This window comes from Marinobacter sp. UBA3604, from assembly GCF_002375325.1.
Lineage (GTDB): Bacteria > Pseudomonadota > Gammaproteobacteria > Pseudomonadales > Oleiphilaceae > Marinobacter > Marinobacter salarius.
Genome location: NZ_DFMB01000002.1, coordinates 1 through 53,604 on the forward strand (window position 1 = coordinate 1; position 53,604 = coordinate 53,604).

65 protein-coding genes and 1 pseudogene (1 of these 66 only partly in view) are annotated in these 53,604 nt (G+C 55.6%); 39 read left to right on the forward strand and 27 right to left on the reverse strand.

What is annotated here, in order from left to right:
* Nucleotides 1-835: AMP-binding protein (locus B2590_RS00230; RefSeq protein WP_286811917.1), on the reverse strand; the 835-nt coding region annotated here is incomplete at its 3' end.
* A gap of 135 nt (nt 836-970) precedes the next feature.
* Here B2590_RS00230 and B2590_RS00235 point away from each other — a divergent pair.
* Nucleotides 971-1,972 carry an AraC family transcriptional regulator gene (locus tag B2590_RS00235; protein ID WP_286811916.1) on the forward strand — a complete coding sequence of 334 codons (1,002 nt, stop codon included), beginning with the start codon at nt 971-973 and terminating at the stop codon, nt 1,970-1,972.
* A gap of 117 nt (nt 1,973-2,089) precedes the next feature.
* Here the strand turns inward: B2590_RS00235 and B2590_RS00240 are convergent, their stop codons facing one another.
* The gene (locus B2590_RS00240; RefSeq protein ID WP_286811915.1) at nt 2,090-2,680 is read right to left on the reverse strand and encodes an NADPH-dependent FMN reductase; all 591 of its coding nucleotides are present in this window, start codon (nt 2,678-2,680) and stop codon (nt 2,090-2,092) included.
* A gap of 172 nt (nt 2,681-2,852) precedes the next feature.
* Here B2590_RS00240 and B2590_RS00245 point away from each other — a divergent pair, with 172 nt between their 5' ends.
* Nucleotides 2,853-4,151: a hypothetical protein gene (locus tag B2590_RS00245; RefSeq protein ID WP_286811914.1), complete on the forward strand. Its 1,299-nt coding sequence runs from the start codon at nt 2,853-2,855 to the stop codon at nt 4,149-4,151.
* The gene (locus B2590_RS00250; protein WP_286811913.1) at nt 4,152-4,784 is read left to right on the forward strand and encodes a LysE family translocator; all 633 of its coding nucleotides are present in this window, start codon (nt 4,152-4,154) and stop codon (nt 4,782-4,784) included. It abuts the gene before it with no gap.
* On the opposite strand, the gene B2590_RS00255 is transcribed toward B2590_RS00250, so the two are convergent.
* The 3 genes from B2590_RS00255 to B2590_RS00265 all read right to left on the reverse strand — a co-directional run bounded on the left by B2590_RS00255 (nt 4,776) and on the right by B2590_RS00265 (nt 8,287).
* On the reverse strand, nt 4,776-5,576 hold the full coding sequence (locus tag B2590_RS00255; RefSeq protein WP_286811912.1) for an AraC family transcriptional regulator: 801 nt from the start codon (nt 5,574-5,576) through the stop codon (nt 4,776-4,778). The two genes, B2590_RS00250 and B2590_RS00255, sit on opposite strands and share 9 nt — an antisense overlap.
* 189 nt (nt 5,577-5,765) lie before the next feature.
* Complete coding sequence (locus B2590_RS00260; protein ID WP_286811911.1) at nt 5,766-6,806, reverse strand: succinylglutamate desuccinylase; 1,041 nt, start codon at nt 6,804-6,806, stop codon at nt 5,766-5,768.
* Nucleotides 6,803-8,287, reverse strand: coding sequence for a hypothetical protein (locus tag B2590_RS00265; RefSeq protein ID WP_286811910.1), 1,485 nt, complete (start codon nt 8,285-8,287; stop codon nt 6,803-6,805). The genes B2590_RS00260 and B2590_RS00265 overlap by 4 nt, the downstream gene beginning before the upstream one ends.
* A 218-nt stretch (nt 8,288-8,505) precedes the next feature.
* On the opposite strand from B2590_RS00265, the gene B2590_RS00270 reads away from it, so the two are divergent.
* The 3 genes from B2590_RS00270 to B2590_RS00280 are packed head-to-tail and all read left to right on the forward strand — an operon-like array spanning nt 8,506 to nt 9,656.
* Nucleotides 8,506-8,859 (forward strand): type II toxin-antitoxin system RelE/ParE family toxin, encoded by a 354-nt coding sequence (locus B2590_RS00270; RefSeq protein WP_286811909.1) that lies wholly within the window; start codon nt 8,506-8,508, stop codon nt 8,857-8,859.
* 14 nt (nt 8,860-8,873) lie between these two features.
* On the forward strand, nt 8,874-9,185 hold the full coding sequence (locus tag B2590_RS00275) for a helix-turn-helix domain-containing protein (RefSeq protein WP_286811908.1): 312 nt from the start codon (nt 8,874-8,876) through the stop codon (nt 9,183-9,185).
* A gap of 15 nt (nt 9,186-9,200) precedes the next feature.
* Complete coding sequence (locus B2590_RS00280) at nt 9,201-9,656, forward strand: metallophosphoesterase family protein (protein WP_286811907.1); 456 nt, start codon at nt 9,201-9,203, stop codon at nt 9,654-9,656.
* 160 nt (nt 9,657-9,816) lie between these two features.
* On the opposite strand, the gene B2590_RS00285 is transcribed toward B2590_RS00280, so the two are convergent.
* A complete protein-coding gene (locus B2590_RS00285) occupies nt 9,817-10,392 on the reverse strand; it encodes a hypothetical protein (RefSeq protein ID WP_286811906.1) in 576 nt (191 codons plus the stop codon).
* Nucleotides 10,393-10,864: 472 nt separating this feature from the next.
* On the opposite strand from B2590_RS00285, the gene B2590_RS00290 reads away from it, so the two are divergent.
* Nucleotides 10,865-12,133, forward strand: a complete 1,269-nt coding sequence (locus B2590_RS00290; protein ID WP_286811905.1) for a dicarboxylate/amino acid:cation symporter — start codon at nt 10,865-10,867, stop codon at nt 12,131-12,133.
* Nucleotides 12,134-12,168: 35 nt separating this feature from the next.
* Here B2590_RS00290 and B2590_RS00295 read toward each other — a convergent pair whose 3' ends face one another.
* Nucleotides 12,169-12,621, reverse strand: a complete 453-nt coding sequence (locus B2590_RS00295) for a DUF3010 family protein (RefSeq protein ID WP_286811920.1) — start codon at nt 12,619-12,621, stop codon at nt 12,169-12,171.
* A 486-nt stretch (nt 12,622-13,107) separates the two neighbouring features.
* Here B2590_RS00295 and B2590_RS00300 point away from each other — a divergent pair, with 486 nt between their 5' ends.
* Entirely contained in the window at nt 13,108-14,160 is a 1,053-nt protein-coding gene (locus B2590_RS00300; RefSeq protein WP_286811904.1) for a nuclease-related domain-containing protein, read from the forward strand.
* 32 nt (nt 14,161-14,192) lie between these two features.
* On the opposite strand, the gene B2590_RS00305 is transcribed toward B2590_RS00300, so the two are convergent.
* Entirely contained in the window at nt 14,193-14,753 is a 561-nt protein-coding gene (locus B2590_RS00305; RefSeq protein WP_286847770.1) for a hypothetical protein, read from the reverse strand.
* 246 nt (nt 14,754-14,999) lie between these two features.
* Here B2590_RS00305 and B2590_RS00310 point away from each other — a divergent pair, with 246 nt between their 5' ends.
* The 6 genes from B2590_RS00310 to B2590_RS00335 all read left to right on the forward strand — a co-directional run bounded on the left by B2590_RS00310 (nt 15,000) and on the right by B2590_RS00335 (nt 19,233).
* Entirely contained in the window at nt 15,000-15,452 is a 453-nt protein-coding gene (locus B2590_RS00310; RefSeq protein ID WP_273623861.1) for a hypothetical protein, read from the forward strand.
* A gap of 369 nt (nt 15,453-15,821) precedes the next feature.
* Nucleotides 15,822-16,133: a type II toxin-antitoxin system HigB family toxin gene (locus B2590_RS00315; protein WP_007152747.1), complete on the forward strand. Its 312-nt coding sequence runs from the start codon at nt 15,822-15,824 to the stop codon at nt 16,131-16,133.
* A 59-nt stretch (nt 16,134-16,192) separates the two neighbouring features.
* Complete coding sequence (locus B2590_RS00320; RefSeq protein WP_286847772.1) at nt 16,193-16,555, forward strand: helix-turn-helix domain-containing protein; 363 nt, start codon at nt 16,193-16,195, stop codon at nt 16,553-16,555.
* Between the two features lies 1 nt (nt 16,556).
* Nucleotides 16,557-18,347 (forward strand): DEAD/DEAH box helicase, encoded by a 1,791-nt coding sequence (locus B2590_RS00325; RefSeq protein WP_286847774.1) that lies wholly within the window; start codon nt 16,557-16,559, stop codon nt 18,345-18,347.
* 88 nt (nt 18,348-18,435) lie between these two features.
* The gene (locus tag B2590_RS00330) at nt 18,436-18,915 is read left to right on the forward strand and encodes an FKBP-type peptidyl-prolyl cis-trans isomerase (RefSeq protein ID WP_007152743.1); all 480 of its coding nucleotides are present in this window, start codon (nt 18,436-18,438) and stop codon (nt 18,913-18,915) included.
* A gap of 18 nt (nt 18,916-18,933) precedes the next feature.
* A complete protein-coding gene (locus B2590_RS00335) occupies nt 18,934-19,233 on the forward strand; it encodes a metallophosphoesterase family protein (RefSeq protein ID WP_286811901.1) in 300 nt (99 codons plus the stop codon).
* 86 nt (nt 19,234-19,319) lie between these two features.
* Here B2590_RS00335 and B2590_RS00340 read toward each other — a convergent pair whose 3' ends face one another.
* Entirely contained in the window at nt 19,320-21,311 is a 1,992-nt protein-coding gene (locus B2590_RS00340) for a hypothetical protein (RefSeq protein ID WP_286811900.1), read from the reverse strand.
* 221 nt (nt 21,312-21,532) lie between these two features.
* Between B2590_RS00340 and B2590_RS00345 the strand changes: the two genes are divergently transcribed.
* The 12 genes from B2590_RS00345 (at nt 21,533) to B2590_RS00400 (ending at nt 29,595) form a co-directional block, all read left to right on the forward strand.
* Nucleotides 21,533-22,681, forward strand: a complete 1,149-nt coding sequence (locus B2590_RS00345; RefSeq protein WP_286811899.1) for a mechanosensitive ion channel family protein — start codon at nt 21,533-21,535, stop codon at nt 22,679-22,681.
* Between the two features lie 189 nt (nt 22,682-22,870).
* On the forward strand, nt 22,871-23,155 hold the full coding sequence (locus B2590_RS00350; RefSeq protein WP_075197073.1) for a hypothetical protein: 285 nt from the start codon (nt 22,871-22,873) through the stop codon (nt 23,153-23,155).
* A 74-nt stretch (nt 23,156-23,229) separates the two neighbouring features.
* Entirely contained in the window at nt 23,230-24,126 is an 897-nt protein-coding gene (locus B2590_RS00355) for a DUF692 domain-containing protein (RefSeq protein ID WP_286811898.1), read from the forward strand.
* A complete protein-coding gene (locus B2590_RS00360; protein WP_286811897.1) occupies nt 24,123-24,926 on the forward strand; it encodes a DNA-binding domain-containing protein in 804 nt (267 codons plus the stop codon). Before B2590_RS00355 ends, B2590_RS00360 begins: the two co-directional genes overlap by 4 nt.
* A 58-nt stretch (nt 24,927-24,984) precedes the next feature.
* The gene (locus tag B2590_RS00365; RefSeq protein WP_286811896.1) at nt 24,985-25,320 is read left to right on the forward strand and encodes a DUF2282 domain-containing protein; all 336 of its coding nucleotides are present in this window, start codon (nt 24,985-24,987) and stop codon (nt 25,318-25,320) included.
* A 2-nt stretch (nt 25,321-25,322) separates the two neighbouring features.
* Complete coding sequence (locus B2590_RS00370; RefSeq protein WP_286811895.1) at nt 25,323-26,162, forward strand: DUF692 domain-containing protein; 840 nt, start codon at nt 25,323-25,325, stop codon at nt 26,160-26,162.
* On the forward strand, nt 26,155-26,940 hold the full coding sequence (locus B2590_RS00375; protein ID WP_286811894.1) for a DNA-binding domain-containing protein: 786 nt from the start codon (nt 26,155-26,157) through the stop codon (nt 26,938-26,940). Before B2590_RS00370 ends, B2590_RS00375 begins: the two co-directional genes overlap by 8 nt.
* On the forward strand, nt 26,924-27,451 hold the full coding sequence (locus tag B2590_RS00380) for a DoxX family protein (RefSeq protein WP_286811893.1): 528 nt from the start codon (nt 26,924-26,926) through the stop codon (nt 27,449-27,451). Before B2590_RS00375 ends, B2590_RS00380 begins: the two co-directional genes overlap by 17 nt.
* An 84-nt stretch (nt 27,452-27,535) precedes the next feature.
* On the forward strand, nt 27,536-27,691 hold the full coding sequence (locus tag B2590_RS00385; protein WP_007152729.1) for a hypothetical protein: 156 nt from the start codon (nt 27,536-27,538) through the stop codon (nt 27,689-27,691).
* 45 nt (nt 27,692-27,736) lie between these two features.
* A complete protein-coding gene (locus B2590_RS00390; RefSeq protein ID WP_075196958.1) occupies nt 27,737-28,669 on the forward strand; it encodes a DUF4124 domain-containing protein in 933 nt (310 codons plus the stop codon).
* 51 nt (nt 28,670-28,720) lie between these two features.
* Nucleotides 28,721-29,101 (forward strand): DUF6152 family protein, encoded by a 381-nt coding sequence (locus tag B2590_RS00395; protein ID WP_007152727.1) that lies wholly within the window; start codon nt 28,721-28,723, stop codon nt 29,099-29,101.
* An 8-nt stretch (nt 29,102-29,109) separates the two neighbouring features.
* The gene (locus tag B2590_RS00400; protein WP_036209231.1) at nt 29,110-29,595 is read left to right on the forward strand and encodes a hypothetical protein; all 486 of its coding nucleotides are present in this window, start codon (nt 29,110-29,112) and stop codon (nt 29,593-29,595) included.
* A 46-nt stretch (nt 29,596-29,641) separates the two neighbouring features.
* On the opposite strand, the gene B2590_RS00405 is transcribed toward B2590_RS00400, so the two are convergent.
* Nucleotides 29,642-30,049: a hypothetical protein gene (locus tag B2590_RS00405; RefSeq protein ID WP_036209234.1), complete on the reverse strand. Its 408-nt coding sequence runs from the start codon at nt 30,047-30,049 to the stop codon at nt 29,642-29,644.
* A 151-nt stretch (nt 30,050-30,200) separates the two neighbouring features.
* Between B2590_RS00405 and B2590_RS00410 the strand changes: the two genes are divergently transcribed.
* Nucleotides 30,201-30,983: a helix-turn-helix domain-containing protein gene (locus B2590_RS00410; protein ID WP_199447098.1), complete on the forward strand. Its 783-nt coding sequence runs from the start codon at nt 30,201-30,203 to the stop codon at nt 30,981-30,983.
* Nucleotides 30,984-31,161: 178 nt separating this feature from the next.
* Nucleotides 31,162-31,611: a hypothetical protein gene (locus B2590_RS00415; protein ID WP_007152723.1), complete on the forward strand. Its 450-nt coding sequence runs from the start codon at nt 31,162-31,164 to the stop codon at nt 31,609-31,611.
* Between the two features lie 43 nt (nt 31,612-31,654).
* Here the strand turns inward: B2590_RS00415 and B2590_RS00420 are convergent, their stop codons facing one another.
* The 6 genes from B2590_RS00420 to phnD are packed head-to-tail and all read right to left on the reverse strand — an operon-like array spanning nt 31,655 to nt 36,736.
* Nucleotides 31,655-32,437, reverse strand: coding sequence for a DeoR/GlpR family DNA-binding transcription regulator (locus B2590_RS00420; protein WP_226909945.1), 783 nt, complete (start codon nt 32,435-32,437; stop codon nt 31,655-31,657).
* 14 nt (nt 32,438-32,451) lie between these two features.
* The gene (locus tag B2590_RS00425; RefSeq protein WP_036209242.1) at nt 32,452-33,261 is read right to left on the reverse strand and encodes an HAD-IIB family hydrolase; all 810 of its coding nucleotides are present in this window, start codon (nt 33,259-33,261) and stop codon (nt 32,452-32,454) included.
* Nucleotides 33,262-33,278: 17 nt separating this feature from the next.
* Entirely contained in the window at nt 33,279-34,088 is an 810-nt protein-coding gene (gene phnE / locus B2590_RS00430; RefSeq protein ID WP_007152720.1) for a phosphonate ABC transporter, permease protein PhnE, read from the reverse strand.
* Nucleotides 34,082-34,900 carry a phosphonate ABC transporter, permease protein PhnE gene (gene phnE / locus B2590_RS00435; protein WP_051947015.1) on the reverse strand — a complete coding sequence of 273 codons (819 nt, stop codon included), beginning with the start codon at nt 34,898-34,900 and terminating at the stop codon, nt 34,082-34,084. Before phnE (B2590_RS00435) ends, phnE (B2590_RS00430) begins: the two co-directional genes overlap by 7 nt.
* Entirely contained in the window at nt 34,897-35,691 is a 795-nt protein-coding gene (phnC, locus tag B2590_RS00440) for a phosphonate ABC transporter ATP-binding protein (protein ID WP_036209245.1), read from the reverse strand. Before phnC ends, phnE (B2590_RS00435) begins: the two co-directional genes overlap by 4 nt.
* A gap of 52 nt (nt 35,692-35,743) precedes the next feature.
* Nucleotides 35,744-36,736: a phosphate/phosphite/phosphonate ABC transporter substrate-binding protein gene (gene phnD / locus B2590_RS00445; RefSeq protein WP_286811892.1), complete on the reverse strand. Its 993-nt coding sequence runs from the start codon at nt 36,734-36,736 to the stop codon at nt 35,744-35,746.
* A gap of 226 nt (nt 36,737-36,962) precedes the next feature.
* On the opposite strand from phnD, the gene B2590_RS00450 reads away from it, so the two are divergent.
* The 3 genes from B2590_RS00450 (at nt 36,963) to B2590_RS00460 (ending at nt 39,036) form a co-directional block, all read left to right on the forward strand.
* Entirely contained in the window at nt 36,963-37,418 is a 456-nt protein-coding gene (locus B2590_RS00450; RefSeq protein WP_286811891.1) for a CopD family protein, read from the forward strand.
* A 137-nt stretch (nt 37,419-37,555) separates the two neighbouring features.
* A complete protein-coding gene (locus B2590_RS00455; protein ID WP_286811890.1) occupies nt 37,556-38,509 on the forward strand; it encodes an adenosine deaminase in 954 nt (317 codons plus the stop codon).
* Nucleotides 38,510-38,601: 92 nt separating this feature from the next.
* Nucleotides 38,602-39,036 (forward strand): DUF4399 domain-containing protein, encoded by a 435-nt coding sequence (locus tag B2590_RS00460; RefSeq protein WP_414673588.1) that lies wholly within the window; start codon nt 38,602-38,604, stop codon nt 39,034-39,036.
* 14 nt (nt 39,037-39,050) lie between these two features.
* Here the strand turns inward: B2590_RS00460 and B2590_RS00465 are convergent, their stop codons facing one another.
* Both B2590_RS00465 and B2590_RS00470 read right to left on the reverse strand, forming a co-directional pair.
* The gene (locus B2590_RS00465; protein WP_007152709.1) at nt 39,051-39,542 is read right to left on the reverse strand and encodes an MOSC domain-containing protein; all 492 of its coding nucleotides are present in this window, start codon (nt 39,540-39,542) and stop codon (nt 39,051-39,053) included.
* 92 nt (nt 39,543-39,634) lie between these two features.
* Complete coding sequence (locus tag B2590_RS00470) at nt 39,635-40,600, reverse strand: DUF6635 family protein (RefSeq protein WP_286811889.1); 966 nt, start codon at nt 40,598-40,600, stop codon at nt 39,635-39,637.
* A gap of 186 nt (nt 40,601-40,786) precedes the next feature.
* On the opposite strand from B2590_RS00470, the gene B2590_RS00475 reads away from it, so the two are divergent.
* Entirely contained in the window at nt 40,787-41,923 is a 1,137-nt protein-coding gene (locus B2590_RS00475; protein WP_007152707.1) for a zinc-dependent alcohol dehydrogenase family protein, read from the forward strand.
* A 15-nt stretch (nt 41,924-41,938) separates the two neighbouring features.
* Nucleotides 41,939-42,355: an acyl-CoA thioesterase gene (locus tag B2590_RS00480; RefSeq protein WP_036209279.1), complete on the forward strand. Its 417-nt coding sequence runs from the start codon at nt 41,939-41,941 to the stop codon at nt 42,353-42,355.
* A gap of 27 nt (nt 42,356-42,382) precedes the next feature.
* On the opposite strand, the gene B2590_RS00485 is transcribed toward B2590_RS00480, so the two are convergent.
* Together B2590_RS00485 and B2590_RS00490 are read right to left on the reverse strand one after the other, a co-directional pair.
* On the reverse strand, nt 42,383-42,880 hold the full coding sequence (locus tag B2590_RS00485) for a DUF2780 domain-containing protein (protein WP_036209281.1): 498 nt from the start codon (nt 42,878-42,880) through the stop codon (nt 42,383-42,385).
* Between the two features lie 160 nt (nt 42,881-43,040).
* Entirely contained in the window at nt 43,041-43,709 is a 669-nt protein-coding gene (locus tag B2590_RS00490; protein ID WP_036209284.1) for a glutathione S-transferase, read from the reverse strand.
* A 75-nt stretch (nt 43,710-43,784) separates the two neighbouring features.
* On the opposite strand from B2590_RS00490, the gene B2590_RS00495 reads away from it, so the two are divergent.
* Nucleotides 43,785-43,949, forward strand: coding sequence for a hypothetical protein (locus tag B2590_RS00495; RefSeq protein ID WP_156105517.1), 165 nt, complete (start codon nt 43,785-43,787; stop codon nt 43,947-43,949).
* A gap of 17 nt (nt 43,950-43,966) precedes the next feature.
* Here the strand turns inward: B2590_RS00495 and gloA are convergent, their stop codons facing one another.
* Genes gloA through B2590_RS00510 form a run of 3 tightly spaced genes read right to left on the reverse strand, consistent with a single transcriptional unit; the run spans nt 43,967 to nt 46,742 of the window.
* Nucleotides 43,967-44,518: a lactoylglutathione lyase gene (gloA, locus tag B2590_RS00500; protein ID WP_036209287.1), complete on the reverse strand. Its 552-nt coding sequence runs from the start codon at nt 44,516-44,518 to the stop codon at nt 43,967-43,969.
* A 45-nt stretch (nt 44,519-44,563) separates the two neighbouring features.
* On the reverse strand, nt 44,564-46,144 hold the full coding sequence (locus tag B2590_RS00505) for a GMC family oxidoreductase (protein ID WP_036209290.1): 1,581 nt from the start codon (nt 46,142-46,144) through the stop codon (nt 44,564-44,566).
* 52 nt (nt 46,145-46,196) lie between these two features.
* A complete protein-coding gene (locus B2590_RS00510) occupies nt 46,197-46,742 on the reverse strand; it encodes a hypothetical protein (RefSeq protein WP_197061339.1) in 546 nt (181 codons plus the stop codon).
* Nucleotides 46,743-46,944: 202 nt separating this feature from the next.
* Here B2590_RS00510 and B2590_RS00515 point away from each other — a divergent pair.
* The 4 genes and pseudogenes from B2590_RS00515 to B2590_RS00530 all read left to right on the forward strand — a co-directional run bounded on the left by B2590_RS00515 (nt 46,945) and on the right by B2590_RS00530 (nt 49,856).
* A pseudogene (locus B2590_RS00515) lies at nt 46,945-47,855 on the forward strand (LysR family transcriptional regulator).
* A 22-nt stretch (nt 47,856-47,877) separates the two neighbouring features.
* The gene (locus B2590_RS00520; RefSeq protein WP_036209299.1) at nt 47,878-48,333 is read left to right on the forward strand and encodes a GatB/YqeY domain-containing protein; all 456 of its coding nucleotides are present in this window, start codon (nt 47,878-47,880) and stop codon (nt 48,331-48,333) included.
* Between the two features lie 46 nt (nt 48,334-48,379).
* Nucleotides 48,380-49,075: a hypothetical protein gene (locus B2590_RS00525; RefSeq protein WP_007152702.1), complete on the forward strand. Its 696-nt coding sequence runs from the start codon at nt 48,380-48,382 to the stop codon at nt 49,073-49,075.
* Between the two features lie 58 nt (nt 49,076-49,133).
* Complete coding sequence (locus B2590_RS00530) at nt 49,134-49,856, forward strand: DnaJ domain-containing protein (protein WP_127401777.1); 723 nt, start codon at nt 49,134-49,136, stop codon at nt 49,854-49,856.
* Between the two features lie 23 nt (nt 49,857-49,879).
* On the opposite strand, the gene B2590_RS19220 is transcribed toward B2590_RS00530, so the two are convergent.
* Nucleotides 49,880-50,203 carry a 2OG-Fe(II) oxygenase gene (locus B2590_RS19220; RefSeq protein ID WP_007152700.1) on the reverse strand — a complete coding sequence of 108 codons (324 nt, stop codon included), beginning with the start codon at nt 50,201-50,203 and terminating at the stop codon, nt 49,880-49,882.
* Nucleotides 50,204-50,401: 198 nt separating this feature from the next.
* On the opposite strand from B2590_RS19220, the gene B2590_RS00540 reads away from it, so the two are divergent.
* The gene (locus tag B2590_RS00540) at nt 50,402-50,746 is read left to right on the forward strand and encodes a PBPRA1643 family SWIM/SEC-C metal-binding motif protein (RefSeq protein WP_007152697.1); all 345 of its coding nucleotides are present in this window, start codon (nt 50,402-50,404) and stop codon (nt 50,744-50,746) included.
* An 11-nt stretch (nt 50,747-50,757) separates the two neighbouring features.
* On the opposite strand, the gene tenA is transcribed toward B2590_RS00540, so the two are convergent.
* The 3 genes in view from tenA to B2590_RS00555 are tightly spaced (at most 15 nt apart) and all read right to left on the reverse strand, a layout consistent with a single transcriptional unit that may run on beyond the window.
* Nucleotides 50,758-51,426 (reverse strand): thiaminase II, encoded by a 669-nt coding sequence (tenA, locus tag B2590_RS00545; protein ID WP_007152696.1) that lies wholly within the window; start codon nt 51,424-51,426, stop codon nt 50,758-50,760.
* A 15-nt stretch (nt 51,427-51,441) separates the two neighbouring features.
* On the reverse strand, nt 51,442-52,422 hold the full coding sequence (locus B2590_RS00550; protein WP_286811887.1) for a ribonuclease Z: 981 nt from the start codon (nt 52,420-52,422) through the stop codon (nt 51,442-51,444).
* A gap of 2 nt (nt 52,423-52,424) precedes the next feature.
* Nucleotides 52,425-53,604, reverse strand: partial view of an AAA family ATPase gene (locus B2590_RS00555; RefSeq protein ID WP_007152694.1) — the 3' portion only. It continues 2 nt past the right edge of the window; only the last 1,180 of its 1,182 coding nucleotides appear in the window; its start codon straddles the right edge of the window (only 1 of its three bases is visible, at nt 53,604); the stop codon is at nt 52,425-52,427.

The following is a 53,604-nucleotide window of genomic DNA, read 5'->3' on the forward strand; positions in this document are numbered from 1 at the left end:
TCAAACTAGAGTGTTGTTGACACCAGCACACCGCCAGGGCCGTGGCGTGGTAGAAAGGCATGCAGACGTACATGCGGTCCTGGCTGTTCAGCCGGACGGCGGCAAAGCCGAAGGAGCCATAGGCCTTCATGAAACGGCCGTGATTGAACACCACCGCCTTGGGCATGCCGGTGGTGCCCGAGGTGTATATGTAAAAACAGGGATCGTCCGGGAAGATGACGTCGACGGTGTCCGGGGATGCATTGGGTGCGCGCCCGGCCAGCTGCATCAGGTTGTGCCAGCCTTCCGGGGCGCTTGCAGGGTGTTTAAGGCCGTCGCTGTCGGCGACGAAATAGCGGTCATCGGCCGTCAGCGAGAGTGTGGACTCCACATCCTGGTACGCCTCGATCAGTTCCTCCCCGACGATCGCCATTTTCGGCTTCACCAGGTTGATACTGTGGCACAGAACCTTCCCCCGCTGTGAGGTGTTGACCAGTGCGCTGACGGCGCCGATCTTGGCGCAACCGGTGATCACCGCCAGAAGTTCGGGGCGGTTTTCGATCATGACGGCAACGGCGTCGCCTTTGCGGATTCCGGCCGACTGCAGGCAGTGGGCAATGCGGTTGGTCCATTCGTCAAACTGGCGGTAGCTGATCTCGCGGCCTTCAAAGGCGATGGCGGTTCCTTCTGGATTCGCGCGTGCGCAATCCTGCAGACACTTGCCCAGCCCCACCGGTTTCGTTTTGTCGGTGGTGTCGCCCACCTTGAGCCCCTTGATCAGACCGGTCACGCCTGAAACGAGTTGGGGGATCTTGGCGGCGAATTGGGGGAAGGTGATCACGTCCTGTCCGCTCATTGCTGGCACTCCGTTTTGCTGTTGTTGTTCATTGAACGATCAGCATCAAATGATAGGGGCTGGAGGCGGTTGCGGTAATGGTTTAATGTCACCAATGACTGGCAATTTGTCTCATAAGGGATCTTGAACTTGGAAATGGGAAATCGGTCACGCCCCACGGTGTCTTCGGCGCTGGTACTGGACCTCTACGACGGCTTGGCTGAGCAGGGCTTTGTGTTTGCGTCAGACCTTGAGGCCATGGGCACCTCGCGTGAGGCCTTGCATGATGTCGACTATCGGCCATCGGCGACGGTTATAGAGGCGTTGTGGAAGCTGGCCCACCAACGCGGCGCGCCAGCTCAGATCGGCTTGCTGATCGGTGGCCGCCTGCACGCCGGAGCGAAGGGGGTGCTGTCCAATCTGGCCCAGACCACGGCGACCCTGCGCGAGGCGATTCTGTTATTCCTGGAATACCTGCCCGTGATGAGCGAGATCGAGACCATCGAGGCGGAAAACCATCCCCGCGGCCTGAAATTGGTCTACGGTTTTCGGGACGCGGCTCACGACCACGAGGCCGCCATCAGCCGCAGCATGAGTGCCGGCGTCACCTGGGCAAGCTACCTGACCGGCACCGTCGTACGTCCCGTCAAGGCGGGCTTTCGCCAGTGCGAAGTGTCCAGCCCCGAGCCGTACCGCGCTATTTTCGGTGAGGACTGCGAGTTTGGGGCCGAGGCGGATTATCTGGTGGTTTCCGAGGAAGATCTGGCTCGGCCTGTTCTCTCTTCCAATCAACTGGTGAAGAACATTCTGCTGGAAAAAGCGGCGAGCATCCGGGAAACCCTGAGCCGCAATGGCTGCGTCTCACAGGCCGTGCAAACGGTGATCGAGGACAACCTGCATCGCGGGGTTGTGACCTCTGCCTTTGTGGCTTCACAGCTCGACATGAGCCGCCAGACACTGCACCGCAAGCTGTCGGCGGAGGGGGTGAATTTTACGGTGCTGCTGTCCGGTGTACGCCAGGCGCGGGCCCGGTATTACCTGGAAAAGAAGCATGACAACCTGGAGGAACTGAGCGGGCTGCTTGGCTACAGCGAGCCAAGCGCGTTTTATAAGGCCTTTAAAGGCTGGTTCGATACGACTCCCCGGCGACTTTCATGAGCCAGGTAAAGATCAATCACCGGGTTGGTGGTGATTATGAGGGACTTTTTGCCCAACCCGTCCGAGAGGTTCATCCGGCGACACAATCCCGAAATTGCGGTGTTCGATGTCGGACGGTCATTGACCTTGCGAACTGAAGCAGTCCAATTCCAATACGAATTGCCGCGTTAACTTTTTCAGCCGCCTTGTGTGTTGGTCGGCCGTGAGAAAGCCTGCCGCATCGAAACAATCTTCTGCATAAGGGATAGAAAGTTGGTCAGGCGAGACAAAGGCACCTACATTCGAGAACAGCTGTCTCGAAGCTTGCAGCCCTCGTACCCCACCTAACTTACCTGGCGAAGCAGACATTAATAACACCGGCTTACGTCGAAACGGTCCCGCTACTAGATGGTCAGGAACAGGTCGTGAAAGCCAATCGACGAAATTCTTCAGTAATGGCGTGAAGAAACCGTTGTATTCGGGGGAGGTGACAATGAAGCCCCTAGCCGTACTAATTTGCTCATGTATAAGACAAAGATCCTCAGGCAATCCATTCCGATCTTCACTATCTCCATTATACAAAGGAATGTTGAAGTTACGCAGGTCTAGGAAAGTCGAAGACACTCCCTCGCTCTCTAATTCATTCACAACAGATTTGGCAAGCATAACATTAATCGAGTGATCACGTAGGCTGCCCGAGAAAACAATAATATTACCAATTTGACTCATGCCGAGGCTCCGTTAGTTAAATTTGAGATCCGGATATATAGCACTGGCCTCGACTATAATCAAGAATTTATCTTATGAGAAAATAATAGCTAAAAAGAGAGCAATTTTTTCCAATACCGTTACGACTCGATTCCGGAGAATGTGCTTAAAAGCGATTCAATGGAGCTGATAGATGAGTGCTACTAACTTCTGGCCACGCGCTACCAAATACGACGTTCATGTGCTTCAACTGGAATATCCGGGAACTCTTAGTGACTCCGCAAGAGCCTTGATAAATGAAACTCTTGTTTTAACAGACGTGCTCAGAGCTAATCAAAACACAGAACATCGTTGGCAAAGCCAAATCACGGCGTTAACGACGCAACGGCTTAAAACTGCCTTTCTATCGCTCTCTACCCACCTTAATGACAAGGACTCTAAACTGGCTCTCGAATGGAGAGCTCAAACGTTCGATGATCAAAATACAAAGAAGGATCTATGTGAGAAAATAGCTCAGATGGACGAAAAAGAACTGGTGTGCTATTCCGGAGCCATGTCGACATGGGTGGGCAAATCCAAAGAGCTTTTTTATTCGACCTTTTACGCAACTCCAAATGAAAACCTTCAAAACGTGTCAAACGTTGTAGACGAGCATATAGATGAGGCTGTTTTAACTCTTAAGAACAACGTAAACCCAGAACTAAAATGCCTGCCGTTCTGTGGATACAAAATTGTAGATCTATTTGCTTCCTCAGGTGAGGCCAACTTATACCCCAAGCACTTCGCATATTTCATGCCTGAAGATGAAGGGGTCAAGTACGCAGGAGCTAAAAGAACAATCGTATTCGCCAACGTTTACTCTGCTTTATTTGATAATATTTCGACACAACGTCTCGCAGTTTATGGCTGGGTCGATAGCGATCTCCCCTCTACAAATAACATTAGCACGTACCTGATCGCCTGGTTTCGGGGACACGATCTTGGTCATTCAATTGTAACCCCTGCAACCAGCTTTCGTGCATTGAGCAAGTGTGACCGGTGGGGCTCAATGGTGCTACAGGAAGCTTTGGCAGACATTTTTGGTCTGCTAATTTGTACTACCAGTTCGATAGTTAATGAACTGAAACTGGACAAAGAAAAATTGGCCCGAGTATATTTGTTGGAGATGCTCCGCTACCTGAGAAGAGGGCCGTACGATTTCCCTGATGCGGGCGCGGCCTACGTCCAGCTCAAATTCTTTATCGAATCGGGCTGCTTGGAGTTAAACAGCAAGGGTGAGATTCATGCTGACCTTGCAGGCTTCTATCCTGCGGTTTTGAGGTTGGCAGGGCATCTATCTGAAAATATTCTTCAGGGCAACATTGAAAGCGCTGAACTTTTCATACGAAGCTATTGCCCACATCACGACGTTGAAAACTGTACCAATATCATGGCGAAGATCGGCGTGATAACTGACACCCTTGAGTATGAACAGAGAATAAGGGAGGTATAAATGGAATTTTTTAATGGCTTCCTATTGAGTCTTTCCTTATGCCTTGATATTGGCATAGCGAATGTTGCAATGATTACTTTAGCGATGCAGCGGGGATATTTCCAAGGCTTCTCTCTCGGTGTTGGTACGTGTATCGGCGATTTAATTTATGCCGTTTTGGCTCTTTTCGGTATGGCTGCCTTGTTGCAGTATGAATCTGTTCGATGGACTCTTTGGATTGGAGGCTCAGCAATTCTTTTGTACTTCACCTTTAAGATGCTTCGCTCTGCCGTCGTTGACAGTCATTCCGTCGAAATTGCGGACAACGGTGCATCGTCAAGTTATCTTCAAGATTTTTCGAAAGGTGTATTCTTGGCGATGTCCTCTCCCACTGCGATACTGTGGTTTGCTGCAGTGGGCGGAGTCATTATTTCACGGTCTGGCGATCAAGGTCTCCAAAGTGCCTCTCTTTTCCTAACCGGTTTCTTTGCGGCTGGTATATTCTGGGCTGGCGTACTCTGTTTTGTCGCTAGTCAAGGAGGAAAGGTACTGGGGGAAAGGCTGCTTAAATACTCATACTATGCTTCAGCTGCCATTTTTGCTTATTTTGCGGGGTACGTCATTATTACAGGTTATGCAGAGTTTCTAGGATAGTTTTATTTCTTGTGATCGAGAGTAAAGGTCAGGTGTCATAGCCATGACCTTTCTAAATGTATTAATAAAATGACTTTGGTCATAGAATCCTAGATCAGCCATCACATCGATTGGTCTAATTCCGTCTCTAATCATTCTTCGGGCCTCAATGAGCCTCAGTTGCATGTGATATTGCACTGGCGCGATTCCGACCTCTTGACGGAATACTCTCACAAAATGGTACTTGCTAAGTCCGACTGATGATGCAAGGGATGAAAGGTCGATCTTTCCATCAAGGCAATCTTTCATGTTGTTTATTGCCATGTTAACCGAGTGCCTTTTGCGCCCGGCAACAGGCTTATCTTCTTCTAATAGTGTGGCTAACAGCCAGAGAATTGACTCTTCCTTGTACTCAGTAGAGTTCCGTGCATTTAGATAGCACTCTTGTATAGCCCTGAAGATTTTTTCGTTTTTTAGGGCGCCCTGTTGCAATACTGGATAAGAGTCTCTGTGAGCAATATTATTTTCTATCGCGACCTTTTTAATTGTTTCCGGATTTATGTGTAGACTGATGAATTCGACACCGTCGCTACAGAATTGTGAGGATTGTATCGCCATTGGGTTGTATACAGTGACATATCCTGCCGGGACAACATAATCCGTGTTGTCAACCCAAACGCTTTCTATTCCTTTAAGATTTGCAGAAATAATATACTCTTCATGTGTGTGTTTCGGATAGGAAGTGCTGATTGCACATACTCTTGAGCACTCAATATCGTCACCAACATAAAAATCCTCAATTCCGATACTCACCAGTAATTCTCCTAGATTTTTTCAAGCTCTTCAGTCCCTTGCGCATGTCCTTACATGCCATACCTAGAGTTGATAAAGCTTACCATGTCCCTGTTGGGAGGGGGTAGGTTGCGCTTTATTGAGCGGGCGGATGCCAAATGGTGACCGAGGTCGACGGCATTTCCACTTTATAATTGGAACTAGGAGGGTCTAAAAAATGGGATCGCCCGTTGCCTTGACGGCATAGAACAGGCAATCGCTCTTCGCAATCACCGGGTTGGTGGTGATCATGAAGGCTTTGAGGGCCTGGGCAGGGTAGATTCGCCCATCCTTGATTTGCAGTACCTGTTCCATGTTCTCGGTCCGGTTGTGGCTGATCGCTGTGAGCACGTCCAGGCCTTTTTGCCCAACCCATCCGAGAGGCTCATCCGGCGACACAATCCCGAAATTGCGGTGTTCGATGTCGGGCGGGAACGTGAGGTCCGCGTGCCCACTGGGCGTTAACCGGTACTCGATAGTCGCATCGGGTGCCAACTCCACTCGAATCGGGTTGCGCAGTACAGCAACGTTCCATTCCGCTTTTTCCAGCGATAGCACGTCTGGCTGTGAGGCATACCGAACAAGCCCTTCGTACGCCAGTTGGTGCGCGTGATTATCCTGAGACCCGCCACACTCGATGGTCACGGTGGGGACCTCCTGCTCGGAATATTCCATCAGGGCACCCAGGCGAAGATCGGTCATGATCAGCCGGTCGGTAAAGAGCGACGCCAGCGCTTGGTGGGCAGCGTCGTTGGTGATGGTCACCGCGAAGGCGGGGCCCGTGCCTGAGGTGTTGTGCACGTCCAGCAGGCATTCGGGGTTGGCTGTCTGAAGCTCGGCGAGCATGGCCTCGGCAATGGCGCCTTCCTCTCCTTCAAACGGTTCTTTGAAGCACCGGTTCAGATCACGCCCGCCTGGCACTTGGCGCAGCGACAATATCGGCGGGATTTTCGCGGGATGGACGCCTCCCAGAAGGAACAACAGGTTGACCTCCGGGGTGTGCTGTTCCATTAGCCATCGGTGAATCGCGAACAGCCCTGAGGGTTCGTTGCCGTGAAGCAGCGTTGCCATGGCCCGGGTCCTAGAGGGATCGCGGCCAGCAACGCGAACCACCGTGGGCCGTTGCAGCCGGTTCAGCCACTCCAGGGGCGAGCGGCCCAGGGTCTGGGGTGACGGGTTGTTGAGATAATCCAGGGTGTTCGAGTGGCTCATGGTGACAAGGTCCATTCGTGCAGTGGTGTGTTTGTCTTCTGATTGCCCATGTAAAGAGACAGCATACTCTTGAACGCCTCGTCGGTAGTCTGGGACCTGAAAAAAGACTCGGTGATCTGGCGCTGCCATCGGGCGCCCGTCATCCTGGTTTGAATGCGGCCTTCGATGATTCCCAGCAGGCGGTGGATCTCCGCCTCGTCCACCGCGGTTCGTTGCAAGGCTTCCCGGGCGCGCGGCAGCAAGTCACGGGCAACGTTCAACAGGGGGGTATCCTGTAACTGTACCTGGTCTTTGTGCGGCCAGATAATGTCTGCATCAATGCCGTATTTGGCGGCTCGATAGAAATTGTGTTCGGTGTAATGAAAGGGAAGTATCGACGTCAGGTGACGGATATCCTCGAGTACCGCCAACGCCGCTCCTATGACGAACAGCCCGTTCGCGCACATATCCACGGCCGTTGGTCCGGCCGGCATGGAACGAATCTCGATGCGCAGAAGGCCGCCTTCGTTGTGATCGAAAATGGCCCGGTTCCAGGGCCACGTAGTGCCATGGTGCAGTCGCAGTTCGGCCAGTTCCGGTACGCCTCCCCGATCAATAACGTCCATCGGATCTTCTTCCGACATCAATGGAAGGATGGGGGGATACAGGGAGGCCGAAGCTGCAAACAGCTCCCAGGCGCTGCGTGCCCAGCCGTTGCCGTAATAGACCCGTGGCGGGTGTTTCCAGGTTCTGTGGTTGGGCGAGCGGCTGTCGACGCACTGTTTGAACAGGGCGATACGGGTTTCGTCCCAGAGGTGGTGGCCGAACAGGCTGGGCGAATTGCTGGCCAGGGCCAGCGCAATGGGCGTCACCAGCTGCACAGCATTGAAATAGTCGGCAAAGCGGTGGGCAGGAACGCGCCAGTGCAGTTGGAACGAGGTGTTCGCCCCTTCCATGGTGACGTCGTCCGCTTCCAGGTCGATGACGTCATTGCCACCAATATGGATGCTGAAGGGCTCTCCCCGTTGTTGGATCAATGCGTTGGATAGCAGATGGTAGCGGGGTTCGTCGGTCATCACCTTCGCGCCCATATCGGACTGGCGCAAGGTGGGTAGAATGCCTATGGGGACCAGTTCGCCATTCAATGGTGCGGCGTGCTGGTTGATTCGCTGCATGGCCTCGAGCAGTTCCTGCTCGGTTCTGGCAAAGGGGGCTCCCTTGAAAGCCTGGGGGCTGAGATTGTATTCAAGATTGAAGCGGTTGAGCTCAACCGTCAGTTGTGGATCCTGAACGCTGGCGGCTATTTCTGTGTTGATCGGCTGAACGCGCAGGTTCGGGTTTACGATGTAGAACTCGACCTCGGCACCGATGGAAGATTTTCCCTCACCAAAGCCGGGCCGGTCCAGAAGGCGGGTGAGTGCGGTAAGGTCCGTTCGCACCTTGGCGGCGAAGCGGTCAAATTCTTCCGTGGTAAATTCCGATTGTTTTATCGACAGTCCCATAGTGGTTGTGTCTCTAGCACTGGCTTACCTTGATAGTAGCGGAAATCGTGGCGAAGGATGTGCCGGGCGGGAGGCTACTAAGCCTGGCAGCGACCTGAGGGTATGCCCGTTTGTTTGATGATGAACTGTTAAATGATGAAGAAGGGTAAAGAATCAGTATAAGGTTGGCATGATTGTACCTATTTAGGTACACTGGCTTTCACCAAGGAAGGGGTTGTATGACAAGGAAAACGGTTAACGTCGTATTTTATAGAACAGCCAATGGTCGAGAGCCGGTCAAAGAGTGGTTACTGAAGCTGGATAAGGATGATCGTTCCGTGATCGGGACGGACCTGAAAACGGTGGAATATGGTTGGCCCCTGGGTATGCCCCTGGTACGTGGCTTTTCCGGTAAAGCCAATGTAGACCTGTGGGAGGTTCGTAGCGATCTCTCAAACAGTCGGATTGCACGAGTCATATTCACGATGTTTCGCGGCGATATGGTATTGCTGAACGGCTTTATCAAAAAGACTCAGAAAACACCGGATCAAGAATTGGCGAAGGCAAGAGATCGAAAGAAAGATCTTGTCTGAATGGGAGCAGGAAAATGACACAGCACAAACACGTTGGCAGCTCTCTCGATGATCTGCTGGAATCCGACGGCACACTTGAGCAAGCAGAGGCCGAGGCATTGAAGCGGGTAATTGTCTGGCAGGTTCAGCAGGCTATGGGGCACACCGGCGTAAACAAGTCCCAGCTTGCCCAGAAGATGCATACCAGCCGGACGGTGGTTAATCGACTTCTTGATGAGAAGGATACCGGTGTAACCATCACAACGCTTGTTAAAGCAGGTCGCGCTTTGGGGATGACCTGGACTTTGCAGGCCGGTGAGGATAACGGATCTGATCGCGCGGCTTGACCGAGGCGGGGAAGCATGCAAATCGGAGTGATCGCAGACACGCACAGCAAAATGCGTCCCGAAGCTCTGGATGTATTGAAAGGCTCGGATCTGATCCTTCATGTCGGTGACGTGGGGCGGGACGAGGTTCTGGAAGCGCTGGAGGCGATCGCCCCCGTGATTGCTATCCGTGGCAATATCGACAAAACAGGCCGCGCAGCGACTCTTCCCGATGTTCAGGATCTGGAATTCCTCGGCCACGCCTTCCATATGCTCCACGATGTCAAAACCCTCCAAATCGATCCGCAGGGCCGTTACCGCGTGGTCATCGCTGGGCATTCCCACAAACCCCGTAGTGAATGGATTGGCGATGTGCTTTATTTCAATCCCGGTGGCGCCGGGCCCCGGCGTTTTACTCTGCCAATTACGGTGGGGCGGCTGCAGGTGAGTGAAGACGGTGTGGTTGGTGAGATTGTTGAACTGCCGGTTTGATCGGTTGGGCAATCCTATCCAGTGACCAGTTCTTCCATGGCTTGCTCGACAACCTCAGCGGTGCGTTCGTTGAAGTTGTGTTTCAGGCCCCGCAACTGGTTGTCGTCAAAGAGAATGTTGATGACTGTCATGAGTCATCTTTTCCTGCCTCGTAAGCATATTATTGTCCCCCGATTCCTTTCAGGATTTCATTTTCGATTTCGTCCCAGCTGAAGTTGTCCAATACCAGTTGAGTAAACAGGTCCGGCTTGGCCGGTGAAGTGAGCATGATGACGGTTTTTTTGGGGCTGAAGGCAATGTAGGCGGTGATTTCACCAACGGTCATCACACTGGTTTGTTTCTCTCCAGCAGGTTCCAGCGTCATTCTGGTAATCCCTTCAAGCTCCTTTCGGAACTCAGGGTCCTCAACCGAACTGAGGTCGCGATTGAAGATGTAGCCGGGCGCCTGGTTCATCTGAATAGAGGGATTGCCCCGGTCCTCAGGTGTCACCACGGTGGCGAAGAGGCCTTTGCGGTCGTCATACAAAATGAGCTCACCGTCGCTACCGATAAAAGATGCGCCCGCAAGCGATTCGAGGGGGAGCGTAATGGGGTGTGCCACGCGGCTGACCGTGACGCCAGGAGCTTCTTTTCGCGGCTCGACCGGGTCAAGCACATTGAGCTTGGGGGAAGATGCACAGGCGACTGCCGAAAGGCAGAACAGCAACGCCAGGGTGGTTGAGCTACAACGGTTCATCGTCCGGTTCCTTTGGAGAAGTTTCAGTCCGTTGGACGAAGGTTACTTTCTGGGCGCGTTGATGGAAAGGGTTGGTTTAGCGTCATATTGCTTAATGTCGGGAAACTAGATCTGTTCCAGTTTCTCGCGGGCCGCTTTTGTTTGAATTTTCTCGTTGGATATTAACGAAAACTGGGACGGAACTATTTCCTCGGCTTTTCCCTCTATTTTTTCCTCCCCCATGCTGAGATGGATTCTTCATATCCATATACCACTCGCGTATAGCCCATAATTGCACCAAATTTCCTGAGGGCTTGTGGCACAAGGCTTATGGGTACTTAACCCTAGGTTCCTAACAAACTTATCCACAGCTTCTGTGAGTAAAGTACGTGGCAATACCGGTTTACCAACGATCCGGTACTGACCAGAATCCTCGATCCTTACGTTTTTGAATGCCTGCTCACTAACGGGCCAGGGTATAACGGGAGCCTCCATGAAAGCTGTACTTGATGCTTATCTGAATACGTCGCTGGTTCTGCGCATTGGTATTGCGCTTGTTCTTGGTCTGATTGTGGGACTGGTGGGCGGGCCCGCAGTGGCCGAATGGCTGGACCCTCTGGGAGAACTGCTGCTTCGGTTGCTGAAGTTCCTGGTTGTGCCGATTGTCCTGTTAACCCTGATGGTGGGAATCAATCAGGCCAATCTTGGCAGTATGGGGCGTGTGGGCCGGAAAATGCTGGGCTTCTATGTGCTGACTTCGGCGTTGGCGATCACGGTGGGGCTGGGTGTCGCGTCTGCTTTCTCGCCTGGCAGTGGCCTGGAATTGACGTCTTCGGAAAGTGTCGAAGTGCCGGAGAATCCGGGCTTTATCCAGGTACTTCTGAACGTTGTTCCCACCAACATGGTTGAGGCCTTTGCCGAGCCGAACCTGCTGGGGATTATCTTCACCGCGATTGTTTTTGGCATTGCCCTGTTGAAGCTGCGGGAGTCAAAGGCTCACGGCGAAGTCGCAGAGCGGGTGTATGGCGTGGTTTCTGGCCTGAACGAGGTCACCATGAAGGTGATGGCCGGGGTGCTCCAGTATGTTCCGATTGGTGTGTTTGCGATTGTGGCCAGCACTGCAGGTGAGCAGGGCATGAACACGATACTGGCCCTCGGGGATATGGTCATGGTGTTGTACATCGCTCTGGCGGTACAGTTGGTGGTCTACGGGGTTCTTATGCGTCTTAATGGCGTTAACCTGATGGACTTCGTTCGCGAGGCCCGGGCTCCGGTCGCCACGGCCTTTGCCACCCAGAGCAGTTCCGGAACGCTGCCCCTGACCCTGAACGCAGCGCGGCGTTTGGGTGTTCCCCAGAGTATCTATGGCTTCAGCTTGCCGCTGGGGGCCACCATCAATATGGATGGAGCCGGCATCCGCATTGCGATTTCTGCAGCCTTTGCGGCCAATGTGATAGGGGTGCCCCTGGACTTTGTCACCATGCTGGAAATCGTTCTGATCGGCACTCTGGCCTCCATCGGTACGGCCGGTGTGCCGGGCGCGGGTATCGTGATGATTGCTACGGTGTTTGCCCAGGTGGGCCTGCCCATTGAAACCGTAGCGCTGCTGGTGTCCATCGATGCCCTTGTGGGTATGGGGGCCACGGCGATGAATGTCACCGGGGATCTGGTGTGCACTTCGGTGATTGCCCGTTCTGAGGATAAATATGAGGCGGTAGAGTCAGGCTCAAGCCAGGAGGTGCCGCAGGAACAGTTGTCCTAGGGCAGCGTGTCAGTGGGAGCCGAGCATCGGCTGACTCACATTGATGCGGCCCCTTTCATGCTGGTCACCTGAGCGACATAGGCGGTGATAAAGGCGGTTTCCTGAAACACCTTCAACCCCGTGTCGGCGAACGCAATCGGCAGTGGGTTGGATGCCAGGGTAGATTTGGTCATTGCCGGGGGCAGCAGGGTCACAGTTAACTCAGTATCGGTGATCAGTTGAAGGGCCGCTTCCATTTTGAAGCTGATGGCGCCGCCGGCAAACTTACCTTTTGGCATCCGCTCCTTGATCGCGACGCGGGTGACCCCGTACTCGGCCATTAACTCCGCAAAGGCCGCCTGAAAACGCTTCAGGTCTTCACGGCTATGATTTTTCGGCAGTGACAGTTTGCGCACCTTGCACTCCGGCAGGTTGAACTGCCCTCTGTCCATATTCAGCAAACACACCACCGCATCGCTGCCCGTCAGTTCAACTCCGCAAACAATCATAGCCATTGTCCTCTGTGCTCCAGTTGTGATCAGCCACGAATGACTTTACCAGCATGCACTTGTCCGATGTGGTTCTTGGCAAACTTTTACAATTGACTACATTTCGCTATTTCATTTTTGCAGTAAAAACATAAGCTTGTGCCGTTGGTCTGACTGACCTTGTCATAACCAGTCTGCAGCAGGCGTTCCTGGTTGGCCGGATAGGGTTCCGTGTAGAGGGGAATCTGATTATCGACGAAGAGATCGACGGTTGCAGCGCAAACGCATAGTTCAGATTCTTGCGCGCTAAGTACCTGGAATTCTCTCGGCCGGCAGTTTCTGTCGGCCTTTTCAGCTCCGAACTCTCAAAGCACGTTTTTGTTGCTCGGCCACAGTGGCCGATGTTTCCTTGGCGAGTAGTTACAAAAATCCTAAGGCGCCGAAACGAAGACTGATTTATGTTTCACGTCGGATGGATTTAGGAAACGAAGCAAGGATGTTTGAGAAATGGATTTGAGCCCGGTCTACCAGCTCCTTATCACTCTACTCTGGTACCTGTTGCCCCTTGCAATCATGCTGGGTGTAATCAAGTCGCCCTGGTTCAAAGGTAAGTTTGGCGAGTTTCTGGTCAACTTCTCCGCCCGGTGGTTACTGGATAAATCCCGCTACCATCTCATCAAGAACGTTACCCTCCCCACAGAGGACGGCACCACGCAGATTGACCATGTTCTGGTGTCGGAATTCGGGGTCTTCGTTGTCGAGACAAAAAACATGAAGGGCTGGATATTTGGTGGCCCTCATCAGCGCTTCTGGACCCAGAAGATTTTCCGCTCCAATCACAAGTTCCAGAACCCGCTGCACCAGAACTATAAGCACGTAAAAACGCTCCAGGCATTGCTCGGGTTAAACGACCATCAGGTGCACTCGGTGGTGGTGTTTGTGGGGGACAGCACGTTCAAAACACCCATGCCGGAAAACGTGACTCAGGGGCTGGGGTATGTTTGTTATATCAAGTCGAAGATTGATCCTTTGCTTAGCCTGGAGCAGGTGGCGGAGGTTCGGGAGAAGGTGGCAGCTGGTCGCCTCAAGGCATCTTTCGCCACCGACCGGGCCCATGCTCACCATGTGAGAAATTTGGTTGCCGAGCGCTACGGTGAAGCGCCTCGTCGGCCGAGTAGGGGACGCCTCAAGTTCTTGGTTTTTCCAGCCTTGATGTTGGGCGTCGGCGCGATCGGAATGAACGCCTATTGGAATTTTGCTTCGCAGGAGATGGCAATAGACACAAAAAGGGTGCCTGAGCACAGGGTTGAAAGCGCACCGCAGCCCACTCGTCACAGACCTGAAAGCGAGCCCAAAACCGATTCACGGACGGTGGAGCCTGAGCCTTCGTCAAGTGCTGTTATTCAGCGTGTTCATCAATCTTCCTCCGAGTTTCTTTTGGCGCGGCAGGAATGTAACTCCCTGATTGCGGCTGCTATTGGTAGCTCGGATCCGCGTCTTCTAAGAGACAGGGACAAGGCGTGTGCTCGGTATAAGGTTTTGCGAGGGGAAGAGCATTGAATCTGAAAGGGTAGCGCCCCTGGGCAAGTAACCTAGTTCAGTCGATAGAATGGACGATCATAATCGAGACTGGTCGGCCGCTGGTCTGGCGAACTGGTTGTGCCTTCTCCTGTGTAGAGAATATTGTTGTTGATGTAAACGACATTGTACTCGTCGATCTCGAAGTCGGCGCCATTGAACTGAGTCACATGCGACGTGAGTTCGGTAGCGGTGAGGCCGGAACTCAGTAAAACGTCTTCACCGAGTGTGAAGTTGCCTGATGAGGTAGGATTTGGAGCTTCCGGTAACGGGGTGGTGCAAGCGCTATCGATGTAGTTCTCGATACTTGTGGCAAATGCGCTGCGGGTGAAAGAGACCGTTACGATATCGTAGTGTGCTTCGCCCTCCACGTGCCCGCATGGTTTCTTCCAGGTGCCCTCGAGGACTGTGACCTGATCGGGTGGCGTCACGGGGCCGCTATCGTCGTTCCCGTCAGACGAACCTGAACCGGGAGTGGTATTTTCGTCGGCTTTTTCCAGGTCGCTCCCACTTCCGCCGCCTCCGCAACCGACCATTAATGCCGAAACAAAGGTGCACGCTAAAATCCTTTTCATCGTTCTGTATCCTTACAATGTTATCTAAATGGAATATTGTTATATCATTATTGCATAAGGTGGGTGGCCGCGATAGACCTGGCTCTCTCTGGAGAGGGCGGCATACTCTCCTGTTCACCAGGTTGAGCCGAGGTGTTCCGATCGCTGGCTTCTGGAGTCAGTGCCGCTGCTGGCTATAATGGCCTACCTCCAACCGTTGCAGAAAACGTTATGCCAATCGAAAAGATTAAGTGGTCAGACGCTGTTGTGAATAAGTTTCAGGTGTTGGTGATTCCATTGCTGTCGTTAATCGCCGGTTGTACCAACATGGCCGGCGATGTCGCCAGAACCATTCATCCGGCGCCGTCGTCTGCTCTGGATGAAAACACGCTGTTTTCCGTTGCCAGTGAGTTCTTCATCGGGAAGGACTATGAGTGTGATGCCAGGCATGACCTGAGTACGCTTAGGTGTGCCAAAGAACTTCGCGATCTTTATATTCACCAGACCCAAGCGGTGGTGCAGATTTATCCCGGCGACGATGTGGCGTATCCCCATACTTTGGTGACGTCTCGATGGGATGAAGGGCTGATTCCGGGTGAGTTTATTTCCAGTGAGTTCACCAATCCCGATGTGACGGCGTTTTGTGAGTATCTTCAGGCGCAGGCGGTGGGGAGTTGTCGATTGTTGACCGAACACGGCTCTGCCCGGGGGCCGGAATGATCAAGCCGAGTTGCTACAGCTGTCGGAAAAAATTTGACCCATCCAAGCTGAGGCTTTCCTACTCAAAAAACTACTGTGAGGGCTGCGGCGTTGGGCTGTTTGGTGGCGACTATTTTCGTTTCGCCAGAAAGCCCGCTCCAACGGCCCGGAAGAACCTGGCTGTTCATGTTGCCGTGCTTCTTTCTGTGGTTGCCGGCTTGTCGTTATGGCTTTTGATGGGTAGGGCGTGACGGCTCCAGCCTATTTGTAGACCTCCCGCAAGGACAGCAAGGTAGAATCCGGAACAACGCCAAGTCTGCGAGTCAGATCGATGGTTTCTTTTTTTGAAACTTCGTGGTATGGTTTCAAAAAAGGAAACAAGGAACGTTTGTGCACATTATTTCAAGAAAACCGTTTAACGATGCTGGCAAGCAGTTTCCCAATGATCGGGAGGCTCTGGTGAATACCTACACCACGTTGCGAAATGGACGGTTTGAAACACCTGAGCAGCTGCGCAAGGTGTTTCCGTCCCTGGACAATTTTAAATACCGGGACAAATGGTGGGTTATCGACATCGGCGGTAACAATCTTCGGCTGATTGCCTTCATTGAATTTCGTGATAATCGCATGTACGTAAAACACATTTGCAGCCACGCCGAATACGACCGGCTTACTGACAAATACCGTCGCAATAAGGAGTGAGGCTTATGTTATCGCCTGCTTTTGTTGAGATCAGAGAAGCGCTATCTCAGGTGCCTTTTGTGGCACATATTGAGACTCAGGACGACTATGAGCGAGCGTTGGAGCTGATGGACCAGTTGGTGGACGACTACGACGCCAACAGGCTTCTCATTGAGGTTCTGTCTGTCAGCATTGAGCGCTGGGAGGACCAGGCTACAGAGTTTTCCGACTTTAATGCCGCTGTTGCTGAAACGGACAGGGGGATTGCGGTGCTGAAAACCCTGATGGCTCAACACGGCCTAGGGGTTGCTGATCTACCGGAGTTGGGTTCAAAAGGCAATGTGAGCAAAATTCTCAATGGTGCTGAAGGAAAGAAGCTGACCCGCAAACACATGGAGGCCCTAGGCAAGCGGTTTGGGGTGTCTCCGGTACTGTTTTTCTAGGATGCCCGCGTATTCTGGAGCCCCTTTCAAACTCCGCCCCTACCAACGGGAAGCCGTCGACGCCACGCTGAATCATTTCCGCAGATCCGATGAGTCTGCCGTCATCGTGCTGCCAACCGGCGCCGGCAAAAGCCTGGTCATTGCCGAGCTGGCCCGTCTAGCCAAGCGTAAAATTCTGGTGCTGACCCACGTCAAAGAACTTGTGGAGCAAAATCACGCCAAATACCAGAGTTATGGGTTGGCCGGCGGCATCTTCTCCGCCGGGCTGAAGCGCAAGGAAAGCCACCATCAGGTGACGTTTGCCAGTGTGCAGTCGGTATCGGCGAATCTGGATCAGTTCCGGGATGAATACTCGCTGGTCATCATCGATGAGTGTCATCGGGTCAGCGGCGATGAAACCAGTCAGTATCAACGCATCATTGAGTTGCTACGGCAACAGAATGACGCCCTCAAAGTGCTCGGGCTGACCGCTACGCCCTACCGTCTGGCCATGGGTTGGATCTATCGCTATCACTACCGGGGCTTTGTTCGCGGCTCTGTTGACGAGCAGGACAAGCCCTTTCAGCACTGCATTTACGAACTGCCGTTGAGCTATATGATCAATCGGGGGTATCTCACCCGGCCCGAGTTGGTGAATGCGGCAGTGGCGCAATACGATTTCTCCGCGCTGGCTCGGGACCGCTTTGGCGAGTATGCCGAGAAGGACGTCAACCAGCTGCTGAGCAAACACAAGCGTGTGACCCGCGCGATCATTGAGCAGGTGATGGAACTGGCCGCTGAGCGCCAGGGAGTGATGATCTTTGCGGCCACGGTGGAGCATGCGAGGGAGATCACCGGTTATCTTCCTGAATATGAGACCGCTTTGGTAACTGGCGCGACCGATCAGAAAGATCGGGACATGCTGATTCAGCGATTCAAGCAGCGGCAGTTGAAGTACTTGGTGAACGTGTCCGTGCTCACCACGGGCTTTGATGCGCCCCATGTGGACGTTATTGCCATTCTTAGGCCTACCCAGTCGGTCAGCCTGTATCAGCAGATCGTGGGCCGTGGTCTTCGCCTGGACGAGGGCAAGCAGGATTGCCTGGTGATTGATTACGCGGGCAACCACGTGAATCTGCATCATCCGGAGGTGGGCGAACCGAAACCGAACCCGGACAGTGAGCCGGTGCAGGTATTCTGCCCGGGCTGTGGCTTTGCCAATATCTTCTGGGGCAAAACAGACAGTGAAGGCCGTGTGATCGAGCACTACGGGCGCCGTTGTCAGGGGCTTCTGGAGCCTGTGGACGGAGACGAGCCTGCTTCGCAGAAAGGTCGCCTTGAACAGTGTGATTACCGTTTTCGCTTCAAGGAGTGTCCCCACTGCGGTGGCGAGAACGATATTGCCGCCCGCAACTGTCACCGATGCCAGAAAGCCATTATCGACCCGGATGATCAGCTGAGAGATGCGCTGAAGCTCAAGGATGCCATGGTGATCCGTTGCGCTGGAATTGCACTCAGTGTTGATGGAAACAAGCTGAGAGTGACCTATCACGGCGAGGACGGGGAGGAACTCAGGGAGTCGTTTGATTTCAGCAAGCCTGGCCAGCGCACCGTTTTCAACAAGCTGTTCGGGCGGCGTTTCGCGAACGGCCGAGCGCCGAAAACATTCAGCAAGGCGGAGGAAGTACTTGAGAGCCAGGCCTTGTTGCCAGCGCCGGATTTTGTTGTTGCCCGCAAGCAGAAGCATTATTGGCAGGTGCAGGAGCGGATTTTTGATTATCAGGGGAGCTATCGAAAGGCGAATGAGGCTTAAGCCCGCTTTTTCTGCCCCGATTTTCGCTCCTGCAGTCAGCGCCGCCGCCAGCTATAATGGCCTACCATTTATCTTTGTAGAGAACCCTATGCCAATCGAAAAGAATCAGGTGGTCCTGTTTCACTACAGTGTCCGTGATGAACAGGGCAACGAAGTTGAGAATTCCCGTGGTGGCAAGCCGAACGCCTACCTGCATGGCCACGGCGGTGTTATCCAGGGTCTGGAAGAAGCCCTGGAAGGTCGCGAGGCTGGCGATACGTTCAGCGTTACCGTCACTCCGGAAAAAGCCTATGGCCCGCGCAAGGCCGATGCCGTGCAGCGCGTGCCGGTCAAGCATCTGATGGGGGCCAAACGCTGGAAGCGGGGCATGATCGCCCAGGTGCAAACCGAACAGGGCCCGCGCCATGTGGTCGTCGCCAAGGTCGGCCTCAAATTTGCCGATGTCGACACCAACCACCCGATGGCCGGTAAAACCCTGACCTTCGATATCGAAGTGATCGAAGTACGTGCCGCCGATGCGGAAGAGATAGCGCACGGCCACGCGCATGGGCCGGGTGGGCATCACTGAAGATTAAAGAGGGCGTAGATGCAAATTGGTGTGATCGCAGATACCCACAGCAAAATGCGCCCCGAAGCGTTGGAGATTTTGAAAGGCTCTGACGTGATCCTTCACGACGTCAAAATCCTCGACATCGATCCGCAAGGCCGTTACCGCGCGGTGATCGCCGGCCATTCCCACAAACCCCGCAACGAATGGATCGGCGATGTACTTTACTTTAATCCCGGTGGCGCCGGGCCTCGCCGCTTTACCTTGCCGATCACGGTGGGGCGGTTGGAGGTGAGCAAAGACGGTGTGACCGGTGAAGTCATCAAACTGTCGGTTTAATCAGTTGGGAAATCTGTGTGGGTATCAGAACTGAGACTCGTAAGTTGGGGGCCGGCATCTGAAAAAAGGTCAATACATCGCGTTTACTACCGACCCGAAGCCCAACTGCCACGGGCCAGGTCCATGGCCCGGTTGACTTCATCGGCAGGGATGTCGCCCGGCTCGCCTTTTTCTATCGGGTCATAGTGGAACACGTACAGTCGGGAGACGAACTCGGCTACCGGTAAGGAGGCTTCGCCGAAGAGTTCACCGTGGCCATGGGTGGAGGTGATGACGCCCTGGCCCCAGTTCTGGCCGCTGTCGTTGTTGGGGTTGAAAAAGTAGACGCGCATGGTCTTGTCGGGGTCCATGGCGAGCCGTTGGATGGTGATGGCGTGCCAGCCGAGAAAGCGCGTGGCGCTGTCGGTCACCGCGATACCGGCCGGCTGTGGATTGATCACGGGAATGTTGCCGTTATAGAACGGGTGATAGGCGGCGTAGAAATCCCGGACAAACCCTTCGAAGTCTTTCAGGCCGCCGGTGAAAACGTCCACGGCGATGCGAAATCCGTGGCCGACGTGGTCGCCGTGAAACTCGGCATTGACCCATTTATGGGGATCCTCTCCGCGGCCAATACTGCGCCGCCCCATTTCAAAATAGATACGGTCCAGATGCGGCACGGTCAGCAGGGATACGGCGTCGACATCCACGGGCGGTTCGGTTGCCAGTCCGGCGCCAAGCTCCTTTGAAGAAATGCTGTTGCCTTCGAAGCGCATAACGATCTCATCGTCCCGCGCTGCCCAGGCAAGGATGCGCAGCAGTTCTGCCGGCATGTTGTACGCCCACATGGACAGGGCGCGGGTGGACTGGCAGGTCGGGTAGTTGCCCTGGCCCACGCCCAGTGGCCGCCCCAGCACGTTGAGTACGTCGGCAAGCAAAAAACATTCGGGGGAGTGGCTGCTGCCGAAGACCGTCGCGATCTTCTCGGCTGCGGCGTCACAAAGCGTCATGCGTATCTGGCGCCACAGGGATGGCGCTACCGGTGGCGAGTAAAGAATGCCCCGCTCCAGCATCATGGCCAGGCCGTAAGTGCATTGACTGGTTTCCGGAAACACGGCGTCGTCGATCAGGCGGTGAATCAGTGCAGGGTAGCAGTGGAATGCATCGGCACCGGTGTAGCTCAACCCGAGGGCTGTGGGGATCAGGGCGTTCCAGCGCCCGCGCAGGTAGCGTATGAACACCGGCATGTAGGCCGACACCAGGCCGGTGTTGTGCATGGCCTGGGCAAAGGCGATGGCTTCCTGCATCAGGGCGGCATCGTCCATGTCCGCCAGTCGTTCGGAATAGACTTCAAAACCGGGGTCTTCACGGCAACCTTCAGTGGGGCTGAATACGGCGTTGATCAGTTGCAGGGCGTCGTCGCCGACTTCTCCGCCCAGGGCATCGGGTTTTTCCAGGCAGACGGCAATCTGGGTCACCATGTGTTTGACGCCCTCAACCTGCACCGGGCGCTGCTCCAGAATCCGCCAGACTTCGGCCACCAGGTGCTCCAGCAGGTTATCGTATCCCAGATGCTGGAGCAGGTAGTGATACAGGTTCTGCACGGCATGGCCGAGCTGATCGGGCCGCAGCCGGTCGCTCTCCTGCAGGTCATCACTGACCACCAGGTCCAGGTTCATCGCCATCACCTGGGCGAGGAAATTATGGGCATGTTCCGCCGAGATAGAAGCGTGGACGTAGTCGCCTTTGGTGACCGCCAACAGGCGAACCTGACTCAGGCATTCGACCAGTGTTGCGGTGGGCTCCCCGTGGCGGACCGTACGCGCAGCCAGGGAAGGCACCAGTGTCTGGGGGTAGTCCCAATCGCTGCCACCAAAGAACCCGGCGGATTCAATGGCCGGAACGCGTTCGTAGATTGCGTCCAGCCCTTCGGGGCTGAGCACCAGGGGCCTTGCCGCATCAATTACTTCGAATACGGGCGAAACGCCCTCGATCGCGTTGATTGCAGCAAGGCGGCTAACGGCATCGTCAAATGCATTTACAAGTTCCGTTGGCGCGCGGCTGTTCTGGTTTTCGGTTTCTTTTTTTTGTCTGGCCATACAACCATCCTTGAGCCAACCTCGGACTGTGTCAACCTGGACTGTCGAAAACATCCGTGCCCACCGGTTGGCTGAAGCCAGGAACCTGTTGGTCCACCATTTCGGATAGGATCAATGGCTGATGATTGGTAAACAGGCTGACGTTAACCTACATATCATTATGAGCAAGAGATCCGATAAAGTGACGCCCACCCCCACAACAAAAGAAGAGCAGACACCTGATGGCTGAATCCTTTGGTACCGAGCTGGTTGAACAGCTCCAGCGAAATATTGGCGATGCCTTCCTGGCCGTGTCAGGTGAGGATTTGGACTGGGGCGCGCTTGTCGTACAGATGCTTGGCCAGTTGTTGGTCTCTGTAATCTATCTTGGGGTGTTTTTCGGGATCTATCTGGTGGTGACCGGTGCTATCCGGCTGGTCTTGGGCAAGCAGCGGGCCAAAACACCTCTGTTCATTCAGGTGCGAAGCACTCTGCGTTATCTGGCCGGGTTAGGGGCGCTGGTCTTCATTCTTGCACAGTTCGGGACGTCTCCTGAGGTTCTCAAGGCGATGGCGAGGGCGGGCTTTATGGCCCTCGGTTTCTATGTGGCCTGGCTGGTTCTGGCACGCCTGATCAAGGACAGCATGGTGCGCTACAAAATGGATCCTTCGATTCGTCAGCTGGTCGAGAACCTGTTTTCGGTGGTCGTCTCAGCGCTGGCTGTGGTGACGGTGCTCGCCCAGTTCGGTTTCGATGTGGTTTCGATTGTGGCGGGGTTGGGGATCGTCGGTATCGCCGTTGGCTTTGCGGCGCAATCAACCCTCTCCAATTTCATTGCCGGTATCACCCTGCTGATTGAGAGGCCGTTCCGCATTGGTGATTGGGTGACCATCAACGGGCAAGACGGCAAAGTGGTCAAGATTGCCTTGCGCACCACCTGGCTGCGCACCCGGGATAATATCTTCGCGATGATTCCAAACGACAGTGTGGCGTCATCCGACATCATCAATTACAGCGCAGAAGGGGTCACCCGCCTGAATATCCCGGTGGGCATTGCTTACAAAGAATCCGCGAAGGCCGCGAGGGATGTTCTGATGCCGGTTCTGCTGACGGACCCTGAAGTTTTACAGGGTGCTGGTATGGAGCCCCGTGTTCTGCTTAAAAGCCTGGGCGATTCTTCAGTGAACCTTGAAGCCAAGGTGTGGATTACTCCCGATAATCTGGATGTGCAGCCCAGAATCATGGCTGATGTTCTGGAACAGATGAAAGAGGCGCTGGATGCCGCCGGCATTGAGATTCCTTTCCCTCATTTGCAACTGTTTATAGATGATGCAAAAGGGCTCAAGCCGGTTCTGGAGCCCCTCTACAGCAAGAGGGAAGCTAACGGATAACTCCTTGCTCCCCCCCCCCTCCTCTCTCCCACGCCGGGTGACGTGAACCCTGTTATGACAATGGTGACACTCTCGTGATCATTCCGTGATGATCTGGTCGGCCCATGCAGCGCACTATTTGTTCAGGCGGGAAACACATGCTGAATGGTTGCCTGCCGCTCCGAACTCATAGATGAAAAGGAAACAGATATGAACACGATGCTAAACGGTGCCCGCATTGCAGCTCTCGCCGCCGCCTTCGCGACTTCAGGAATGGCGTATGCCGCCGAACCACCTGCTGGCTCCAGCGGTGCAGCGGTTTCCGGCAGCGATAAAGTGCATTGCTACGGGGTGAACTCATGCAAGGGAACGGCCGACTGCAAAACCACCGAAAACGCCTGTAAAGGACAGAACGCGTGCAAGGCCCAAGGTTTCAAGGGGATGTCGGCAAGCGACTGTCTGTCGGAGGGTGGTGTGATTGGCGATCTGGGCTGAATAGGCCAGGTCAAATGTGTTTGTCCGGAGGCGTGTTTCGGCGCGCCCCGGGTTTTCAACGGGAGATTTAACGGATGATGAATCACTCTGCCAAGGCCAAACCGAATGGGCTGAAGAACAGTCTCCGTGAGCCGTTCCAGGGCTTTGGGCTGGGTTTGCGCCCGCCTCATTACAACAGCTTTCTTGCCCAGCCGCAGGCGGTGGATTGGCTCGAGGTCATCTCCGAAAATTACATGGTCCAGGGCGGAAAACCGCTTGCGATGCTCGACAGGATTCGCGCCGACTACCCAATCGCGATGCATGGTGTGTCGATGTCGATTGGTTCCGTCTCTCCCTTAGACCACGATTATCTGCAGCGCCTGAAAGCGCTTGCGGACCGTGTCCAACCGATGTGGGTTTCCGATCACTTGTGTTGGACCGGTGTGCACGGCACGAACCTGCACGATCTTTTTCCCTTACCTTATACCGAAGAAGCCTTGCGACACGTTGCCGCGCGCGTTCGCGAGGTGCAGGAAACGCTTGGGCGCCGTCTGGTGCTCGAAAACGTTTCAAGCTATATCGATTACGCCAGTTCAGAGATGAGCGAATGGGCGTTTCTGACCGCCCTTGCGGAGGAAGCCGACTGCCTGCTGCTACTCGATGTAAACAACATCTACGTAAGCGGCATGAACCACGGCTTTGACCCGCGTGACTTCATCGACGGTGTGCCAGCGCACCGCATCCAGCAGATTCATGTAGCCGGGCACTCAAACCTGGGTGACGTCATCATCGACACCCACGATGCGCCGGTACCCGACGAAGTGTTTGATCTCTACGCCTATGCATGCCGTCGCTTCGGGCAGGTCAGCACGATGATCGAGCGCGATGATGCCATTCCGCCGCTGGAGGACCTGATCGCGGAACTCGACCGGGTCAGGGCCGTGGCGGCTCGTCACACCCCTGTGTGGGATCGAGAGGAGGCATTCGCATGACTGATTACGCCCCTCGTTCGTTAGCCGATCTGCAAGCGGGACTGCAAAACTATGTTTTGGGCGATGGTGTTTCGGACGACATTCTTTCCGAGCTGACGGGCGGTGCTTCTGACCAGAGTAAGCGGCGCCTGCATATCTACCATTCTGGCTATCGCTCGCGGATGAACGAGGCGCTCCAGTCTGCTTTTGAACAGACTTGGACCTATCTCGGAGACGACGTTTTCGACGCAATTTGCACACGCTACACCGAGACGAATCCATCGCATTCGCCGAATCTGGGCGACCATGGCCGCAACTTCCCACGCTTTCTGCAGCACGCTTTGTCTGCCGATCCGGAAATCGCCGAGCTGGCAACCATGGACTGGCGGCTCCACAGCGCCTTCGATGCACCGAATGCCGCCATTCTCACCGGTGAGCAATTGGCAAATGTCGGCGAGGCGCAGTGGGCGTCGCTGGGATTCGTCTTCCACCCGTCCGTTTCGCTCGCTCAGTTCGAGTGGAACGCACTGGAAATCTGGCACGCGCTGGATCAGAAGCAGACACCGCCAGTCGCCGAAAAGCTGAACAGCCCGGTAGGACACCTGTTCTGGCGCAGCGACCAGCGAAGCTACTTTCGCACACTTGAGTCGGATGAGTATGCCGCACTTAAGGGCCTGCTTGAGGGGCTTGGTTTTGCACAAGTGTGTGAGCAACTCGCAGAAAGCTATCCGAATACCAGTATTGACGCGTCGATTGGCACCTGGCTGGCGCGTTGGCTGGCGGATGGGCTGTTGTCGGAGGTCAAGCCGGGGCCTGTTTGAGTGACACCGTAACCCTTATCGGCGTGCTTTGGCCGACCGTAAAATTCAGGAGTCTGACATGTCCATATCCAAAATCTCACAACCCGAGATCACCAAAACCAACACCACCCGCACCATGACCGCTGCTGCCATGGCGCTCGCCCTGGGTTCTGCGATCTCCATCGCTGCCGTTCCGGGTGTTGCCCAGGCGGAGGGCATGGAAAAGTGCTATGGGGTTTCGCTCGCGGGCAAGAACGACTGCGCCGCCGGGCCGGGCACCACCTGTGCGGGCACGTCCACTATCGATTATCAAGGGAACGCCTGGACGCTGGTTCCGAAAGGCACTTGCGAGGAGACCGCGTCACCTACCTCACCCACAGGCTTCGGACAGCTCGAAGCCTTCGAGGAAAAGTAGCAATGCTGCCCACACGGGCAGGCCTGGGCCTGAAACCAGAGCACTTTCGGGACATTCTGGAATCGGGCCCAGACATTGGTTTCTTTGAGGTTCATGCCGAGAACTACATGGTTCCGGGTGGCCCTATGCACCATTATCTGGGGAAAATTCGTGAGCACTACCCGTTGTCATTGCATGGGGTAGGGCTCTCGATCGGAGCCGACGCTCCCCTGGACAAAACACATCTTGATGCGCTGGCGGTGCTGATTGATCGTTATGCGCCGCAGGTTTTTTCCGAGCACCTGGCCTGGTCGAGTCATGGTGACTTCTTTCTCAATGATCTGTTGCCGCTGCCATACACGGCCACCACCCTGAACCGTGTGTGTGACCACATCGATCAGGTGCAGGCTCATCTGGGTTGCCGCATGTTGCTGGAGAACCCGGCGACCTATCTGGAGTTCTCGACCTCGACCCTGTCGGAGACCGACTTCATCAGCGAAGTAATACGCCGCACGGGCTGTGGCCTGCTGCTCGACGTCAACAACGCCTATGTTTCGTGCATCAACCATCACCGCGAGCCCGGGGCTTATATCCGTGCATTACCGCTTGACCGGGCGGAGCAGATTCACCTTGGTGGTTTTGCCTCCCAGGCCGATGCCAACGGCGACCCGCTGCTTATAGACAGCCATAGCGCACCCGTTGCGCAAGACGTGTGGGCACTCTATACCGAAGTACTTGAGCAAATGGGGCCGACTGCCACGCTGATCGAACGCGATAACGACATTCCGCCATTTGACGTTTTGCTGGCCGAGGTCAATCTCGCCGACTCGTACCTTGTTGAAGCAGGAGGCCAACGTGAGTGAGCAGACAGTATTCGCCAGCGCATTGCTTGATCCGGCGCAACCCTGCCCGGACGGGTTACGGGCGTGGAACGGTTCCGATCCGAACCAGCGCTTTGCGGTGTATCGCAACAACATCGTGGTATCACTGATTGATGCACTCGCTGCCACGTTTCCTGTTTGCCAACAACTGGTTGGCGAAGCCTTCTTCCGCGCCATGGCCAGGGTGTTTGTGGTGGCGCAACCACCGCGTTCGCAAATCCTGACCTTCTACGGGCGCGAATTTCCGGCCTTTATCGACACCTTTAGCCCGGCATCATCAGTACCCTATCTGGCCGACGTGGCCCGGCTCGAAAGACTACGACTCGACGCATTCCATTCTGCCGATGTTGAGCCGCTTGGCACGGAGGACATAACCGGAGTGCTGTCTGCTCCCCATCGGCTACCCGGGCTTCGCATGGATATCCATCCCTCGGTGGCGGTGCTGCAATCACGGTTCGCCGTGCTTTCGCTATGGGCCGCGCACCAGCAGGCAACCCCTGAATTGGCCCGTGTCGAGCCCCTGCAACCAGAATCCGTATTGGTGCTGCGTTCCGGGCTGGAAGTCCAGTGCATCGATATCGCAGAGGCCACCGGCGTTTTTATGGATCGACTGATACAGAAGGAAACGTTGTCGCAGGCTGAACAGGACGCCAAGGCATGCGAGCCCGGTTTTGATCTTGTTGCAGCGCTGACCCTTTTGCTGCGCTGGCAGATCATTACCTCCCTTTACCCCGGAGATGAACATGGACAACTCGACTGAAACCGATGCTCAAACCTCAACCGCTACGGGTGTCCTGCCAGGTCTGATCAAGCAGGCAAACACTCTTTTCGGACGCATTCCGGACACCCTGATCGCTATGATCGCCCGCTTTTCGATTGCCGGCGTGTTCTGGAAGTCAGGCCAGACCAAAATTGAAGGGCTGGCCATCGACATTGTCTCCGGTGAGTTCAGCCTGGGGGTACCACGGTTGTCGGACAGCGCGCTCTTTCTGTTCAAGGAGGAGTACAGTCTGCCGTTGATCGCCCCCGAGCTGGCGGCCTTGATGGCGGCGTTCGCCGAGCATCTGTTTCCGATTCTGCTCTTGTTGGGACTGGCTACGCGTTTCTCGGCGCTGGCCCTGCTGGTGATGACACTGACCATCCAGATATTCGTCTATCCCGGTGCCTGGCCAACGCACGGGGTATGGGCGGCGGTGCTGCTTTATCTGATGGCTTACGGGCCGGGTTGGTGTTCAATTGACCACTTCATCGCGGTACGTTACCGGCGCTGAAGTGCATCCAAACACTTTTTTCCTATTTCATATATCATGGGTGTTTAGTTGTTGGATAAGCCAACAGTTAACGTGGAGAACACCATGAGCAAGAAGCCCGAGAAAGTGACACTAACCTCTGCCACCATTGAAGAGCAGACGGCAGCTTTTTTAAAGGCTGGTGGGGCCGTTGAGTACGTAGGTAAGGGTAAGAGTGGCCAAGAAACCTCAGCGGGCCCGAAGCAGATTAGCGTGAAATAGTCACCGGGGCAGATCTGGTTCTGAAGCGCAGGGATTAAAGCGTTAATGAAAGTCGTAAACCCAGTCCTTGTTTTTCTACTCTCTATGATCTTTGCAGTCTCTGGTCATGCAAAGATTTATAAATGGGTGGATGAAGACGGGAAGATTCATTTCAGCGATCGGGAAGACCATCGCGTTGAGCAGGAAGTTGTCAACGTGAAGCCTGGCGCGTCGAAATGGTCGCGTTTTGATATCAAGATTAAAGCCGTCGATGTGGAGCTGAGTGAAGAGGAAAATCAGCAGATTGTTGATGGTGTGAACAACGTCTACGAGTTCTTTGACCGTGTGATGTCCTTTGATATGTACAGGACGGTTCCGGTCAATATATTGATGTTCAAGGATAAGGCTGAATACCGGAATTACCTTGTTCGCAGGAATAAAGGTCTGGCGGTTGCTTCATACGGCCTGTATATACCTTCCGAACACCAGATAGTCGTCTATGTGCAGGAAAACAGAAGCCGCACCTTTGAAACGATCAAGCATGAGGTGAGCCACGCGGTTGTCGATACCATCGTTCCTTATGCGCCGCTCTGGTTGAATGAGGGGCTTGCCGAGCAGATGGAAATGCTGGAACGTGATGAATCGGGCCTGTACTTTGAACGTCATCAGGAAAACAGTTGGGTGGTTGCTCAGGCCCGTGAACAGGGCCGTTTAACGGGCATTTCACAGTTTCTGAAATTATCCAGTTATAAGTGGCGCCATTCAGAGCTGTCGGGGCATGGGAGTTTGAGGGCTCAATCCGGTCAATTCCTGAGTTTCCTGCTCTCCAAACCGACCCGCCGCAACTTCGTGGTGCGGCTGATGCACAACTTCAACCGGGGTGACCGCACTCTCGCATACTACCTGGTGGATGATAATTACATCGGCGGAGTCAGTATGTTGGATTTGGACTGGCGGCGTTGGCTGCACGAACAGGGTAACGACATCATCCGGTTTTAACCGTCGGTCGTTGCTCTTCATCTTTGAAAACCCGCAATGAGAGGACTCACTATGCCTCACGTTCGTTTTACCCACCTGCTCGGTTTTGCGTTTCTTGTTGCTGTTCTCGCTGCCTCTGCCGCTCATGCTCATCACGGTTGGGCCTGGGCCACGGACGAGGAATTTGAAATCACCGGTACCATCCAGTCAATGCGCCTTGGTAATCCCCATGGCGAGGTCACGATAGACGTTGATGGCGAGGCATGGGTTGTGGAAGTCGGCCAACCCTGGCGTAACGACCGTGTCGGGCTCAGTAAAGAGATTTTGAGCGTCGGCCGGGAAATGACCGTGCACGGTCACCGTTCCGCCAAAGAGGGCGAACGGTTGGTCAAGGCCGAGCGGATTGTCATCGATGGGACGAACTACGACTTGTATCCCGGTCGTGATTCCTGAGCCTGGGAATGATTGAGCCGGCGCTGGTCTTTGTTGAAAACCTGGCCTTTGTATCGGCGCTGCGCAATTCCACCCTCGCATACCCGCTGATCAACGCCGGGCATATTCTTGGTGTTGCCCTGCTGATTGGTGGAATTGTGCCGCTGGATCTGCGTTTGCTGGGGCTCTGGCGCCGCTACCCTGTGATGGTGTTTGTCGATGTGCTTCGAGTCACCTCCGCGTTTGGTTTGGGGTTAGCGGTGGTCTGTGGTTCGCTTCTATTCGCCACAGCGGCGGTGGACTACGCCGGGTCGATGTTGTTCCGGGTCAAGATGGTGGTTGTCCTGTTGGGAGTGTCGAACGCGTTGCTACTTGCTCGGGTGTTAAAGCGCCGGGATATACGGAGCCTCCCAATGGGTGCTTCCATGCCTTTGCCCTTGAGGGCAGGTGCCTTGATGTCTCTGGTGTTCTGGATGAGTGCGCTGACTCTTGGCAGGCTATTGGGCTACTTCTGAGCAGGCGGGTAGCGACAGGAGTTGCCGCTACCCGGTGTTTCGAAGGCTAGCTGAATGCAGGTTCAAGAGGTTTACTGCCAGCAACCCGTTTCATCCACGCCATGTCCAGTGGAACAAGAATGTTCACTGCGAACAGCACCCAGCCCAACGCCTGCAGGCTCTCCGCAAACCACAGCATCAGGGCGAGAGACAGCAGGGCCCAGCTGACATCCACAACCATCATCAGGTTGAAGTATTTCTCCAGCCACCGTGCGTTCATGGCCATAGCGGCCATATCCACGCACCAGAGCAACATCACTATGCCCACCACCAGATAGAAGGTTGCGCCGGGACCTCCCGCTAACTGGGCGATCGGTTCTGCGGCCAGGATCAGTGCCAATGCCAGTGGCGTGGAGAGGAAAACATCGCTCAGGACGATCTGTTTTACGCTGAATTGACGGACGAAGTTTTTCATAGGATCACCTCAATCGGGTTTCACAATGTGTTGGACTACGCTACAAAGCATCTACCTGGGCGGTGATGGGCACAATTACCTGTGAGGTAATGGTGCAGCACACCCTTGAGGAAGATAATCGCTGAACACTCGAATATTCACAGGAACTACCATGAGCGCCTTCGGTACGCTTTTTAGAGAAATGCGGCAGGGTAAACGGTTGAGCCAGATGGATTTCGCCCTGGAATGCGAAGTATCGGCGAAGCACATCAGCTTTCTGGAAACGGGCCGAAGCCAGCCCAGTAAGGGCATGGTTCTGCATTTGGCGCAGATGCTTCAGACGGATCTGGCGGCGACCAACCGCCTGCTGTCTGCGGCGGGTTACAGCCAGGTTTACAGCGATCAGGATTTGAACGCGCCAGGCATGGCAATGATCAAAGAAGCGCTTGATCACCTCTTGCAGGCGCACCTGCCGTACCCGGCGGTTGTCTTTGATCACGAGTACTATCTGGTGATGGCTAACACGGCCATGCAGGCGATGATGGTAAGAATGGTGGAACTGGGTGCTCACTTTCCCGCAAGGCCGAACTTTCTGCTATCGCTGTTGGACAACGAGGGCATGAAACCCTTTGTGGGAGATTGGGAAAACATCGCATGCCACATGCTGCAGCGGGTCTACCATGAGCATCTAGCCGGCCCCTTCCGGGACCAGCCCAACCGATTGCTGGAGCATGCCTTGACTCTGCCCGGCGTTCCGCAGAACTGGAAAAGCCACGTGGTGGAACATCTCGACTACCCGGCGATTCCTTTTACCCTGAACCTGGGAGATCAGCAGCTTAGAATCTTTTCGACCATTGCAACGATAGGCACGCCTTTGGATGTCACCGCACAGAACTTGCGGATCGAGCATTTTTTCCCAATGGATGAGCGTAGCAAGGCTTTCTGGCAAAGCTGAAGCGGGCTGCTGCCGGGGAAAAGACTTCCGGGCCGGCGAGGTAGATGCGTTTGGATCGTGTCATGGGGAATCAACTGGTCATCAAAGGCCGAAAGGTACGTGTTTCCTGTTTTATCCTACCGCACCGTCTTTCCAGTGGCATAATTCAGCCTGTTAATAATAACCACGGAGCGACGGTATGTCTCTGGCTGAAAAAATCTGCCTTTCAGCGGCTTTCCTGTTTTTTATGACAGGCCTGCTTACCGGCATTTGGAAATACCGGCATATGGCGCGGAGTGAGGACGCTACCTCGCCGGTATATGTGGATATCGCTCACCGCAGTTCGCTGCTCTACAGCTTTGCGGCGCTGCTGCTGGCGGCGTTCAGCGCTCATAGTGTGCTGGCTGATTGGGTTAACACGACTGCCGCCGTGGCTGCACTGGTGTTTTTCGCCTTTGCAATTGGTACCTATGTGATTCACGGCCTGCTTCAGGATACAGACAACCAATTGCGCCGGCCCCACCGCCTGGGTAAGCGGCAGTTGCCGTCCTGGGTGACCGGGTTCTTCATGCTGTTGCTGATCGTCGGGGAAGTCGGCGGGGCGCTCGTTCTGGGTGCAGGCGCAATGCTGGGAATCTGGCAGGGTTAAGTAGGAGATATTCACTGCACCGCCTTGCGAACGTTCGGACTCGTTAAGCTCCAACACACTCGATGATTTCAAGCGACGCAGGCAGGCCTATCTGTTTTCCGGCACTAATGAAGTCGGTGTAGAAGCGATCCACATACTTGAATGAGGCAACTTTACAATGAGAGCTTTGGGTCCATTTGCTATGGTTGGCCACCAGCAAGCGTGACCGGGTGTTGGAAATGATGGCCCGGCTGACTTCGGCCTCGCGGATATCAAAATCCATCAGGCCATGCTGTGGGTCCATGCTACCGGTGCTGATGATGCCAAAGTCGGTGATGAAGGAGCTGAAAAATCCGGTCACTTCCGGCCCGACCACATCATGGTGGTTGTGCCGGTATTGCCCACCGGAAACGATGACTTCGATGCCGGAATTGCCGGAAAGCGCAGAGGCCACACTGAGATTGTTGGTCAGGATGCGCAGTGACTGATGATGAATCAGCGCTTTCGCCACCAGTTCGATGGTGCTGCCGACTCCCAGGCTGACGGTGGCGCCTTCAGGAATATCCATTGCAACCCGCTGAGCCATCTGCTGCTTGGTGGCATGATGATGGATCCGCGCGTTTTCAACGGGAGAAACCGTGGCACTGGCCGGTAGGCTGACGCCGCCATAACGGCGACGTAGCACACCCTGTTCGCACAGTTTGTTGATGTCTCGGCGAATGGTTTGGGTGGTGACTCCAAAGCGTTGGGCAATGTCTTCAACCTCGACATGCTTCTGCTCGTTCACCCAATCCAGAATGCTTTTTTGCCGATCTTTGGCGCCCATCAGATTAGATACTCGGTCCATTACCCCTGGCTTGATCACACAGGATGTGTTTCGGCCTGCGGCAGGTCGGATTCGGTCCGTTGCCTCAGCCAGTTTTCGGCCATTTCCGCGAAGCCCAGCCCGGAACGCTGGCTGACAACGGCGGCCGGCCGATGGGCCATCCCGGGCAGATGCTTGCGAATGTTTGCCACGCCAACACTTAGTGGAAAACATCGAAACATGCTTTCGTCATTGGGTGCGTCACCAATGAAAACTGCGCGCTGTTGCAACGCCTGCAGATCCAGTCCCAGCACTTCCTGCCCTACACGCACGGCCATCGTGGACTTGTCAAAATCGCCGAGCCAGACGTTGAGGTGAATTGAGCTTTGCCGAACGTTGAAGCCCTGGCCAACCAGAGCGTTATGAAGAGCCGCTACTTGCTCTGAGCTTAAAGACTGCTGCTGGTTGTAGTCGACCGCTACATCGACATAGCGGAAGGCCTGGTCGCTGGCGAGTTGTGGCTCGAAGTCCAGATCCAGTGCGGCGACTGCAGTCAGTATGGCCTCTTGGTCGCGCTTATGGACGGCTGCGTCGTTCCAGTAGTGCCAGCGGACCGTCTGGGGGGCGGTCCTCTCGGCGTAGAAGGCGCCGCCTTCACCAATTACGGCAGTGACCGGCCAGGTCCTGATGATCTGGTCGCACCAGCCGGCGCAACCCCCGGTCACCGGAATCACGCGAATGCCAGCCGCCGCCAGTCGGCAAAGGGCCAGATAGGTTTCTGGCAGCAATTGACCATTAGTGGTCAGGGTATCGTCCACGTCGGTGAACAACACGTCCGCTTGGCCAAAGTTAAAGCTGTTTGTCATGGAATGGATTTTCCGCGTCAGATAACTTTCTTGCGCAAGGCGCTGGTTAGCGCTTCGCCCAGAATCACCAATACCACAATAGCGAGCAGAATCGTGGCCACCGTCTGCCAGGCAAACAGGTCGATAGACCCTTGCAGCAGCACTCCGATGCCACCGGCGCCCACCAAACCAAGCACGGTGGATTCACGGATGTTGATATCCCAGCGCAGGATGATGATGGCAAAAAAGGCTGGCATTACCTGCGGCACGATCGCGTACAGCACTACTTTCATTTTGCTGGCGCCGGTTGCCTGCATAGCTTCGACGGGGCGGCGATCGATCTCCTCGATAGCCTCGCCCATCAGTTTACCAATGAAACCGATTGACCGGAACATAACCGCCAGAATGCCCGCAAGTACCCCGGGGCCGAAAATGGCGACGAACAGCAGGGCCCAGATGATGGTGTTTACTGAGCGGCTGGACACAAGAATAAACCGACCGAGCCACAGGGTGGCCTTGTTCGGCGTGGTGTTCTGCGCCGCGATATAGGACACCGGCAGGGCAATGAATATCGTGAGCATGGTAGACAGGGTGGCAATGTGTACGGTTTCCAGCATGGCCGCGAAGATGGCATTCCAGGTGCTGAACTCCGGTGGCCACATGCGTGCGCCCAGGTTCTGGATCTGGTTGGGGGCGTCCCACACCCAGGGCCAGAAAATGTCGATGTCACGCACCGCCCAGACAATCGCAATCAGGGTTACCAGGTAGATCCCATAGCGGGTCCACTGTTCTTTCCGGTCGTAGCGGGACCAAACACGGTCAGTCAGTTTCGCAGCGTGATCTACCATACTTTTTTCCTCACCCATCCGCTTATGCCTTCGCTGACCAGAATGATGCCAATAATCATCAGCAGAATGGCAAAGGCGAAGTCGTAATCGTAACGTCCGAACGCATTCATCAGTGTGCCGCCAATACCGCCTGCTCCGACAATGCCAACCACCGCGGAAGCGCGCAGGTTGCTGTCGAGCTGGTACATGGATAGCCCAATCTGGCGTGGCATGATTTGCGGAAACACGCCGTAGATCAGCATCTTCAGATATCCTGCGCCGACGGAGCGCATGGCTTCCACCTGGCCCCAGTCGATTTCTTCGATTTCTTCGGCCAACAGTTTGGCCACGAACCCGATGGAATAGAGTGTCAGGGTCAGGATGCCTGCCATGGGGCCAAACCCGACGGCCGCCACAAACAGGATGGCCACGATGACCGGGTGGAAGCTGCGGGAGATAATGATGATAGCGCGCCCCACCAGATAGACTGGCTTCGGAGCCACGTTTTTGGCAGCCATCACCGCAATAGGTATCGACAGAAACACCCCAAGCAGGGTTGCCAGGAATGCAATCTGGAAGCTTTCCTTGAAGCCGGTCCACAAGAGTCCGGCACGCTCAAAGCTGGGAGGAAAGGCTCCACCGAATATTTTGGCGGCTCGGGGCAGGCCCTCGGAAATTCGCGCCCAATCAAAGGGCAGCGTGGAGAAAGCCCAGTAGAGATAAGTCAGGGTAACGGCGATCAAGCCATAGCGGAGCCAGGGGTTGGCTATGAACGGGGGCTTCTTCCAGACCCTGCCCGACGTCATGTCGGTTGCAGTTCTGCTGGTGGTCATACGGTCGCCTCCTGGGTTTGGGCGCCGGCCTCAGCCGCATCCTCGTCCGGGGACTCAATGCCGCCGTAAATGGCATCCAGCGCATCCTGGTTGAAGTCCTTGGGCGAACCGTCAAAAATCATCTGACCGTGCCGCATACCCACAATGCGATTCGTGTACATCCGCGCCTGAGTGACGTTGTGGATGTTGATCAGCACCGGCAGCGACATTTCGCTGGCCAGGGTTTGGAGCAGGCTCATGATCTGCTGAGAGGTTTTGGGGTCCAGCGACGCGGTTGGCTCATCCGCCAGCAGAATCTCCGGCTCCTGCATCAGTGCCCGCACTACGGCTACCCGTTGCCGTTCACCCCCGGACAACTGGTCGGCTCGATTATTGGCGTAGTGGGCGATACCCACGCGCTCCATCAGGTGGAAGGCGCGATCGATATCCGATTGAGGGAAGCGGCGGGTCAGGGCCTGGAACAGTGACACATAGCCCAGACGCCCGGACAGTACGTTCTCCATGACCGTCAAGCGATCAATCAGGTTAAACCCCTGAAAAACCATGCCGATACGCCGGCGGGAATGTCGTAATTCGCTGCCGCGAAGATTGACCAGTTGGTGGCCATTCAACTTGATCGAACCCGATGTGGGCTCAACCAGCCGGTTGATGCAGCGCAGCAGTGTGCTTTTCCCCGCGCCCGAAGCGCCGACGATGGAAACGACGCTGCTGCCGTCAACCTCAAGATCCAGGCCTTTTAGCACCGGCTCATTGTGCCCGTATCGCTTTACCAGGTTGGTAATTTCTAACATGAATTCACTCCGGCCAGAGCTTCCGGCCATTGGCCGGAAGCGCCTGTTGCTCTTATTTCAGATTGTCGGGCGTGTACTGAACGCCGTTGGACGCCTGGATGGTGCGAATTACGCGCCAGTTGTCCTTGTAGTTGATGGGGATGAAGGTCTCGACGCCCTCAAACTCTTCGCCCAGCTCGGTGCCGGAAAACTTGAAGCTGTAAAAGGCTTCACGAATTTTCTCGACCAGCTCGGGATGCAGGTTGTGGGCGTGGTTATAGGAGGTTGTCGGGAACCGGTCGGACTCCCACACCAGACGCACATCTTCCTCGTCGTAAAGCCCACGTGCGGCCATACGCTCAACCACTTCCGAGGCTACAGGGGCCGCGTCGTAATCCTTGGCCACCACGCCGAGCATGGACTGGTCATGGCTGCCGGAGAAGGTGATTTCATAGTCGTCACCTGGTACCACGCCCATTTCCGGGAACAGGGCACGGGGGGCCTGGTTACCGGAGTTCGAGGTAGGGGAGGTGTGTGCGACGCGCTTACCTTTCAGGTCGGTTATTTCATGGATGTCGGAATCGACGTGGGTGTAGACCTGAAGCGAGTAGCCGAACTGCCCGGAGTCTGAGCCCATCAAGGCGAAGGGCACCGCACCGGCGAGATTAACCGCGAAAGGCGTTGGGCCGGTAGAAAAGCCCGCCACATGCAAACGGCCGCTGCGCATGGCTTCCACTTGCGCGGCGTTGGATTGCACGGCGAAGAAGCGAACATCCTTGCCTGTCACTTCAGACAGATGATCGATGAAGGGCTGCCAGATGTCGGAATAGATGGCGGGGTCTTCAACCGGCGTGTAGGCAAAGATCAGAGTGTCGGGATTCACCCACTCTGATTCGTCCGCTGGCAGGTCAGCAACCATATCGCCGTTTTCGTCGCAGTACTTGGCGTCTAGCGAGCCTCGCTCGTAATCCGCAAATGCCTGACCGCTGAAGCCGACCAGCAAGGCGGATGCCGCCAGAGTCACCGACGGGAGAATACCGGGGAACACTTTCTTAGACAGATTCATTCTTTTTCTCCATGTGGAGCGGTCCATGCCTGAGGTTTCTCTGCCTCGCATTGAACATCCGGGAAGGACCAGCTCACTCAGCTTGTTATTATCAGATGTTCAATTGAACATTCAGCTTAACAGCAAATGTCCATTAGACAAGGTCAGAAAGATCTGCCCAGGAGAGTTGGTTTTGTGGCGGGTGAGGCTTATGCTCGTCACACATTTCTTATCCGGGAGTCGCTTTATGGGTCTGGCTATCGCATTACATGTTCTCTCTGCCGTGATTTGGGTTGGCGGTATGTTTTTCGCCTATATGGCCATGCGGCCAGCAGTGGTGGAGGTCATTGATGCATCGCAGCGGGGTACGCTTTGGTGTCACACCCTGTCCCGGTTTTTCCGCTGGGTATGGGTGGCGATCATACTGTTGCTGGTGACCGGTTACTGGATGGTCTTCAGCGTATTCGGTGGCATGGCGGGTGCCGGCTGGCATGTCCATGTGATGCAGGGGCTGGGGATTGTGATGATGCTGCTCTATTGTCACGTCTATTTTGCCCCCTTCCGGCGGTTAAAGCAGGCCGTTGCCAATCAGGACCCACAGGAAGGCGGGCGCCAGGTGGGACAGATCCGCAAGCTGGTGGGCACCAACCTGATTCTCGGGCTGGTCGTCGTGGTGATCGGTGCTGGCGGGCGCTATCTGTAGGCCTATCTGGTAGCGGATAACGCCTTGTGCTGTTGCCCTGTCGTCTTTTTTCTTTGCGGACTGCACGGGGATTTGCAAGAACTCATGGCTTTCCGGGATGATTTGTTGATACACGATAAATCATCCTGGAGAGTGTGATGAACGAAGCCTGGCTGAAATCCCTACCCAAAGCGGAGTTACACCTACACCTGGAAGGGGCGCTTGAGCCTGAACTGATGTTTGCACTGGCTCGGCGCAATGGCATTGAGTTGCCGTGGAGCGATGTCGACGTGCTTCGGCAGGCCTATTCCTTCAATAACCTGCAGGAATTCCTGGATCTTTATTACCAGGGTGCCAATGTGCTGCGCACGGAGCAGGATTTCTACGATCTCACCTGGGCGTATCTGCAGAAGTGTCAGGCGCAGGGCGTTGTCCATGTTGAACCTTTCTACGATCCGCAAACCCATACCGAGCGCGGCATTCCCTTTGAAGCGGCCATCAACGGCATCAGCGGTGCCATGCGCGATGGGCGCGAGCAGTTGGGCATTACCGGTGGGCTGATTCTCAGTTTCCTGCGGCATCTGTCTGAAGATGACGCCTTCCGGACACTTGAACAGGCGATGCCATTTCGTGATCAGTTTTTTGCGGTGGGACTGGACAGTGCAGAACAGGGCCATCCACCCAGCAAGTTTGAGCGAGTGTTCGCCAAAGCGAGATCTGAAGGCTTCCTGGCAGTTGCCCATGCCGGTGAAGAGGGGCCGCCTGAGTACATCTGGCAGGCTTTGGACCTGCTCAAGGTAAGCCGTATTGACCATGGGGTCCGTGCCGCGGAAGATCCGAAGTTGTTGGACCGACTGGCGGATGAGCAGATCCCGTTAACGGTTTGCCCGTTGTCGAACATCAAGCTGCGTGTGTTTCAGGACATGACCCACCACAACATTCTGGACCTGTTGGAGCAGGGGTTGAAGGTTACCGTGAACTCGGACGACCCGTCCTATTTCGACGGTTATGTGCTGGAAAACTTCGTGGCTCTGCGTGATTGCCTGGGGATGACCGAAGAGCAGGCCCGCCGGCTGGCGCAGAACAGTATGGACGCTCGGCTAGCTCCGTAGATGCAGCTTATACAAGACAGTATCGATATTCGGCAAGATGCGAGAATCTGTCCTACCATTGAACAGTCAATCCCGCGTTCAAGGAATGAGTCATGAGCATGATCAGCAGCACACAACGTTTATTGCTTGGTTCGGTTCTTGCCTTCTCAATGGTTGCCGGGGTCCATGGAGCGACACCCGCCCCTGAAGGCGCGTCGGTGTATTTTATTACACCAACTGATGGCCAGACCGTGAGTTCTCCAGTCACCGTGAGATTCGGTCTGGATGGGCTGGGTGTGGCGCCAGCGGGCGTGGAACGTAAGGGCACCGGCCACCATCACCTGCTTGTGGATGTAGACGATATGCCGGCGACGGACCAACCGGTTCCGTCCGATGATCGTCATATTCATTTTGGTGGCGGACAAACCCAGACGTCCCTGGAGCTGTCACCGGGCGAACATACCTTGCAGTTACTGGTGGGGGACCACCTGCACGTACCTCATCAGCCGCCTGTGATGTCCGAGAAGATCACCATCACGGTGGAGTAGTAGCCACAAGTGGCTCAGAGGCAGGCCAGAACGCTGTCGCCAATTGCCACCTCGCCCCCTTCAATCACTCGCGTCGTTATACCGCCATGCCCACGCATGGCGTTATAACCGCCCGGCCCAAGGGCAGTCTCCATCTTGCTACAGGGGTGACACAGGCCGGTGTATTCCAGCACCACACCCCCGATTCGGAACGCTTTGCCTTTCAGGGCCAGGAGGTTCAGGCCAGAGACCACAATGTTGCGCCGGAAAATGTCTGGGTCAAGAGCATCCCGCCCGAGGCAGGAGGCAATGGCATGCAGGTGCTCTTTCTGGATCAGGGTGACCTGCCGTTTGCTGGTCTCGCGGCCCTCGAATCGATCGCCTTCCAGGCCTTTGCCCGGCGTGATCATCACGTTATCGAGTATTGTCATGGGCTCACCACGGGCAGGGCGGATGCCAATCCATTCAACCCGGCCGCTCTGAGGAAGGGTGTCGAATAAGGTTTGAAGCGGGGTTGGTTGCGCCATGGGTGCCTCATGTGAGTTCTGGTCAGTTTGGCCCTGCAGGTACTGATTGTAGTTCAGGAACGGTCAGTCCTCCCTGCCTGGGAGGCTCTTGCCTAAATCAACCCGGCTCTGATCATGTCGAACGTGTCCAGAATGCGGGCCACATACTGGTCTTTTGGCCGAAAGCTGCTTTGGGTGTTGAGCGATACGTCCCGCTCCAGGTGATCCAGCAGCTTGTGCAGGCGACGACGGTGCAGGCCGAGTGCCGCCTGCACGGGGTCGGAAATAACGCCGGACAGCGCTGCGAACGCTGCCAGGGCGGCCATGACCGCGAGCATGACGCTGGCGGTCGTTGCCAGCGACGGCTCCGGTGGAAAGACGCTGTAGTACCACGTGCCAATGGTCTCGCCGAGGATAAAGTCCCGTGCGGCCAGGGTCTTTGCAAGCATGGACGCCAGCACCACTCCGAGCCCTATGCCCCCAGGCGTAAACTTCTGGAATGCAAACGCGCCCAGCACGGTGCATGAAATGCTGTTGGTGATATCGGCAGAGGCCGTCCGCGTTACGCGGTACTGACGAAGAGCGTCGGCAATCACAGGCTCTACCAGTTTGATAAAGTGCTGGTGGTCGACTGGCTCAGAGCTGTGGCGCTCGTAAACCTCCTCCAGCGCTTCCACCAGATAGTCCTCCAGCAAGTGGCCCGTTGGCTGGCCATTGTTCAGCAGGTCGGCCTGAATAAGGCTCGAGATGTGCTGTTGTACGCGGGTGGTAAAACCAGCAGGCACACGATCAGCCATTCCGTGCAGCCATCTCAGACCGGCTCGTTTGCGCGTTGGAATTTTTACCATGCAGGCAAGGGCGTAAACCGGCGCCCAAAGCAGATTGATCGGCGCCCGCAACATGTCCCAGCCCAGTGCCATCCGGTTGGTTGCCACAGCGCCGGGATAGTGGAAATGTCGGTCGATAAACGCCGGCACCCGCGACCGGCAGTCGGCGAAATACCGTTCAATGCCCGAGCCTATGGCCAGCTCTATCTCTGCTTCGGAGATGGTCTGCTCGGGTGGTATGGCAATGGGCATAAGTGACAGGTGCAGTTACCGGTAAGTGGGACGGAGTCGTTTACAGGCGCTCACTTTATCAGGAATCGTTACGGTTTCCTGTTAACGCTCTGATCATCCGGTAGAGAAACTTCAGAACTTCCCTAAATCAGAGAAACTTAGTACCTTGCGGACATTCCGAACAAAAACACCAACAGGATCATCGTTATGAAAATCCGTGCCGCTGTATTGGAAACGATAGGTGCGCCACAGCCTTTCGACGAAAACCGACCGCTGACGATTGAAGAGCTGGAACTGGATCCACCGGGCGATCATGAGGTGTTGGTTCAGATACGGGCGGCGGGGTTGTGTCATTCAGACCTGTCCGTGATTGACGGCAACCGGCCAAGGCCCGTACCTATGGCCCTGGGCCATGAGGCGGCAGGCGTGGTCAAAGCCGTTGGGGCAGGGGTGACAGATCTCAGCCCGGGTGATCACGTGGTCACTGTCTTTGTTCCCAGCTGCGGGCATTGCAGCCCCTGTGCCGAAGGTCGCCCCGCCCTCTGCGAACCGGCGGCCGTCGCGAACAATGCCGGTACGCTAGTTGGTGGCGAACACCGGCTGCATCGGGCGGATGGTACGCCGGTGAATCACCACCTGGGCGTCTCTGCGTTCGCCGATCACGCAGTGGTGTCCCGACATTCGCTGGTACGGATTGATCCAGACCTGCCGTTTCATCATGCCGCCCTCTTTGGCTGTGCCGTGCTGACGGGCGTGGGCGCCGCCATCAACTCGGCCGATATCAAAGCCGGCCAGACGGTCGCCGTTATCGGGCTTGGCGGCGTGGGCCTGAACAGTGTGTTGGGTGCGCTGGTGGCCGGGGCAGGACAGGTCATTGCCATTGATCTGGATGAGGACAAGCTTGCGATGGCCAAGAGCCTGGGCGCCAGCGCTGGTATCAATGCGGCGGACGAAGATTGCGTGAGCCAGGTGAAAGCCTTGACCAACGGAGGCGTTGATTGTGCGATCGAAATGGCGGGTTCTGAAAAGGCGCTGGAGTTGGCTTATCAACTGACTCGTCGTGGCGGTACAACCGTAACAGGTGGGTTGGCACACCCTGACAGGAAGGTGTCGATTCAACAGGTGAGCCTGGTGGCAGAGGAACGAACCCTCAAGGGTAGCTATGTGGGAAGCTGTGTGCCGGTGCGAGATGTGGCCCGCTACGTCAGCCTGTTTCGCCAGGGACGGTTGCCGGTCGACAAGCTACTGAGCGACACCCTGACCCTTGATGAGATCAACGAAGGCTTTGAGCGATTGGCAAACGGCAAGGCCATTCGCCAGGTCATTCTTTTTGACGACCACTGACGCCAGGCTGCCTCCATGGAACGATCTGACTTTCCCGTGTTTTACCCCATCATCACCCGATGGATGGATAACGACATCTACGGTCACGTCAACAATGTGACCTATTATTCCTACTTCGATTCGGTCATCAACCGCTATCTCATTGAAGAAGGCGGTCTTGATATACACAACGCACCGGCAGTGGGTTTCATGGTGAGTTCAAGCTGCCAGTTCAAGAAGCCGGTTGCCTACCCTGATGCCCTCGAAGCCGGCGTTCGGGTTGCCAGAATTGGCACCCGTTCTGTGACCTACGAAGTGGGGATTTTCATGGAGAACGAAGCCCAGGCAGCCGCACATGGCGAGCTTGTCCATGTGTTCGTGGATCGAGCCACCCAGTCCTCGACACCGATTCCCCCAGGGATTCGGGAGGCCCTGGAGCGAATTACGGTGTAAACGCCGCTCTCGGGAAGGGCAACTGCTTCAGGCGTCCGGTGTCCAGAGGCCCTGCAGTTGCCCCAGCAACGAAGAGCCAATCCCCTGGTTCCCCAGGAAGCTCATGATAACCGGGACAAACTGCTGGATCATGCCGCTGTCCATACCCAGGGCTGTAAAGGCCGACCGCACGCCGTCCATCGACGATATATTGGAGAGCAGGCTTTCGCTCAGGCTGCTACCACCGCCCAACAGGCTGGACAGGCCAGAGGCTTTGCTGGTGAGGGTGCTCATGGAGTCGTTGCCCAGCTGGTTTTTTGCGAGCTGTAACAGGGCGCCAGTACCACCTGTTGCCTGGGCCTGCGTGACGCCGAGCTGGCTTTGGAGTTGGCCGACCAGTTGCTGGGCTTCACCGCTGACTTCTGATGCCGAGGACATTGCTTCGGAGCCGCTGGAAAGCGCGTCGTTAAGGTCGAAGGCGTTAGCGGCTGGGGCGAGTAGGTAAATGCTTGAAACTAGGAGGAATTGCTTGATAGTCGCGTTCATTGATAGATCCTGAGGGATGTATGGACGAAATCTGTCTCCTATACTTGGTGGCGGATGGCGTTCAATAAAAGTGTGGGAAACCGAGACATATCTGAATATCGGTTTGGTGTTGCCTTCTCGCTTCTAAAAAAGGGAGGGCGATGAGCCCTCCTCTGTCCTCTCAGGCAAAATCGTATTCACCGCCCTTCTCAAGTGCCTTCTGATAAGCGGGTCTGGCGTGTGCTTTCTCAACCCACGCATTGATATGAGGCCTGTCTGTGCCAACGATACCCCGTGCCACCGAAGCTTCCAACGGGAAGCTCATCTGAATGTCCGCCGCGCTGAGGTTGTCGCCAAGAAACCAGGTGTTTTTTGCCAGGTGGGCTTCGACAAAATCCAGGTGTGTTTTGATCATCGGGCCGATGAAGGTGGCAGTAGTTTTATCGGCGATGCCTTTGGCCACCGGCTTGATAAAAAACGGCATCGGGCTGTTTTTTACCTTCTGGAACACCAGGCGCATTACCAGCGGTGGCATCAGGGAGCCTTCGGCGTAATGCAGCCAGTAGGTATAATCAAGCCAGGCCTGGCCACCTGCTTCAGGCAACATGGTGTCTTTGCCGTAGGTGTGGGCCAGGTACTCGATAATAGCGCCTGACTCCGCTACCACCAGATCGCCATCGGTGATGACCGGTGATTTACCCAGCGGGTGCACTTTTTTTAGGCTGGCCGGTGCCAGCATGGTTTGAGGGTCACGCTCGTAACGCTGGATTTCGTAGGGCACTCCCAATTCTTCCAGCATCCAGAGAACGCGTTGTGAGCGGGAATTGTTGAGGTGGTGAACGGTAATCATGCAGTGACTCCACTTGTGTCAAAAGAATGAGCAGGGTAATAGTGTAGTCTGCAAGTGGCTTTTTGGTTCACCGCCATGCTGCTGGTGCTGGAGGGACCCTTTTCTTTAGCCACTGATGAGGGAATCCTGACCTATGAGGCCGGAGAGGTCTGTGAACTTTCTGCGGGTGTTCGTCATGTCGAGCGCACCGGGCCTGCCGGTGCTCGCGTGCTTCTCGGTAAAAAGCCCCTAAACCGCTGATTCCGTCAGGAGCCTGTTTAACCGTCACCGGGACGGGCATCGCCAAGATTCCCCAGGCGTTGGGCTTCAACGATTTCTATCCAGTAACCATCAACGTCCTTGATGAAGGCAACATCCCGCATTTTGCCTTGTTCGGGGCGTTTAACGTAGGTCACGTTGTTGGCGTCGAACCAGGCAATGGCTGAATCCAGGTCTGGTACTGAGATGCAGATGTGCCCGAATCCCTGAGGTTGGGCGTTACCATCGTGGTAGGAAAAGTCTTCCTGGTTTTCCGTCCCCCAATTGTGGGTCAGTTCAAGAATACCGGTCTGACTGAATGTCCAGACGGTACGGTTGCTCTTTTCTTCTGGCACTGATTGGCTGTCATCCAGTCTGGTCAGGAAGTAGAGCGAGAATTGCATTTCCTCGAAATCCAACCTCCTCAGCACCGTCATTCCCAGTATGTGAGTGTAGAAGTTCAGGGACTGCTCCGGGTCTTTGATCCGGAGCATGGTGTGGTTGAGGCGGAAACCTTGGGATTCTTTCGTTGGAGTCTTTACGCCTGGGTAGTTTTCACCGCTAAAGCTCATACAATTTATCTCTTGGTGGTTTCTGGTTCACTGGGCAGGAACGGGTCAAACCGTTCCCTGTTTCAGCATCTGTCCCATTTTCTCAGACTGGCGGAGTGCCAGGGCCACAATGGTCAGCGTGGGGTTTTCCGCCGCTGAAGTGGTGAACTGACTGCCATCTGATATGAACAGATTCGGGATGTCGTGGCTCTGGCCGACACCGTTGCAGACGCCGTCCTGCGCCTTCTCACTCATGCGGCAAGAGCCCAGGTTATGCGTGGAGGGGTAAGGCGGTGTGCGGATGGTTTCCGTCGCTCCGACCGCATTGTAAATGGCTTCTCCACGCTCGAAGGCATGCTGGCGCATGGCGACGTCGTTAGAGTGGTCGTCGTAATGGACGTTGGCCACCGGCATGCCGTAGGTATCCTTGACGTCGGTATTCAGCGTTATACGGTTGGACTCCCGCGGCATATCTTCTCCGACCAGCCACATGCCCGCCATGTGGTCATACTGGTCCATCGCCCGGGTGAAGTCCCGGCCCCAGGCGCCGGGATTCAGGAAAGCGGCCATGAAGGGGAGGCCAAGAGAGAGCGTCTCCATCTCGTACCCGCCCACAAATCCGCGAGTGGGGTCGTGACGGGCTTCGTCGGAGATTATGCCTGCCATGGTTGTGCCCCGGTACATGTGAACCGGTTTCTCGAACGTGGCATAAACTGATCCGGTCATATGCCGCATGTAGTTTCGGCCAACCTGCCCGGAGCTGTTGGCCAGGCCATCCGGGAACATGCTGGAAGCGGAGTTGAGTAACAGGCGTGGTGTCTCAATGGAGTTGCCCGCCACGGCCACAACACGGGCCTTCTGGCGCTGCTCTTTACCGTCCTTATCGAAATAGACAACAGCGTTTACCCGGCCATTCTTGTTGTGTTCGATACGGGCAACGTGGGATTCCGGCCGGATTTCTAGGTGGCCAGTTGCGACCCCTGCGGGTAGCTCGGTGTAGAGCGTTGACCACTTGGCGCCAAAGCGACAGCCCTGGAAACAAAAGCCGCGTTGCTGACAGGCCAGGCGGCCATCGCGAGGCTGGCTGTTGATGGCCATGTGGCCGGTATTGCAGCTGTAACCGAGTTTCTTGGCGCCAGCGTTCATTACCTTGAAGTTGTTGTTGCCGGGCAAGCCGCCAATGTCGTTGGTCCGGGTTACGCCCATGCGGTTTTCGGCGTTGGCGTAGTAAGGGGCCAGTTCATCGTAATCGATCGGCCAATCCAGCAGGTTGGCATCGCTCAATGAACCATAGGTAGTGAGTGCCTTGAATTCGTGGGGCTGAATGCGAAGGCTCGCGCCCGCCCAGTGGATAGTGGTGCCGCCTACTGCTTTGACAATCCACGCAGGCAGGCCAGCAAAATCTTTGGCGAGACGGAAACTGCCGGATGTGGTGCGCGGGTCAAGCCAGGCCAACTGGGAAAATGATGCCCACTCGTCGGCGAGGAAGTCAGCCGTGGTATGCAGTTGGCCTGCCTCCAGTACAACGGTATCGATGCCCTGTTGGGCCAGCCCGTTTGCGAGGGTGCCGCCACCGGCGCCTGAGCCTATGATAATGACAACGCTGTCGTCGTGCGCAAAGGTTTTTTGTTTATCAGTCAGTGCCATGGGACTCTCCAGACTGGTTCTTGTATGAATTATTGATGGGAGTGACCAGCGGTCAGGCAGGCTTGATGCCGCTATCTGCCTGTGCTGGTTCTGGCAACCAGTCGAGGTCGTCGAAGCCGGCATGCAGATAACCGCCGTCACCTTTTTCACCCTCATAACCGAAATGGGCAAAGGCCAGTTCGTTGTTGTAAAGCGAGACCACAGCGGTACTTCGGATCTTCTCGAAGAACGGTGAATCTGAAATTGCTTCCACATGGCGGAATTGTTCGTCAGAGCTGAGGGACATCCATTGCCCACCCGCGCGGTGGTTAATGTCCTTGACTCCACTGGTCAGAAGCGCGAGAGCGTCGGCGTTACTGGCGGCTTTGTCCAGGTCTCTGACAACAAAGGCGTAAACCGCGTCTTCCAGCCTGTTGTGGGGGAATATGTGCCGGGTAAGCTTGAGGATGGTCTCGCCCTCTGCGCTGCTTAGTTGCTGCAGCGGCATGGACCAGGCTTTTGAGGGCGCGAGCAGCGCAATGGCGCCATTGCTGAAGGCCAGGGTTCCAATCAGCGCGTTCCGGCTGTTTCTCAGGAAACTTCTTCGGGATAATGACATGGTTACTCCCTCGGAGCGGCAGGCCATGCTAAAACAGCAAGGCAACCTGACTCCCGATTTGTTGTTGTGGTTTTGGTACGGTCGTTTGGAGTAATCTCAGAGTAGTCAGGGATGAACCCAGTCTGGAAGGAAAAATTCTGGCTTTCTTAATTCCAAAAAATGGAACACTGAATGCGTAACCTGCCGGAGGGCACAGGAGGCCATGTACGATCGTTTTCGCCTGTTAAAGATTTTTGCCACCGCAGCGCGTTCTAGCAGCTTTCGTGAGGCTGCCTTTCAACTTCAAACATCTCCGCAGACCATCAGCAGAGCTGTTAAGGAACTTGAAGATCAGCTTGGCGAATTACTGTTTCATCGAAGCACTCGGCAGATCCAGATCACCCAGTTCGGTGAGCAATTCCTGAGAGAATCCAACAGCTTGATGTCCGAGCTTGAGTTATTGTTCGATCACACCAAGGCACCAGAAAACGGACGGTATGCGGGACGGGTTGGAATCACTGCTCCCCACTCCGTAGGAAGAGGGCATGTTTTGCCACTTCTTGCGCCTTTGATCAAAGCGTCCCCTGAGTGCCTGATTGATCTTCGGCTGGAAGATGAGGTGACAGACACGGTGGGGGCCCAGATTGATATTGGCATCCGCGTGGGAGCTCTACGAGACAACCGTTTGTGGCCAAAGAGGCCGGCAAAGTGCCTTTGCTGGTGGTTGCAACACCTGATTTGGTGAAGGATGTCGGCGAACCACAAAAGATAGCAGACTTGATCGCCCGGCCAGTTTCTGGCCGAATTGATCGGAATTCCGGCCGGATTTGGCCCTGGCGGTTCAATGGCTTTACCCATGCGCCTCAATCGCCCCGGTTTGTGTCCGATGATCCGGAAGCAGAGCTGCAGGCCGTACTCAATGGTTGGGTTTTCGGGCAAATCGCGGCATTTCTGGTGATTCCTTACATCCGTGACGGGTTGTTGGTGCCCGTCCTACGCCAGTTTGAACCGCCCCCTTTGCCGCTTTACGTATATCGACCACAGCGCGGGCCTGTACCGCCGCGAGTCCGCAGGGTGTTTGATACCTTGGCCGATGGATTCTCGGACGAGCGACGGTTTCCCTCAACCCTTTAACCCATAGATCAGGAGGTCGACAATGTCGGAACCATCACTTAAGGAACAACTCAACACTGCAGTGAAAAATGCAATGCGGAACAAGGACAAAACCCGGCTTGTCACCCTGCGTATGGCGCAGGCGGCAGTCAAGCAGATTGAGATTGATGAGCGCCGTGATTTGAGCGACGAGGATGTCCTAAAGGTGTTGGACAAGATGCTCAAACAGCGCCGTGACGCCGCCAGTCAGTACGATGAGGCGGGGCGCGAGGAGTTGGGTGACAATGAAAGAGCGGAAATGGTAATCATTGAGGAATTCATGCCTGCGGCCCTGAATGAGGATGATCTGGACGGCCTGATTCGAATGACCATCAGCGCTACCGATGCACAGGGAATGCAGGATATGGGCAAAGTGATGAACGAGCTAAAGCCCCAGGTGCTTGGCCGGGTTGATATGGGCCACCTGAGCAAGAAGGTGCGGGCAGCACTGGCGGGCTGATGGTAACCCAGGTGCGTGACGCACTGGTAAACGAGAAAGGACCACTATGGCCGACAAAGAACTGCGCCCCAAATCCGATAGACAGGCCATCGACCAGTTTATCAACGAGGTTCGCACACTGCCTAAACAGGGTGGCGGGCAGGGTAGGCTGATATTCGCGCTGGATGCCACCGCCAGCCGGGAGGCAACCTGGGATGAGGCCTGCCACTTGCAGAGTGAACTGTTCATGGCGACCCGGGATTTGGGTGGTTTGGCTATCCAGCTTTGTTACTACCGCGGCTTTGGCGAGTTCAAGGCCACAGGGTTTGTGACGGAGACCGGTCAGTTGTTGAACCTGATGAACGGCGTTTCCTGCCTGGGTGGGCGCACCCAGATCAGCCGGGTGTTGGCTCATGCCGTGAAGGAAACCCGGGAAAAGGCCGTAAGGGCGGTGGTGTTTATTGGCGACTGTTGCGAGGAACCGGTGGACGAACTGTGCCATACCGCGGGGGAGCTGGGGATGCTGCGAACGCCGGTGTTCATGTTCCACGAGGGCGCCGATGCTCATGCCAGAGAGGTGTTCCAGCAGGTGAGCAAGTTGTCTGGTGGGGCTTATGCCCCCTTCGATCGCAACAGTCCGCAGGTTCTCAAGGATCTTATGGCTGCGGTGGCGGTCTATGCTTCCGGGGGAGCCAAGGCCCTGCAGGATTTTTCCAGCCGCAGCTCTCCAGAGGTCAAGCGCTTGACCCAGCAGATCAAGTAGCGCTTGTTTCAATCCACGTTCAAGCCATCGATGGACCGATGAGTTCCGGGGTATCTGAGTGCCACTAACGCTTCTGGTCATAGCACTGTCGGTTGTTGCGTGGGTCTGGCTGCGCAACCAGCCGGCCAGCCAACGTAAGCCGGCGATGATAAAGCTGGCCTTGATGGCCGCTATCGGGATAGTGGTTCTGATGGCCGTTACCGGCCGCTTGCACGCCTTATTCGCGTTGTTGGCGTTTCTCTATCCACTGCTACGCCGGGTGCTGCCATCATTGTTGACGGGGCGCATGGCGGGGGCCGGAACGGGAGATGCAAACGCAAGTTCGGGCAACCAATCCCATGTCTCCGGCGACATTCTGGAAATGAGCCTGGATCATGACTCCGGCACCATGAGTGGCAAGGTCCTGAAAGGCCCCATGGCCGGGCGAGAGCTGGCGGACCTGGGCGAAAGTGAATTTCTTGAGCTGTTGCGATACTGCCGGGCGCACGACGAGGACTCCGCCCGGCTGCTGGAAAGTTATCTTGACCGCCGGTTTGGTGACTCATGGCGTGCTGACGATGAGGCCAGCGCTGGAGGCGAAGAATCCGAAGAACAAGCCAATGCTGGCGGTCCACTTACCGAGAGCGAAGCACTGGACATCTTGGGGCTGAAGCCCGGTGCAACACAGGACGAGATCATTCAGGCCCACCGCAGGATGATGCAGAAAGTACACCCGGACCGCGGTGGGAGTAACTATTTGGCCGCCCGCATCAACGAGGCCAAGGCGTGTTTGTTGGGCTGACGGCTTCTGTCGGATCTAGGCGATCATTGTGCCAGGGGAACGTTACCCGATGTGTTAAGTGCAAAGCTGAGCAACCAACGATTCCCACGTTCAATCTTCGAAACCCGGTGTTGGTAGAGATCTGGTCGAAACAGGTATACCCGGCCAAACAAGTTGAAAATGTTCTTTTCGCAGATGAACTCACCGCCTGCTTTGGGCTTTACCAGAACACAATTGAGTTTGTACAGCCGGCCTTCGGAAGTCATGTCCAGGTGCGGTCCCACCTTGTGACCTTCTGGGTAGCGGACGAGGTACAGGTTCAGGCGTTTGGAGCGGAACAAAATCCGGGTTTTTACGTTTGCTGGCATCGGATGTGGATTTTTTGTGGAATGATGTGTTCGTTCAGTTTGCGGGCTCCGTCGGGGCGTGGTCAACTTTGGGGCAGGTTCATCGAATTTCCACTTATGCCTATATATCCAATTCAATAAGCATGCTAAAACGTCTCGCCCGGTGCTCGCTCGCTTTTTTCGGGCGCCGGGTACTCTTCCATTCATCGAGATTTCAGCATGTCAGACAAGTTCTTCTACAAAGGCCGGCAGGACGCGCGCCAGCACCACACCGCCCATGGTGGCTTCCAGACCAAGGCCAGTCAGAAGAGTGGCAGCAAGAAGTTTCCGCTAACACTGGTGGTTACCAGTGAGGCGCGCAGGCAGGAGGTCGAAGCTCAGGTGGCGGAAGCCAATCTGCATGCCAACATTACAGTGGATGCCCGCGAGGGTGCGGTTGAATTCATCACCGAACTGACGGCACTCCTGAACAAAGGGGCGACGGTGACCACGGCGAAACTGCCTTCCCGCAATGATCCTTGCCATTGCGGGAGTGGTGCCAAGTTCAAGAAGTGCTGTGGTTGACCACGCGTTTCTCAATCGCTCTGTTTCAGACCCATTTCCCAGAAATCGATTTCCAGCCGGGTGGCGTCGCTGAATATCCGGGTAAGCTGCTCGAACCTGGCGGGGGATACATCCGCCAGTCGTTCATCCAGCCACTGGATTTCCGCGTGCATGGCCTGCTGGAACTCGTCGCTTTCATACATGGCGATCCAGGCGTCATACGGGTTTTTGTCTCCCCGAATGGTTTCTGCCCGTTTGTTCAGCCAATTGGCGATTTCCCCGTAGCCCACCATGCAGGGTGAGAGCGCAACATGCAGGTCGAGCAAATCGCCGCGGTTGCCCGTGTCGAGCACATAGCGTGTGTAGGCAAGGGTGGCGCGCGCTTCCGGCAGGTTGGCAAGTTCTGCTTCTGAAATGCCCCATTCCTTGCAGTAGCTGATGTGTAGGTCCAGCTCTACATCCACGATGGCCTGCAAGCCTTCCTTTGCCTGGCGGAGATCCAGCAAGGTTGGGCTTTTGTAGGCCGCCAGGGCGAAGGCGCGGGCAAACTGGATCAGGAACAGGTAATCCTGCTTGAGGTAGTGCTGAAACGCTTCGGGAGCGAGCGACGCATCGCCTAACTGCTTTACGAAACTGTGTTCAATGTAGTCGCGCCATTCTGTCCGGCAAGCCTTCCTTAGGTCTTCGAACTGATACGTCATTGTGAATATCCTTCGTCAGATTGAATGTGTTTGGGTCAGGCAACTCAACGACAAATCCTTTTCCAGCCGATAGGTATCAAAATCCTGCGCCAGAAACAGTTGGCCCTTGTAGTGCTGCATGGCTTCGGCCGCCAGTTGGTTGATGTGGGGCGCGCCTCCCGGCCCGGACTGGTAACGTGAGCTGAAATGGGTCAACACCAGGTTGGGCAAGTGAGCTTGTTGGGCGAATCGGGCGACCTGTTCAGCGGAGCTGTGTTGTGGCCAGGGGCCGACCCGGTCGGCCACGTCCTGGGTATAGGTGGCTTCGTGGATCAGCACGTGGGTGCCGTTGCAGGCATCGGCCAGCAGGTCTGGGGTGTCGTTGTCGCCGGCGACGATCAGGCGGCGGGCCGTGCGGGGAATGTGTGTGTAATCGTCACTTCTGAGCAGGCGGCCATCCTCCAGCGTTATATCGTTGCCTTTCTGCAATTCGCCCCAGCCGGGTCCGGGCTCGATGCCTTCCGCGCTTAATTTGTCCCGCAGTAGTTGTCGCTCCAGGCTTTGCTCGGTGAACACATAGGCGCGGCAGTCGACACGATGGGACAGTGCCACATTGGTAACCCTGACGTGCTCATCCTGCCACTGGAAATCCGATGCTTCGGAATCGATAAAGTTTAGCGAGTAGCTGAGACTGGAGTCGCTGTTTGCGAGCACTGCGCTGATGAAGCGTTGTACCTGGGTGGGGGCAACGATGTCCAGCGGTTCCGTGCGGCCAAGCATGGAGGCGCTGGTGAGCAGCCCTGGAAGGCCGAACGTGTGATCGCCGTGGATATGGGTGATAAAGATGGCGCGCAATTGCACAACCGAGTAGCGGGTGCGAAGCAACTGGTGCTGCGTGCCTTCACCGCAGTCGATCAAATACCAGGGTTTGGGACCGGAGTGACACAAGGCCAAGCCGCTCACATTTCGTGACCGTGTCGGGGTGCCGGCGGATGTGCCCAGGAAGGTGAACTCCATTGTTAATCCGCCCATTGCCAGGGTGGCGCATCCAACAAACCCTGCCCCAGGACGATGGTTTCGCCAAGGTCCTTGTTCAGGGCGATGGAGTTACAGTCGCCATCCTGTTCCAGAGTTGCCACCAAACGTGGTGCGTGGGAAACGACCCACACCTGGGTTTCACGTGATGCTCGATTGATCAGGCGCCCCAAGGCAGGCAGCAAGTCCGGGTGCAGGCTGGTTTCCGGTTCATTAAGCACCAATAGTGACGGTGGTCTTGGCGTGAGTAGTGCGGCTACCAGCAACAGGTAACGAAGCGTGCCGTCCGACAGCTCCGCCTGGTTTAAGGGGCGCAGCAACCCCTCCTGCAAAAACTGCAGTATGAAACGGTTGCCGGAGTCTGCCTCAAAGTTGATGGTTGCCCCGGGAAAGGCATCCTCAATGGCATCGTACAACGCCGCCCGGTCGCCAATCTCGTGGATGGTCCGCAGAGCCGCGACCAGGCTATGGCCGTCGTGATCAAGCACCGGCGTTCGCGTACCGATTTGGGGAGTGCGGATGATGGACTGGGGATCGGTTCGGAACTGGTCGTAGAAGCGCCAGTTGCGGATGGTTTGCCGGACAGCATGAACCTCGGGCACAGCCACCGGATCGCTGATTTCGTTGAGGATGCTTTCGTAGGTGTTGAGGTGGGCGTTGTAGACTTCCCATTTACGACCGTTGCGCACTTTCACCACAGGCCCGACCCGGTCAATCAGGCAACTGCTGGGACGGCAGACGTCTCCCGCCCAAATGCACTCGCGCTTGATTTCCGGGTCAAACTGAAACATGGACGGGTCCTGGTAGCCCGCAAATCCCTGAGGGGCGGGCATACCCAGTGAGATGGCGTAGCCGAAGTCTTCACCCACGAAGCCGAGTCTGAGCCGGCTGTTCTGTTTTTTGGCAGAGCCCTGTACGGGATCGACACCGTCTTTCATGCCTTTGGTAAAGGTCTCCGGCCCTGCCCAGAACGTGTAATCCAGCCCGCCTTCCTGCGCGATCGACGAGATTAAGTTGCCCTTTGCGGTTTCAGCCAGTAACCGCAGAGACTTGTAAAGGTTGGATTTGCCGCAGCCGTTGGGCCCGGTTACCACATTGAGGCCGGTCAGGGGCGCGACGATACTCTTGAGGCTGCGGTAGTTGGATACGGCAAATGCGTTGATC

Coding starts and splice junctions, on each gene's coding strand:
- B2590_RS00235 (WP_286811916.1), top strand. CDS start 971: ATGGGAAATCGGTCACGCCCCACGGTGTCTTCGGCGCTGGTACTGGAC.
- B2590_RS00240 (WP_286811915.1), bottom strand. CDS start 2,680: ATGAGTCAAATTGGTAATATTATTGTTTTCTCGGGCAGCCTACGTGAT.
- B2590_RS00245 (WP_286811914.1), top strand. CDS start 2,853: ATGAGTGCTACTAACTTCTGGCCACGCGCTACCAAATACGACGTTCAT.
- B2590_RS00250 (WP_286811913.1), top strand. CDS start 4,152: ATGGAATTTTTTAATGGCTTCCTATTGAGTCTTTCCTTATGCCTTGAT.
- B2590_RS00260 (WP_286811911.1), bottom strand. CDS start 6,806: ATGAGCCACTCGAACACCCTGGATTATCTCAACAACCCGTCACCCCAG.
- B2590_RS00265 (WP_286811910.1), bottom strand. CDS start 8,287: ATGGGACTGTCGATAAAACAATCGGAATTTACCACGGAAGAATTTGAC.
- B2590_RS00270 (WP_286811909.1), top strand. CDS start 8,506: ATGACAAGGAAAACGGTTAACGTCGTATTTTATAGAACAGCCAATGGT.
- B2590_RS00275 (WP_286811908.1), top strand. CDS start 8,874: ATGACACAGCACAAACACGTTGGCAGCTCTCTCGATGATCTGCTGGAA.
- B2590_RS00280 (WP_286811907.1), top strand. CDS start 9,201: ATGCAAATCGGAGTGATCGCAGACACGCACAGCAAAATGCGTCCCGAA.
- B2590_RS00285 (WP_286811906.1), bottom strand. CDS start 10,392: ATGAACCGTTGTAGCTCAACCACCCTGGCGTTGCTGTTCTGCCTTTCG.
- B2590_RS00290 (WP_286811905.1), top strand. CDS start 10,865: ATGAAAGCTGTACTTGATGCTTATCTGAATACGTCGCTGGTTCTGCGC.
- B2590_RS00295 (WP_286811920.1), bottom strand. CDS start 12,621: ATGATTGTTTGCGGAGTTGAACTGACGGGCAGCGATGCGGTGGTGTGT.
- B2590_RS00300 (WP_286811904.1), top strand. CDS start 13,108: ATGGATTTGAGCCCGGTCTACCAGCTCCTTATCACTCTACTCTGGTAC.
- B2590_RS00305 (WP_286847770.1), bottom strand. CDS start 14,753: ATGAAAAGGATTTTAGCGTGCACCTTTGTTTCGGCATTAATGGTCGGT.
- B2590_RS00325 (WP_286847774.1), top strand. CDS start 16,557: ATGCCCGCGTATTCTGGAGCCCCTTTCAAACTCCGCCCCTACCAACGG.
- B2590_RS00330 (WP_007152743.1), top strand. CDS start 18,436: ATGCCAATCGAAAAGAATCAGGTGGTCCTGTTTCACTACAGTGTCCGT.
- B2590_RS00335 (WP_286811901.1), top strand. CDS start 18,934: ATGCAAATTGGTGTGATCGCAGATACCCACAGCAAAATGCGCCCCGAA.
- B2590_RS00340 (WP_286811900.1), bottom strand. CDS start 21,311: ATGGCCAGACAAAAAAAAGAAACCGAAAACCAGAACAGCCGCGCGCCA.
- B2590_RS00345 (WP_286811899.1), top strand. CDS start 21,533: ATGGCTGAATCCTTTGGTACCGAGCTGGTTGAACAGCTCCAGCGAAAT.
- B2590_RS00350 (WP_075197073.1), top strand. CDS start 22,871: ATGAACACGATGCTAAACGGTGCCCGCATTGCAGCTCTCGCCGCCGCC.
- B2590_RS00355 (WP_286811898.1), top strand. CDS start 23,230: ATGATGAATCACTCTGCCAAGGCCAAACCGAATGGGCTGAAGAACAGT.
- B2590_RS00360 (WP_286811897.1), top strand. CDS start 24,123: ATGACTGATTACGCCCCTCGTTCGTTAGCCGATCTGCAAGCGGGACTG.
- B2590_RS00365 (WP_286811896.1), top strand. CDS start 24,985: ATGTCCATATCCAAAATCTCACAACCCGAGATCACCAAAACCAACACC.
- B2590_RS00370 (WP_286811895.1), top strand. CDS start 25,323: ATGCTGCCCACACGGGCAGGCCTGGGCCTGAAACCAGAGCACTTTCGG.
- B2590_RS00380 (WP_286811893.1), top strand. CDS start 26,924: ATGGACAACTCGACTGAAACCGATGCTCAAACCTCAACCGCTACGGGT.
- B2590_RS00385 (WP_007152729.1), top strand. CDS start 27,536: ATGAGCAAGAAGCCCGAGAAAGTGACACTAACCTCTGCCACCATTGAA.
- B2590_RS00390 (WP_075196958.1), top strand. CDS start 27,737: ATGAAAGTCGTAAACCCAGTCCTTGTTTTTCTACTCTCTATGATCTTT.
- B2590_RS00395 (WP_007152727.1), top strand. CDS start 28,721: ATGCCTCACGTTCGTTTTACCCACCTGCTCGGTTTTGCGTTTCTTGTT.
- B2590_RS00400 (WP_036209231.1), top strand. CDS start 29,110: ATGATTGAGCCGGCGCTGGTCTTTGTTGAAAACCTGGCCTTTGTATCG.
- B2590_RS00405 (WP_036209234.1), bottom strand. CDS start 30,049: ATGAAAAACTTCGTCCGTCAATTCAGCGTAAAACAGATCGTCCTGAGC.
- B2590_RS00410 (WP_199447098.1), top strand. CDS start 30,201: ATGAGCGCCTTCGGTACGCTTTTTAGAGAAATGCGGCAGGGTAAACGG.
- B2590_RS00415 (WP_007152723.1), top strand. CDS start 31,162: ATGTCTCTGGCTGAAAAAATCTGCCTTTCAGCGGCTTTCCTGTTTTTT.
- B2590_RS00420 (WP_226909945.1), bottom strand. CDS start 32,437: ATGGACCGAGTATCTAATCTGATGGGCGCCAAAGATCGGCAAAAAAGC.
- B2590_RS00425 (WP_036209242.1), bottom strand. CDS start 33,261: ATGACAAACAGCTTTAACTTTGGCCAAGCGGACGTGTTGTTCACCGAC.
- phnE (WP_007152720.1), bottom strand. CDS start 34,088: ATGGTAGATCACGCTGCGAAACTGACTGACCGTGTTTGGTCCCGCTAC.
- phnE (WP_051947015.1), bottom strand. CDS start 34,900: ATGACCACCAGCAGAACTGCAACCGACATGACGTCGGGCAGGGTCTGG.
- phnC (WP_036209245.1), bottom strand. CDS start 35,691: ATGTTAGAAATTACCAACCTGGTAAAGCGATACGGGCACAATGAGCCG.
- phnD (WP_286811892.1), bottom strand. CDS start 36,736: ATGAATCTGTCTAAGAAAGTGTTCCCCGGTATTCTCCCGTCGGTGACT.
- B2590_RS00450 (WP_286811891.1), top strand. CDS start 36,963: ATGGGTCTGGCTATCGCATTACATGTTCTCTCTGCCGTGATTTGGGTT.
- B2590_RS00455 (WP_286811890.1), top strand. CDS start 37,556: ATGAACGAAGCCTGGCTGAAATCCCTACCCAAAGCGGAGTTACACCTA.
- B2590_RS00460 (WP_414673588.1), top strand. CDS start 38,602: ATGAGCATGATCAGCAGCACACAACGTTTATTGCTTGGTTCGGTTCTT.
- B2590_RS00465 (WP_007152709.1), bottom strand. CDS start 39,542: ATGGCGCAACCAACCCCGCTTCAAACCTTATTCGACACCCTTCCTCAG.
- B2590_RS00470 (WP_286811889.1), bottom strand. CDS start 40,600: ATGCCCATTGCCATACCACCCGAGCAGACCATCTCCGAAGCAGAGATA.
- B2590_RS00475 (WP_007152707.1), top strand. CDS start 40,787: ATGAAAATCCGTGCCGCTGTATTGGAAACGATAGGTGCGCCACAGCCT.
- B2590_RS00480 (WP_036209279.1), top strand. CDS start 41,939: ATGGAACGATCTGACTTTCCCGTGTTTTACCCCATCATCACCCGATGG.
- B2590_RS00485 (WP_036209281.1), bottom strand. CDS start 42,880: ATGAACGCGACTATCAAGCAATTCCTCCTAGTTTCAAGCATTTACCTA.
- B2590_RS00490 (WP_036209284.1), bottom strand. CDS start 43,709: ATGATTACCGTTCACCACCTCAACAATTCCCGCTCACAACGCGTTCTC.
- B2590_RS00495 (WP_156105517.1), top strand. CDS start 43,785: ATGCTGCTGGTGCTGGAGGGACCCTTTTCTTTAGCCACTGATGAGGGA.
- gloA (WP_036209287.1), bottom strand. CDS start 44,518: ATGAGCTTTAGCGGTGAAAACTACCCAGGCGTAAAGACTCCAACGAAA.
- B2590_RS00505 (WP_036209290.1), bottom strand. CDS start 46,144: ATGGCACTGACTGATAAACAAAAAACCTTTGCGCACGACGACAGCGTT.
- B2590_RS00510 (WP_197061339.1), bottom strand. CDS start 46,742: ATGTCATTATCCCGAAGAAGTTTCCTGAGAAACAGCCGGAACGCGCTG.
- B2590_RS00520 (WP_036209299.1), top strand. CDS start 47,878: ATGTCGGAACCATCACTTAAGGAACAACTCAACACTGCAGTGAAAAAT.
- B2590_RS00525 (WP_007152702.1), top strand. CDS start 48,380: ATGGCCGACAAAGAACTGCGCCCCAAATCCGATAGACAGGCCATCGAC.
- B2590_RS19220 (WP_007152700.1), bottom strand. CDS start 50,203: ATGCCAGCAAACGTAAAAACCCGGATTTTGTTCCGCTCCAAACGCCTG.
- B2590_RS00540 (WP_007152697.1), top strand. CDS start 50,402: ATGTCAGACAAGTTCTTCTACAAAGGCCGGCAGGACGCGCGCCAGCAC.
- tenA (WP_007152696.1), bottom strand. CDS start 51,426: ATGACGTATCAGTTCGAAGACCTAAGGAAGGCTTGCCGGACAGAATGG.
- B2590_RS00550 (WP_286811887.1), bottom strand. CDS start 52,422: ATGGAGTTCACCTTCCTGGGCACATCCGCCGGCACCCCGACACGGTCA.